The sequence below is a fragment of the Amycolatopsis silviterrae genome (assembly GCF_042684085.1).
GTDB classification, from domain to species: Bacteria; Actinomycetota; Actinomycetes; order Mycobacteriales; family Pseudonocardiaceae; genus Amycolatopsis; species Amycolatopsis silviterrae.
Window position 1 is genome coordinate 1 of the sequence record NZ_JBHUKS010000015.1, and the last position, 56,350, is coordinate 56,350.

Sequence of the window (56,350 nt, forward strand, 5' to 3'; positions counted from 1 at the left end):
ATCACCCTAGAGGCGAGAGCTTGGTTCGTGTCCCGGCGGCCACCCGGTTTCCCTGGCGACTTGGAGAACACTACACGGCTCAAAACGGCCCTGAACAGGGGGGTCCCTTAAAGCGATCTTCGCAGGTCAACCGGACCGAATGGGGCAGTCTGCGCCGATCCGGCCGGGAGTCTGCGGGGACAAGCGCGCGGGGAATCCGGCTCGGGAAGCCCGCGATCCGGAGAAACAGAGCGAGGAATAGCGGCCAAGGCACTCCGGCGGAGGAGTAGACCCAGCCCTAATCGACGGCGGGACGGTTCTGCCGAGAGCATCATGAGCGGAGCCAGTGGCCTGGGTCACTCAATCAGGCATCGGGGCGATGTCCGGTCCGGGCCGGGCAGCTTCGTTCTCTTCGCGACCGACGGCCGAGCAAGCAACGGGAGGACCCCATGAAGTACCTGATCCTGGCGTACGGGAACCAGCAGGACTACGACCACCTCGGCGGCAAGGACGGCGCGGAACCCGCCGCGACCCCGGCGGAGATGGCGGCCATCGACGAGTTCCTCGCCGGGTTCACCGGGGCGCTGGCCGAATCGGGCGAGCTGGTCGACACGCAGGGGCTCGCCGCTCCGGTGCTGGCCCGCCGCCTTGACCTGCGGGACGGGGCTCCGGTCGTCACCGACGGGCCGTTCGGCGAGACCGAAGAGGTCATCGCCGGGTACTGGATGGTCGACTGCGCCAGTATCGACCGGGCGACCGAGATCGCGGCCGGGCTGCTCACCGCGCCCGGGCGGTTGTCCGAGGCCGGGGTGGTGGTCCGGCCGGTGATGGGTGCGGAAAGCGACGTCTGAGCCGGTGCGCCGAGAAGAGACCGAGCCGGTCGCCGACACGTTGCGCACGCTCGCGCCGCAGGTGCTGGGTGCGCTGGTCCGGCGCTACGGGCGGTTCGACCCGGCCGAGGACGCGGTGCAGGAAGCCCTGCTCAAAGCGTCCCAGCAGTGGCCGGACAGCGGAATTCCGGAGCGGCCGTTCGGCTGGCTGCTGCAGGTCGCGAGCCGGAAGCTGATCGATCTGCTCCGGGCGGAACAGGCGAGGCGGGAGCGCGAGGTCCGGGCGGCCCGCGAGGACGTCGGCGCACCGGCGGGCGACGCCGACGACACCTTGATCCTGCTTCTGCTCTGCTGCCATCCGTCGTTGTCGGCGGCGTCGCAGATCGCGCTCACGTTGCGGGCCGTCGGCGGGCTCACGACCAACGAGATCGCGCGGATGTTCCTCACCTCCGAGGACTCGATGACGCGCCGGATCTCCCGGGCCAAACGGACCGTTCAGGACAGTGGCGTGCCGTTCCGGATGCCGCCGGAGGAGGCGCGGGGCGAGCGGCTCGGCGCGGTGCTGCACGTGCTGTACCTGATTTTCACCGAGGGCTATTCCGCGACGTCGGGGCCGGACGTGCGGCGGGGCGAGCTGGTCGCGGAGGCGATCCGGCTGGCGGAGATGACCGCCGCGTTGCTGCCGGACGACAGCGAGGCGGCGGGGCTGCTCGCGTTGATGCTGCTGACGGACGCGCGGTCGCCGGCGCGGGTTACGGAGCAGGGCGAGCTGGTTCCCCTGCACGAACAGGACCGGACGCAGTGGAAGGCCGAGTCGATCCGGCGTGGGGTGGAGCTGGTGACGGCGGCGTTGCCGCGCGGACCGGTCGGGCCCTATCAGGTGCAGGCGGCGATCGCGGCCGTGCACGACGAGGCGCCCAGCGCGGCGGAGACCGACTGGCGGCAGATCGTCGGGCTTTACCGGCTGCTGCTCAAGGTTTCGGCGAGTCCGGTCGCGAAGGTGAGCCACGCCGTCGCGGCCGGGATGGCGGACGGGCCGGCGGCGGGGCTCGAATTGCTGGCAGCGCTGGAAGACCGTGACCGGCGGTTCTATGCGGCGCGGGCACATCTTCTGGAACGGGCGGGCGAGCGCGAAGCGGCCCGGGGCGCGTACCTGCGCGCGGCCGAACTCGCCACCAACATCCGTCAGGTGCGGTATCTCAACGCCTGCGCCCGGCGGCTCTCCGAAGGAGCTGAACATGACTGACATCCGGCCGTATCGGCTTGAGATCCCGGAAGCGGACCTGGTCGACCTGCGGGAACGGCTCGATCGGGCGAAGTGGGCACCCGAGCCCGCCGGCGGCGACCAGGGGTACGGCGTCAGCGTCGGCCGGGTGCGCGAGCTGGCCGAGCACTGGCGGCATCGCTTCGACTGGCGGGCGCTTGAGCGGCGGTTCAACGAGTATCCGCAGTTCACGACGACGATCGACGGCAGCAACGTCCATTTCCTGCACGCCCGTTCGCCCGAACCGGACGCGATCCCGTTGATCCTCAGCCACGGGTGGCCGGGGTCGGCGGCGGAGTATCTGGCGGCGGTCGGGCCGTTGAGCGATCCGCGGGCGCACGGGCTTGATCCGTCGGTCGCGTTCGCCGTCGTGCTGCCCTCCTTGCCGGGGTTCGGGTTTTCCGGTCCGACGGCCGACACCGGCTGGGGCCCGCGGCGGATCGCGCGGGCGTGGGCGGAGCTGATGCGCCGACTCGGCTATGAGCGCTACGGGACTGCGGGCAACGACTGGGGTTCGGGGATCGCGCCGGAGGTCGGCCGGGTGGCGCCGGAGCAGGTGATCGGCGCGCACGTGACGCAGACCTGGGACCCGCCGCCGGACGACGATCCACAGTGGATCGCCGACCTGTCGCCCAAGGACAAAGCGGCTTGGGACGCGTTCCACCACTACTTCACCCACGAGGCCTCGTACGGTGTCGTCCAGGCTCAGCAGCCGCAGACTCTCGCGCACGCGCTTTCGGACTCCCCCGTCGGGCTGCTCGGCTGGAACGCGCAGGCAATGCACGACCACGGCCTCGACGCGGACGGGATCCTTGCCCACGTCACGATCCACTGGCTGACCGGCACCGCGGGTTCGGCGATCCGGATCTACGCCGAGGAAGCCCGGGAGACGCCCGCCGAGGAACGCAATCCGGTGCCGCTCGGGGTCGCGCAGTTCCCCGGCGACCTGCCGTCGATCCGGGTGTTCTCCGAACATCACCGGAACCTCGTGTCGTGGCACGAGTACGACCGCGGCGGGCATTACGCGGCGCAGGAGGTGCCGGAGCTGTGGGTCGGCGACGTCCGGCAGTTCTTCACGAAGCTGCGCTGAAAAACATTGCTCCGACTACATTGCGCCTTATTGCACTGAGAAATCGCCCCGATTAGCGTCGGGGACATGCAGACAGTCCTTCTCCCCTCCGGCGCGCGGATCGCCTACACCGACCAGGGGTCGCAGCCGAAGATCCCGGTGCTTCTCGTGCACGGGCACCCGTTCGACCGGTCCATGTGGAGTCCGCAGGCCGAGTACGCCGCGCGAAACGGGCACCGCGTCGTGGTGCCTGACCTGCGCGGATACGGGGAGAGCACGGGACCGGAGGTGTCCGGGCTCGACAGCTTCGCCGAGGATCTGATCGGGCTGGCGGATCACCTCGGGCTCAGCCGCTTCGTGCTGGGCGGGCTGTCGATGGGCGGGCAGATCGTGATGCAGACCGTCCGGGACCACCCGGAGCGGATTGCCGCGCTCCTGCTCGCCGACACGTTCGCCGAACCCGAGACCGCAGAAGGAAAGACGGCCCGCAACGCGGCCGCGGACCGGGTGCTCGCGGAGGGGATGGCCGGGTACGCCGACGAGCTGTTGCCGAAGATGGTGTCGCCAGCCACTCTCCGCGAAAACCCCGAGGTGACCGCGCACGTACGGAAGATGATGCACGACGCACCGGCAGCAGGCGCGGCGGCGGCGTTGCGGGCGCGGGCGAATCGGCCGGATTACCGCGATTCGCTGCAGCAGGTCAGCGTGCCGACGCTGGTCGTGGTCGGCAGCGAAGACGAGTTCACTCCGGTCGCCGACGCGCAGCTGCTGCACCAGCTCGTGCCCGGCTCGGAGCTGGCGGTGCTCGACGGCGCGGGGCACCTGCCTAACCTGGAACGCGTGGCCGAGTTCAACGACGTGTTCGGCCGCTTCCTCGACCACGCGGAAGAACGGTGACGCACTCCATGAAGACCGTATTGGTGACCGGCGCGAGCGCCGGGTTCGGTGCCGCAATCACGCGCCGGTTCGTCGCGGAAGGCGCGCGGGTCGTCGCCGCGGCCCGCAGCGGCGACCGCCTGAAGACGCTCGCGGACGAACTGGGCGACGCGGTGTACCCGCTGGTGCTCGACGTACGCGACGCAGCCGCGGTCGCGGACGTCGTCGCGGAGCTGCCCGGGGAGTGGGCGAAGATCGACATCCTGGTCAACAACGCCGGCCTCGCCAAGGGTCTGGAACCCGCGCACGAGGCGAAGCTGGAGGACTGGGACCAGATGATCGAGACCAACGTGACCGGTCTCGTCCACCTCACGCGAGCGGTACTGCCCGGCATGGTCGAGCGCGGTGCCGGGCACGTGATCAACATCGGCTCCGTCGCGGGCAGCTACGCCTACCCCGGCGGGAACGTCTACGGCGCGACCAAGGCGTTCGTGCACCAGTTCAGCCTCAACCTGCGCTCCGACCTGCGCGGCACCGGCGTGCGCGTGACGAACGTCGAGCCCGGTTTGGTGGGCGGCACCGAATTCTCGACCGTCCGGTTCGGCGGCGACCAGGACAAGGCGGCCAACGTCTACGCCGGGACCACTCCGCTGACCGCGGACGACGTCGCCGAGTCGGTGTACTGGGCCAGCTCGCAGCCGAAGCACGTGAACATCAACGTCATCGAGCTGATGCCGGTGGTGCAGACGTTCTCCGCGCTGAACATCGACCGCGAGGCCTAGGCACGGTCCGTGAGGGCCACCTTCACGGACTCTGATTCCGTCAGGGTTCCCCTCACGACCCACTGCCACCGCGGAGGCGGGCCGACTTGCGCCGGGACCGACACAGGCTCCCGAACTGAGCGTGTCGTCCGTGAGGGACTCCCTGAGGGAATCAGATTCCCTCAGGGTTCCCCTCACAGACTTGAAGAAACGGGCATTTCGGCATCAATCAGGCATATCGCCAACCCTGGCGTCCTTTATGGACGGTCAGCAGGCCGACGCCACCCGGCCTAACCTCCGAGCACTGCCCCTCTGCCGTCCGTGAGGGCCACCTTCACGGACTTGGATTCCCTCAAGGAGTCCTTCACGGACCGAAACCACCGCCGCCGATGCACCCAACGAGCGAGGCACCCAGCCCCACCCCCGCACCCCGATACGAAGCCTCCCTGCGCTCGGCGGGTGCTTGTCAAGGCATCTTTCCCGCCTTGACAAGCACCCGCCGAGCGTCAGCACACTCGAGCTTCGGGGTGCCCCACGCAACCCCATCAGCCGGGCGCAAACCGCTCCAACCCGAACAGCTCGAACAACGCCTGCTGCCGCCCAGTCCGATCCGACAAAATCCTTCGCGTCCGCGGCCTCCCCCCAGTAGACCGATGCCGCAGCACCGTCTCCCCGATCCCCCGCAGCTGATCCAGCAACTCAGCCACCGACAGGTTCATCCCGGCCCGGTCCGCCTCCCGCCGCATCAAGTGCGTGACCGTCGCCGCCAGCACCGACACCAGCGTATGCACCGAAATCCGATGCGAAGTCCAATCCCACCGCGGCGAAGGCCCCGCCGCGGCCGGACCGGTCAACCACCGGAACGTCGACTCCAGGTGCGTCCGAGCCCGATAAGCAGTAACCACCTCGGCAACGGGCCAATCCCGATCAGTCACCAAAATCTGCTTACCGAAAAACTCCTCCGCCAACCGAGCCACGGCGGCCTCATCCACCCGCCGCTCCAACCGAAGCTCCCCAGCCCGGGTCCCGGTGAGCGTCGTATTCAACACTCGCTCCACCCGTCGCCCGCGGATGATCCGCGACATCTCCGCATGCACCTGCGTCCGGTCCCCGCGATGCGTCCCCGCCGCGAGCGCAGCCGCCAGCCCGTCCAGCTCCCGCACCGTAGTGCTCAATTCGCTGGTGAACGCCCGGTACTGCGCCGCATGCAGCGTCGCGGAATGGGTGAGGATCACCCGCCGATGCGCACCGTCCACAGTCGCCACCGTGTCGAACGCCGTCAGCCCCGCGAACCGCTCCGGGTCCACCCGCCGACGCACCGACGCCGGCCGCGCGAGCAACTCCGGATGATCAGCCAGCGGAAGCGAGCCGACGAACCCGGTCCGCGCACCGAGGTCCAGCTGCGCAGCCTGGCCAGCGTGGAAAATCAGCGTGACGTCAGTAGTCGGATACCGCTCCCCCAGCTCGGCGGCCAGCGCGCCGAAAGTCGGGGAGTTTTCCCTGCGATAGACCCGAGAAGCCAGCGGAATCGCCCCGTCCCGCGTGACGACCAGGCCGAGCCCGGCCAGCACGTCCTGACACGCCGACGGCAGCGTGCAGTCCGCGGCGGTAAACGCGGCGAACTGCGCGACATCGACGGCTAGCGCTTCCGTCCCGTCGTCCACCAGCAGCTCCAGAACCGCTTCCGCGACAACGGTTTCGACACCGGCGATCCGCTCCGGGCCGAGCCGCTGCAACGCCCGCCAGTGGCTCGCCGTGGTGATCGTTCCCTTCGGCGGCCGCGGCCGGACGAGGTCCTGCGCGAGGCAGCCGGTCCACCACTCCTCGAAGTCCGTCTCCGGCGCGGTCGCCCGGTGCAGCACGGCGAGCGCGACGTGGAGGCCGAGCGTCGGGCGAGCGCGTTGCGGTCCGGCGACCGCGTCTACGCGCCGGACGAGGTCCAGCCGTTGCAGCGTCCCCCACACGGCGGAAACATCGCCGAACGACCGATGCCGCGCCCCTGCTGCCTCCGGACCGCCGCCAGCTACTGCGGCGGCGATGTCCTCGGCCGTCCCGAGATAACGCTGGCCCACCACGCGCGGCTTGCCGTCGACGCGCGCGGACTCGGCGAAGTAGTAGTACGTCCGCCCGCCGATGCGCTTCCCGATCACTGACGCCACCCTTTAGGTAATACCGGCGCGATCGGCCGCCGACAAGCCCTCAACCTGCGTCGATGATCACCCTGGACCGGCTGGGCGCGCAGCGGCGGGCGGAGAGCTGGCTGGTCGCGGCGGCCGGGTCCTAGCGTGGCGGGAATGGAGCCCGAAGCTGGCGTGACCACGCCCACCCCGTCGGCCATGCGCCGTGCGCTCGCCCGGGCGCGAGACGGGAAGACGCTCGACGTCGCCGAGGCGGCGGTGCTGCTGCACGCCCGCGGCGACGACCTCAAGACTTTGTCCGACCACGCCTCCCGCATCCGCGACGCGGGCCTCGAAGAAGCCGGTCGCGCGGGGATCATCACCTACAGCCGCAAGGTGTTCATCCCGCTGACCCGGCTGTGCCGGGACCGGTGCGGCTACTGCACGTTCGTCACCGTCCCGGGCAGGCTCGAATCGCCGTTCCTGTCGCCGGACGAGGTGCTCGACATCGCCCGCAAGGGCGCGGAAATGGGCTGCAAGGAAGCCCTGTTCACGCTCGGCGACCGGCCCGAGGACCGCTGGAAGGCCGCGCGCGAATGGCTGGACGCGCACGGCTACGACGACACCCTCTCCTACGTCCGCGCGATGGCGATCCGCGTGCTCGAAGAGACCGGCCTGCTGCCGCACCTCAACCCCGGCGTCATGAGCTGGCAGGACTTCCAGCGGCTCAAGCCGGTCGCGCCGTCGATGGGCATGATGCTGGAGACCACCGCGCGCCGGCTGTGGAGCGAGAAGGGCGGGCCGCACTACGGTTCGCCGGACAAGGATCCCGAGGTCCGGCTGCGCGTGCTGGAGGACGCCGGGCGCAGCTCGGTGCCGTTCACCACCGGCGTGCTGATCGGGATCGGCGAGACGCACGAGGAACGCGCCGACGCCCTGTTCGCGATCCGCAAGACCGCGCGCGAGTACGGCGGCATCCAGGAAGTCATCGTGCAGAACTTCCGGGCCAAGCCGGACACGAAGATGCGCGCGACCCCGGACGCGGACCTCGAAGAACTCGCCGCGAACATCGCCGTGGCGCGGCTGGTGCTGGGTCCGCGGATGCGCATCCAGGCGCCGCCGAACCTCATCGGCGACCAGTACGACCTGATGATCCGCGCGGGCATCGACGACTGGGGCGGCGTTTCGCCGCTCACCCCGGACCACGTGAACCCCGAGCGCGCGTGGCCGCAGATCGACCTGCTGGCGCGGCAGACCGAGAAGGCCGGGTACGCGCTGCGCGAGCGGCTCACCATCTACCCGGAGTACGTGAAGCGCGGCCAGCCGTGGCTCGACCCGCGCGTCACCCGGCACGTCGCGGCGCTGGTCGACGGCGAGACCGGGCTGGCCCGCGACGGCGCGATGCCGGTCGGGATCCCGTGGCAGGAGCCGGACGGCGGCTGGCAGGAGTCCGGCCGCACCGATCTGCACACCGAGATCGACACGACCGGTCGCACCGAGGACCGGCGCGGCGACTTCGATTCGGTCTACGGCGACTGGAAAGAGATCGGCCGGAAGATCAAGACCGGGCCGCAGCGATTCGACACCGACATCCGGGATGCCTTGCGCAGTGCGGAAAAGAACCCGGCCGGGCTGTCCGACGACGCCGCGCTCGCGCTGCTGCACGCGGACGGGCCGGAGCTGGACGCGCTCACGAAACTGGCCGACGACCTGCGGCGCGAGGTGGTCGGCGACGACATCACCTTCGTCGTCACGCGGAACATCAACTTCACCAACGTCTGCTACACCGGATGCCGGTTCTGCGCCTTCGCGCAGCGGAAGACCGACGCGGACGCGTACACGCTGTCGCTGGAGCAGGTCGGCGACCGGGTGGACGAGGCGTGGGCCGCGGGCGCGACCGAGATCTGCATGCAGGGCGGCATCCACCCGGACCTGCCGGGCACCGCGTACTTCGACCTCGCGGCCGAGGTGAAGCGGCGGCAACCGGACATCCACCTGCACTCGTTCAGCCCGATGGAGGTCGTGAACGGCGCGTCGCGGACGAATCTGTCCATTCGCGACTTCCTGATCCGGGCCAAGGAGTCCGGAGTGGACTCGCTGCCCGGCACCGCGGCGGAAATCCTCGACGACGACGTCCGCTGGGTGCTCACCAAGGGCAAGCTGCCGACGGACGCGTGGATCGAGGTGGTCACCACCGCGCACGACGTCGGCCTGCCGACCACGGCGACGATGATGTACGGCCACGTGGACAACCCGAGCCACTGGGTCGGCCACCTCAAGCTGCTGGCCAAACTGCAGCGCGAGGGTGTGGAACGCAACGGGCGGCGCGGGTTCAGCGAGTTCGTGCTGCTGCCGTTCATCCACCAGAGTTCGCCGATCTACCTGGCCGGCCTCGCCCGCGCGGGCACGACGCTGCGCGAGAACCGGGCGGTGCACGCGCTGTCCCGGCTCCTGCTGCACGGCACCTTCGACAACATCCAGAGCTCCTGGGTGAAGCTCGGCGAGGAAGGCAGCCGGGCGGTGCTGCAGGGCGGCGTCAACGACATCGGCGGCACGCTGATGGAGGAGACGATCAGCCGGATGGCGGGCGCGGCGAACGGGTCGTACAAGACGATCAGCGACATGCGCGCGATGGTCGAGCCGCTCGGGCGCCGGTTGCGGCAGCGGACCACGTCCTACGGGACGCCGACGGACGAGCGGATCGCCGCGGCGAACGAGTCCGACGGGGTCGCGACGGCGGTGCGGAAGCCGTTGCTGCCGCTGCTCACTCCGTGATCAACCGTTGCGGTGCAGCCGCCACAGCGCGATAGCCAGCTGCAGCCGCAACCGGCCGGCGGGATCGCGCACTGGCCAGCCGAGCAGCTGTTCGGCGTGGGCCAGGCGCTCCTGCAGGGTCGAATGGTGCACGACCAGCGTGTTCGCGGCGGCGCGCAGGCTCGGCGCGCCCGCGACGGCGACCAGCGTGGGCAACACCCACGGGGCCGTCGCGCGGGCGTCCTCCAGGCAGTCGACGTCCGCGACCGGTTTGGTGGCCGGGCCGACCGCTTCGGCGAGCACGGCCAGGCCGCCGAGTTCGGCGTAGTCCACAACGGACGGTCCGGGGTCCTCTTCGGTCGCGGTGAAGCGGAAAGCGGCCCGGGCCTGTTCACCGGACAACGGCAGGTCGACGAGCTTCACCACCGTCCCGAGTCCCATCCGCGCGCGCTCCGGCGGAGTCCACTGTGGAGGGACGACCAGCTGGCCGGTATCGCTGACAACGGCGCGCGCGGTGGTGCCGAGGCCGAGCCGATGCGCGGCGAGAAGCCGGGTTTTCTCGTCCGCTGACGCGTCGAGCACCACCTCGACGGACGCTGGGTCCACGGCCCGGCCGCGCGTGCGGTCCAGCACCGACCGCGCCGCCGCGGACGCGCGCTCCAGCACCATCGCGTCCACCGGGCTCGCCGGACCGGGCCGTTCCAGCCACAACGCGGGCGGGCCGTCCGCACGCACCGGTGCCGACAGCCACTCCGGATCGGGCACCTCGGCGGACGGCACCACGCGCCCGTCCGGTTCGACGCGGACGCGCACCCGGCGTTCGTCGTCGGCGAGCCGCGCGGGACAGCCGGACAGCACCGCCGCCCCGCGCACGATCGGCTCCAGCCCGGCTCGGCCCTCGACCAGCCGGTCGAAATACGCGATGACCTTGACCGTCTCGGCCGCGCCGGGATCGAGCGCGCTCAGACGCGTGACCAGCTCCCTCATCGGTCCATCATCGCGCGTCCGGTTCAGCCGAGCAGCCTCCGCAGCCACGGGGTCCGTTCGGCGCGGGCCTGCTGCGACAGCGCCGCCTGCGGGGCCGAACCGTCGAACCCGTGGAAGGCGCCGGGCCAGACGTGCAGCTCCGCCTGCACCCCGGCCAGCCACAGCCGGTTCGCGTAGGCGATGACCTCGTCGCGGAAGGTCTCGGTGCTGCCGACGTCGAGGAACGCGGGCGGGAGGCCGGACAGGTCTTCGGCGCGCGCGGGCGCGGCGTACGGCGAGACGTCCGGACCGCCGCGCGCGTCACCGAGCAACGCGGTCCAGCCGACGTTGTTCGCGGTGCGGTCCCAGCTGCCCATTTCGGCCATCTGGATCGCCGACGGGGAGTCGTTGCGGTCGTCGAGCATCGGGTACACCAGCAGTTGGCCGATCAGCTCCGGGCCGCCGCGGTCCCGGGCGAGCAGCGCGGTCGCCGCCGCGAGCCCGCCGCCCGCGCTCGCCCCGCCGATCACGACGCGGGAGGCGTCGAAGCCGTACTCGGCGGCGTGTTTGACCGTCCATTCCAGACCGGCGTAGCAGTCCTCGACCGGAGCCGGATGCGGGTGTTCGGGCGCGACCCGGTAGTCGACGCACACGAAACCGAGGCCCAGTTCGGCCGCGTACTCCTTGAGGAAGTACAGGTCACCGCCCTTGTGCCCGCCGATGATCATGCCGCCGCCGTGCAGCCAGTACAGCACCGGGACGTCGGCCGCACCGGCAGGCCGCGCGACGATCAGCGGGATCGGGCCGCGCGGTCCCTCGGCGTCCACTTCGGACAGTTCGAGGGCGCCGTCGGCGGTGATCTCGTCCAGCGAGACCTGCCGCTTCGCCGCGGCCGCGCGGACCGCCGGGATCGACTCGAGCGTCTTGATCGGCGGACGCTCGGACTGGAGCGCCTCGAGTGCCGCGGCCAGTTCGGGGTCGAACGGGAGCTGCGGATAGCTGGTCATCTCGGGCGCCTCCAAGGGGTCGGGTGCTGGCCCCATCCTCGCCGCCCGGGAGCAGGCCGGGGACAGCCGGGCGGCGGGAATCTCCCGCCAGGTGGCGGGTCAGCGGGTCAGGCTGATCGCGTTCTTCGCCCGCTCGACGGATTCCTCCGGCGCGGGCCCGGTCGCGTTCTCCGTGGCCAGCGCCTGGTTCAGCTCGACGAACGGCCGCATCCGGGTCTCGTAACCCTCGGGGTCGTCGGCTAGGACATACGCGCCCACCAGGGCAAGGCTCGTGCCCTGGCCGGACAGCACGGAGGCGCAGTACCCGGCGTCGCCGACCAGCGCGACCCGGCCGGTCGTCCAGCGGTCGAGGTGGATCTGAAGCATCGCGTCGAAGAAGAACGTGCGGGACTCCGCCATGGCTTTGACCAGGTCCGGCACCGGGCCGCCAACCTCGGCCAGCCGCTCGGCGACGAGCTTCTTCTGGTCCGCGACGTCCCGGATCTCGCGGTACTCCGGCTCGCCGAAGCCGAGCGTCACGCGGATCTCCTCGTTGCCGGGCACCGGGTAGACCGCGCCGCCGGCCCCCTCGCCCTGGAACCAGATCTGCCAGTCTTCGAGGCCGAGGGTGTTGGCCGCCGGGAAGATCGCCAGGTACTGGCCGAGGTAGCGGCGGAACTGGTCCTCGGGGCCGAAGGCGAGCCGCCGGACCGCCGAATGCGCCCCGTCCGCGCCCACGATCAGGTCGAAGGTGCGCGGCTCTCCCTTGGCGAACTCGACCCGGCCGGACTCGGCGTCGAGCGCGGTGACCTCGTCGCCGAAGCGGTACTCGGCGTCGGTGTGGTCGTGCAGCAGCTGGACCAGGTCGTCGCGGAGGATCTCGATGTCCGCGCTGTCGAGCCGTCCGCTGCTGAAGGTGCGCTCCTCGGAGCGGAACACTTCGTTGCCGGACGCGTCGAGCATCGACATCCCGCGCATCCGCGTGCGCGCGGCGCGGACCTGCTCCCCCAGGCCCATCCGCTCCACCACCTCCAGCGCGACCCCGCGGATGTCGACCGCCTGACCCCCATTGCGCAACCCGTCCGCGCGCTCGACGACCGTCACGTCGTATCCGCTGCGGCGCAGCCAGTAGGCCGACGCGCACCCGGCGACTCCCGCGCCGCACACCAGTGCTTCAGGCATTTCCTCACCCCTCGATACAGTGCTGTATTACCCTGCTGAATCTGCACTGACCTGGCTTTCACTGCCAAAACTGATCTAGTACAGCTGGCTTGCTGATCTAGTACAGATGGGATACCGATGCCGACCGAACCGCCGTACCTCCGCATCGCCGCCGCGCTGCGCGAGGAGATCGCGCAGGGAGAGCTGCCGCCGGGCGCGAAGGTGCCGTCGACCCGTCAGCTGGCTGCCGCGCACGGCGTCGCGACCGCCACCGCGGCCAAGGCGCTCGACGTGGTGCGCCGCGAAGGCCTGGTCCGCGCCGAACCGCGATCGGGCCATGTCGTCGCCGGTCAGCACCCTGCGGCCGATCCGAAGCGTCCGGTGCTGACGCGGGATCGGTTGGTGCGCACGGCAATCGCGATCGCCGACGCGGAAGGCGTGGCCGCGCTGTCGATGCGCGGGCTCGCGGCGCGGCTGGGCGTTCCGGCGATGGCTCCGTACCGCTATCTGTCCGGAAAGGATGAACTGATCTTCCTGATGGCCGACACCGTCTACGGCGAAATCGGCTATCCGGCGCGGGAGCCGGAGGGGTGGCGGGCGCAGCTGGAACTGTCGGCGCGCACGTTGTGGTCAGTGCATCGACGGCATCCGTGGCTGGCGCATCTCGTGCCGCTCACCCGGCCGCTGCCGCTGCCGAACCTGGCCGCGCACAACGAACGGGCGCTCGCCGCGTTGTCGGTCTTCGGGCTGAACTCGGCTGATCTGTGCGATCTGAATGTGCTGTTCTTCAACCACATCCAGGGCACCGCGATCCACCTGGAGCGCGAGCGGCACGCGATGGGGGCGACCGGGATCACCGAGGACCAGTGGATGGAGACGCAGGAGCGCGGGTACGCGGCGCTGACCGGGTCCGGGCGGTATCCGGTGCTGGCGCGGATGGTGGCGGATCTCGCGGAGGGATACGACCTCGACCTGGACCATCTGTTCGAGATCGGGCTGCAGGCGCTGCTGGACGGGCTGGCGGTTCGATACTCGTGAGTGTTTATGCCGGTTCTAACCGGCTTCGCCACTCACGAGACCAGCCACGGGGTTGCCAGAGCGCGGCCCGGAGAGAGTCGGCGGGTTACGCGGGGCTCGTGAGTGGCTATCCCGGTTAGAACCGGGATAGCCACTCACGACGCCTACCCCAGCTTCAGAATGTCGATCCCCCGCTTGTTGTCCGCCACATACGCGTACCCGTCATGCCAGTACGGCGCCCACGAAGCCGCGTCCGCCGGGCGGAAGTACGCGATCTGGGTCGGGTTCGACGGGTCGCTCACGTCCAGGAACCGGGTCCCCTGCGCGTAAAACGACTGCACCAGCACGTCCCCGCGCAGGTCGAAGTAGTGCGCCGAGCAGTCGTCGGACACCGGGTCGCTGCCCTCCTGCCCGGCGACGGTCCAGGTGCCGACGCTCCGCATCCGGAACGGCTTCTCCGGCGTCGACCGCCAGCCTTCGCCCTGGTACGAACCCTCCAGCGACGAAATGGTCAGCACGCCGTCGCCCGCGCAGCCGGGAAGGAAGCTTTCCTCGGTGGCGTACACGAGGTCGTGGCCGCGCCAGGCGCCGTCGTCGCGGGGGCCGACCGGGTGGAAGCTGTTGTGCAGGAACTTCGACGGCGCGGCGGTTTCCGACACTCCGCCGCCCGCGTACGGCACCGGCTTGAGCGCGGTCGCCATGCGGTAGCGGTGCTGCACCGGGTCGCGGTGCATCCCGGACGTCCAGTAGCCGCGCACGCCGCCCGCGCCGGACACCCACGCGACGCCCATCTTGTCCACCTGCACGTCGTGCACGTAGTCGGTTTTGCCGTCGTTGCGGGCGAGTTCGATCGGATCGGGATGCACCTTCGGGGCGCGCGGGTTGCGCACGTCGGTGACCCAGATCGGCCGGCCGCCCCAGTCCGCGGGCTGGTTGTCGGCCTTCGCCGGGCCGCCGGTCCACAGGTAGCGGCAGTCGTCGACGCAGCTGGTGGTGTGGCCCGCCGGAACCTTGACGTAGCTGAGGATCTCGGGCTTCTCCGGATGCGAAACGTCGACCACGTAGATCCCGGACTCGCCGGTGTGCGTGTTGCCCTTGAACGCACGCGGGTCACGGGAAAGGAACACCAGCTTGCGCTTCGCGTCCACCTCGGTGTCTTCGGTTTCCCACAGCCCGGGCAGGCTCAGCTCGCCGATCGCGCGCGGCTTCGCCGGATTGTCCGTGAGGTCGTAGACCTTCAAGCCGAACTGGCCGGACACGACCATCACGTCCCGCTTGCCATACCTGAGGAAGTTCGCCGAAATGGCCCCTTGCGCGTCGGGCACGTTGCCGACCGGCTCCACGCCCTTGATCGCGCCCGGGTCGCCCAGCGTGTGTTTCGCTTCGGTGACCGGCTTGTCGTCTTCGCAGGCAGCGGCGGGCAATCCGGTGGCGACGAGAGTCGCCGCCGCGGTCGCCATCGCCAGTCCGGAACGAATCCACCAACGGCGCACGCGAAACCTCCCGGAGACCCCAGTGTGACGGAAGTACTTTAAGACGGTCCCTAACCGGACACAACCGCCTTTCGTTGCTTTCCACCTGGTAGTAAGACACCATGCGATCGCGTCTGCTGGTCCCGCTCACGCTCGCCGCCGTCGTCGTCGCGGCCGGTCTCGCCGGCTGTTCGTCGTCGGCCGAACCCGTCCAGCCCGGCGTGCTGTCGGTCGGCCTCGCCGAACCGGGCACGCTGCTGCCCGCCGACGTCACGGATCCGTCCGGAAGACTCGTCACCGGCGCGCTGTGGACGCCGCTGGCCGACTATGACCCGGCCAGCGGGAAAGTCACGCCGCGCGCGGCCGAATCGATCAGCAGCACGGACCGGGTGACCTGGACCGTGCGGCTGCGTCCCGGCAAGTTCCACGACGGCACGCCGGTCACCGCTCAGTCCTATGTGGACACCTGGAAGGCGATCGCGGGCCTGCACTGGGCAAGCACCCCGGTGCTCACGAAGTCGTTGCGCGCGAAGGAAATCACCGCGGTCGACGCGAAGCAGCTGCGGATCGTGCTCGACCGGCCGTCGAATCAGGTGCCGGCATGGCTGTCCGCGCCCGGGCTGGTGCCGTTGCCCGAGTCGGTGCTGAAATCGCGCGACTGGAACGGGTTCGCCCGCCATCCGATCGGCAACGGCCCGATGCGGCTGGAAGGCGATTGGCAGTACGGCTCCGGCGGCAAGCTCGTCCGGGTCGCCCCGGATCCGAGCCGGGCCAGGGAAATCATGTTGCGCGTCGGCAATCCGGCGGAGCAGTATGACGATGTCAAAGAAGGAAGCCTCGACGTCGCCACGACCGTACCCGGCGAACGGCACGACGCGATGCACACCGATTTCGCCGACCGGCACGCGATGTGGGCGCTCCCGCGCAGCGGGTACCTGGTGTTTCCCGCCGAGGCGACGCGGTTCGCCGACCCGACGGTGCGGCACGCGTTCGCGCTCGGCACCGACCGCGGCGCATTGGAGTCCGGGCCGCTAGCGCATCAGGCGGACGCGGCCAAGGGGCTGCTGCCGCCGATCGTCGCGCCCGGCGAGCGGTCCGGGACCTGCCGTCCGTGCACTTTCGACGGTCCGGCGGCCAAATCCCTGTTGAGCCAAGCGGGATTCGCCGGCGGCGCGACGGTGTTCTACGAAAGCTTCGACGGCACGTGGCCGCAGGCATTGGCCAACGGCCTGTCGAAGAACCTGGGAATCCCGGTCACCGCACAGCGAAAGGCGAACGGGGGCAAGCTGGCTGGACCGTTCACTTGGGAACTCAAGGCCGTTACGCAGAGCCCGTCCGACATCCTCCGCGGACTCGCCGAAGCCGCCGGATACACCGATGCCGGGTTCGCCGCCGACCTCAACTCCGCCGAAACCACCGCGTCGCCGGAGGAATCCGCACAGCTGTACCGGATCGCGGAGAACGAAGCCCTTCGCGACCTCCCGGCGATTCCCGTGTGGACCGGACACGGCCACGCCGTCTGGTCCGCCCGGGTCCACGACGCGGTCACGACGCCGTTCGCCGGAATCGACCTGACCCAGCTGCGCGACTAAACCCGCGCGTGCCGCGTCAGCACCTCGCCGAACGTGGCGGTCAACGGGTCCGGCTCGCTCCGGCCATAAGCGACCAGCTCTCGCCGGATCGGCTTGCCTGGCCGCAAAACCCGGCCGCTGAACTCGGCGGGCAGGACGTTCGCCGGGACCAACGCGGGCCCCAGCCCAGCCGCCGCGAGCAGCGGTGCGGCGGCGGTCTGCTCCGTGCGCACCGCGGGCCGAGGCCGGAATCCCGCTGCCGCGCAGGCAGCGTCGAGGAGTTCCGCTAAGCCGTGGCCAGGCGCGTAGTGCACCCACGCGCAGTCGGCGAGATCGGCCAGCTCGACCGTACCGTCCGAAGTGGACTCCATCGCGCCATCGGCCGGGAGCACCACGACGAACTCCTCGACGCCAAGCGGCCGCACCGGGCCCGTCCAGCCGGCCGGACGCGGCCCGATCGCGAGATCCGCTTCTCCGGCCAGCATCGCGTCGCGCAGCTCGTCGGCGTGGCGGTACTCGAAAAGCCGCACGTCGACGTCCGGCCGCTCGCGCCGCCACACCCGGAGCGCGGGCGGCAGCACCCCGAGGCTCACCGAGTAGACCGTCGCGACCAGCAGTTCTCCGGCGACCTGGCCGGACGCCTGCCGGGCGGCGCACCGGGCGCGTTCGGCGTCGGCGAGCGCGGCGCGGGCGTGCGGCAGCATCGCGCGGCCCATCGGCGTGAGCCGGACCGAACGCGGCAGCCGTTCCAGCAACGGCCCGCCGACGCTGTGCTCCAGCGCCCGCATCTGGTGCGAGAGCGCGGGCTGCGTCACGTGCAGCTGCTCGGCGGCCCGGGTGAACGAACCGGTGTCGACCACCGTGACCAGGTACTCGAGCTGCCGCAGGCTTGTCATAAACCCAGCTTATCGAAGCAGTGAGAAGTAAGCCTTGGATTTATCTCCGCGACGAGGACAGGATCGGAGACATGAGCAGCACACGCGTGGCCCTCGTGGCCGGGGCCAACGGGATCATCGGCCGGAAACTCATCTCTCACCTGCGCACTCTCGACGGCTGGGAGGTGCTCGGGCTGTCCCGTCGCGGCGGGCCGGGCAGTCTCGCCGTCGATCTGCTCGACCCGGCGAGCACCCGAGCGGCGCTGGCCGGCGTCGGCGCGACGCACCTGTTCTACGCGGCGTACCTGGACCGTCCGACGTGGGCGGAACTCGTGCCGCCGAACGTGGCGATGCTGGAGAACCTGGTGAACGGCCTCGACGAAGGCCCGCTGGAACACGTCAGCCTGATGCAGGGCTACAAGGTCTACGGCGCGCATCTCGGCCCGTTCAAGACTCCTGCCCGCGAAGCCGACGCCGGACAGCACATGCCGCCGGAGTTCAACGTGGACCAGCAAAAGTTTCTGGAACGCCGGGCCGCGGCGGGCGGCTGGTCGTGGTCGGCGATCCGGCCGTCCGTGGTCGGCGGGACCACGCTGGGCAACCCGATGAACCTCGCGCTCGTGATCGCGGTCTACGCCTCGATCTCGAAGGAACTCGGCCTGCCGCTGCGGTTTCCCGGCAAACCCGGCGCGTACGACAGCCTGTTGGAGATGACCGACGCGCAGCTGCTCGCCGAAGGGACGGTGTGGGCGGCGACGTCAAGCAGCAACGAAGCGTTCAACATCGCCAACGGGGACCTCTTCCGCTGGCGCGAACTGTGGCCGAAGCTGGCCGCGTACTTCGATCTCGAAGTCGCGCCACCGTTGCAGCTTCCGCTCACCACAGTCATGGCGGACAAGGAACCGCTGTGGACCGAGATGTCGGCGAAGCACGGGCTCACCGCGTCCTACGCCGACGTCTCCTCATGGGCCTTCGGCGACTTCGTGTTCTCCTGGGACTACGACATGTTCGCGGACACGTCGAAGTCGCGCCGCGCCGGTTTTCACTCCTATGTGGACACTGAGCAGATGTTCTACCGGCTGTTCGACGAGTTGCGCCGCGACCACGTCATCCCCGGCCAATGAACGGCATCGTGGTGGCGGTGATGGTGAGGAACTGGACATTGGCGTCCAGCGGCAGTCCCGCCATGTAGAGCACCGCGTCGGCGACGTGTCCCGCGTCGAAGGTCGGTTCCGCCATGAGCCGTCCGTCGGCCTGCGGGATGCCCGCCGCCATCCGCTCGGTCATCTCGGTGGCCGCGTTGCCGATGTCGATCTGTCCGCAGGCGACATTCCAGGCGCGGCCGTCCAGGGAGATCGACCGGGTGAGCCCGGTGACCGCGTGCTTGGTGGCGGTGTAGGCGACGCTCGCCGGGCGGGGCGCGTGCGCGGAGATCGAGCCGTTGTTGATGATCCGGCCGCCTTGCGGATCCTGGTCGCGCATCAGCCGCACGGCCTGCTGCGCGCAGAGGAACATGCCGGTGAGGTTCGTGTCGACGGTGCGCCGCCAGTCGTCGACGGACAGCTCCGCGACCGTTCCGCCGAGCGACACCCCGGCGTTGTTCACCAGCAGGTCCAGCCGCCCCCATTCGCCCTGCACGGCAGCGAACAGCGCCGCCACCGAAGCGGGATCGGCGACGTCCGTGGGCACCACCAGCGCGTTGGCGTCCGGACCGGCCGTCTCGCGCAAGGCGTCCTCGCGGCGTCCGGCGAGCGCGACCCGGTACCCCGCACCGAGCAGCGCCCCGGCGATCCGGCGGCCCAGCCCGGAACCGGCCCCGGTGACCACAGCAGTCTTCTCCGACACGTCGCCTCCTCAAAAATCCGTTCGCCCGCACGCTGCCATATCGCGGCACACTGGACGCATGGGACCACGTGACGCACTGCTCGCCGGGCTCGCCAAGCAACTGGGCCACCCGAGCGGCCGAGCCGGGCAGGCGGTCGTCCGGCTGCTCAACAAGGTCAACCGCACCGAGGTCTCCGGCGCGGTCGACGCACTCGAGATCCGCCCCGGCGAAACCGCGCTCGACCTCGGTTTCGGCGGCGGGATCGGGCTCGACCTGCTCCTGCGCGCCACCGCGGGCGGCACGGTGCACGGCGCGGAAATCTCCGAGACGGCGCTGGCCAGGGCGCGGAAGACGTTCCCGAAAAACCTCGCCGCCGGACGGCTGGTGCTGCACCAGGCCGAAATGGCGAAGCTGCCGCTGGACGACGGGACGATCGATGCCGCGCTGACCGTCAACACGGCCTACTTCATCCCCGACCTCGTGCCCGCGTTCGCCGAAGTCGCCAGGGTGCTCGCCAGCGGCGGCCGGTTCGTCGTCGGCGTCGGGGACCCGGACATGATGCGCAAAATGCCGTTCACCAGCCACGGATTCCGGCTGCGCCCGCCGGAGGAAGTCGGGAAAGCGCTCGTCGACGCGGGTCTCGAACTCCGCCGCCACGACCGGCTCGGCACCGGGCCGCAGGCGTCGCACCTGCTGATCGCCGGGCGATGAACCAAGGCCAGGGCCTTAAGGCGGCGCTGTAGGTGCCGGTGCGGCTCGCCTCTCGGCGCGGGAGCGGACTTGGTCGTCCGTGAGGGGAACCCTCACGGACTCTGATTCCCTCAGGGTTCCCCTCACAGCCCTTCGAATTTGGCCGTGCGGGGAAAGGGGCGGGTCCCCTCAGGCGAGGAACCCGCCCCTTTCTCCGTACCGCTACTTCTTCGGCACGCCCAGCGCGGCCAGCGCCGGACCCGTCATGATCACGCCCTTGCCGGTCACCGCGTCGAACCCGGGCGCGCCGAGGTCGATCGCGCTCGACTCCAGCGCCGTGCGGACCTCCGCCGGGGTCGCGGACGGCTTGCCGGACAGCAGCAGCGCCGCGATCGCCGCCGCGTGCGGGGCCGCTGCCGAGGTTCCGAAGAACGGCTGGAAGCCGGTGACCGAGGTGGCCACGCCGTCCGCCGCGGTGATGTCCGGCTTCGCGCGGGTCGCGCCACCGGTCGAGGAGACGTTGCCCGGGGTCAGCTCAGTGCCGTCGGCGTTGTAGAAGAGGTGCCGCTGGCCGTCGGAGGTGAAGCGCTCCCACTTGCTGGCCGAGGTGAACAGACCCGGGTACGGACCGGCCGGGTTCGCCGGGTCGCCGGTCTCCAGCGGACGGCCGAACGCGGTCGCCGCCGGAGCCGCGGCCACCGAGAACGCCGCGGCCGCCGCCGAGTGGCCCGAGGTCACGCCCGCCGTGCTGAAGCCCTTGAGCGAACCGGAGTCGACGAACCGGCCGCGGACCACGTTGACCGCGAAGAACCGGTCCGCTCCGCTGTACTTGACCACCGCGAGGCGGTAACCGGAGCCGGACGTCGGCACGGTCAGGCTCTCGTACGGATTCTGCGAACCGTCCTGCGGGTTGGCGCTGGAAGCGACGACGCTGCCGGAAGCGTTGAGCAGGAACAGGTCGTAGTCGTTGGCCGAGTGTCCCCACGGGTCCGACCAGAACAGCGTGACCGGCCTGCCGAGCGAACCCGGCGACAGCGGGTCGGTGGTCTGCACGCCGCTGCCGGGGTCGAAGTCGTGCGGGGTGCCGGTGACGCCCGGCAGCGTGGTCCCGGACGAGCGGAAGTCGCCCTCGTAGTAGCCGCTGGTGCCGTCGGTGAGGTTGCCGGAGTTGCCCGCGGAGGAGAAGTAGAGCGCGCCGGCCGCGGTCACGTCGTTGACCGCCTGCGCGACCTGCGTGTCCTGGAACGGCGACTCGTCGAAGTACGCGACGTCGTCGACGATCACCGTGCACTTGCCGGTGGTGCGCAGCGCGCGGATGTTGTCCGCGAAGCTCGACTCGCTGGTGAACGCGGTCGCGAAGCCGAGCGCCGCGCCCGGGGCGAGGTCGTGGACGATCTCCAGCATCGCGGTGCCTTCGTCGCCGCTGCCCGCCTGGCCGGGCAGCACGTCGACCGCGGGGAGTTCGCCGGCGTCCTGCGACTTCTTCAGCGAGTTGACGCCGTCGGAAAGCACGCAGACCTTCACGCCGGTGCCGTTGACGCCGTACTGCGTGCGGGCGGTGTCCGCGCCGTGTGCTTTGTCCCCTTCGGACACCTGCACGGCGGCGACGGCCTTCTTGGCCAGCCGCTGGCGCTGCGCGTCCGGCTCGTTCCAGGTCATCGCCTGCGTCGCGGGCTGGACCTGCTGAACGTCGCCGCGCGCCGCGATCCGGTCCACCGCATTGAGCGGCAGCTGGGCGCGAACCGAGCCATTGGCCGATGTGGACTGAACGGTGCCGCCCGCGGCGCGCACGGCCTTCGCGATCGCGGCGCCCGCGGTGCCGGCGATGTCCACCGAGACCGTGCCAGCCTGGTTGACCGGCAGGCCGGTGCGGTAGTCCGGCAGCAGCGCGGCGAGCCCGCGGTCGGCGCGCAGGCGCTTCTCGACGACGAGCTGGCTGGACTGCTTGCGCTCAGCCGGGCTGAGCGTCTTCTTGATCCCCTGCAACGCGCTGATCCCGGCTCCGGAGCGCGCGTTCGCCGTGTCCGCGGCGGACGGCTGCGCGGCCGCGACCCCGCTCCCGGCGAGCAGCACCCCGACCGCCAGCGGCGCGGAGTACGCGACCACCCGGCTCGTTCTTCTCATGACAACTCCTGTCCTCGCCCCCGGCCACCGACTGTGGTCACGTGAATCTAAATAGCGACACCGACAAAGACCACCGACCAAAGTGGTATCTGCCCGGATGGCCCATCTGGTGAGACTCCAACGGCCCCTTCCGCGCCCTGAAACGGAGCTGGCACTCTGCTCTGGTGGCGAACCTGGGGAGGGATTTCGCGCGGCTGTGGACCGCGTACGCGATCAGCACGGCGGGCAGCACGGTCGGCGCGGGCGCGCTCGGACTCGTCGCGGTCCTCGTGCTCGACGCGCCCGCGTGGCAGGTCTCCCTGATCACCGCCATCTCGGCCGCCGCCAGCGCGGTGCTCGCTTTCCCGCTCGGACCGCGCGTCGAGTTCGCCCGGAAGCGTCCCACCATGATCGTCGGGGACCTGGCCCGGTGCGCCGCGCTGGCGAGCGTGCCGGTGGCGGCCGCACTGCACGTGCTGACCATGCCGCAGCTCTATGCGGTCGACATCGTCGTCGCCACCGCGGCCGTCATCTTCTCCGCGGCCAGCGGTGCGCACCTCAAAGCCCTTGTCACGCCGGACCAGCGGGCTGTCGCATTGAGCCGCTTCGAGAGCACCGATTGGGTCTGCTGGTCGGCCGGTCCCCCGTTGGGCGGCGTCCTGATCAGCGCGCTGGGAGCGACCGCGACGATGCTCATCGACGCGTTCTCGTTCCTGCTGTCAGCGCTCGGAATCCGTCGGTTGCGTACGCCGGAACAGCCTCCGGTGGTCGCTTCGGACCCTTCGCGACGAGGCTTCACCGACGGATGGCGTTACCTGCTGCGCAGCCCTGAACTACGGCCGCTGTTCTTCAACTCGGTGTTGTTCAGCGGCGCGGTCCTTTGGGTCACGCCGTTGCAAACCGTGTTGATGCTGCGGGATCTCGGCTTCGCGCCGTGGGAATACGGGCTCGTGCTCGGCGTCCCCTGCCTCGGCGGACTTATCGGCGCCCGGCTCGCCCCCATGCTGAGCACTCGGTACGGCGTGCAGAAAGTGTTGTGGTGGACCGGTTTCGCCCGCACCCCATGGCTGTTCGCGGCCCCGTTCGCCTTCCCCGGACCAGCCGGAATCGCCCTGCTGATCGCCGCCGACCTCGGGCTGCTGCTGGTCGCGGGCATCTTCAACCCGACCTATTCGGCGTACCGGCTGACGATGATCGACGACACCGTCCTGACCCGAACGCTCACCGCCTGGTCCACCGGAACCCGCACGGCCAAACCGCTTTTCATTACTTTGGGCGGGATCGCCGCCGGGGTCTTCAGCGTGCGCTTCTCGCTGGGAATCGGCGCCGTGCTCTGCCTGCTCAGCGCTCTCGCGCTGCCTGCCCGCCGGGTGCGCTGATCCGTCTTTGTCGGTGGTGGCGGTTACCGTGTCGACCATGTTCAAGATCGACCGCGCGACCGCTGCCGACGCCGCCGCGCTCACCGACCTCATGCACTCGTCCTCGGCCTATCAAGGCCAATACGCCTCGATCCTGGAGGGATACGCCGTCACCCCGGATTACCTTCGCCAGCACCAGGTTCTGGTCGCCCGCGGCCCCTCCGGGCCGCTCGGGTTCGCCGCGCTCGCCGATGCCGAGCTAGACCTGCTGTTCGTCGCCGACGAAGCACAGGGCACCGGCCTTGGCGCCCGGCTGGTCGAACAGATCCTCGACGTGGCAAGGGAACTCGGGCTGGCCGAGGTGCGCGTGGTGTCGCATCCGCCCGCGGTGAAGTTCTACGAACGCGTTGGCGCCCGCCGAGTCGGGACCATCCCGCCGAAACCGCCGAAGATCTCGTGGTCCCGGCCGGAACTGGTGTTCTCGTTGCCCTTGCCCGAAAACGACAGCGCCCCGGCCCGCGAAACCACCGCGGGCCAGGGCGAGTCGTCGAAGAATCAGAAGTTGATCATATGACCGGCCAGTCCGTGCACCGCTTCCTTCACCGCTTCGCCCAGTGTCGGATGGGCGTGCACGTTGCGAGAAATTTCGTGCACCGTAAGGTCCCACTGCTGCGCCAGCGTCAGCTCCGGCAGCAGCTCCGTCACGTCCGGGCCGATGAGGTGCGCGCCGAGCAGTTCGCCGTACTTCGCGTCGCTCAGCACCTTCACGAAGCCCGCCGCGTCGCCGAGGCCGTGCGCCTTGCCGTTCGCCGTGAACGGGAACTTCGACACCTGAACGTCAAAGCCCTTCTCGCGCACCTGCTCCTCGGTCCAGCCGAAGCTCGCAATCTGCGGCTGGCAGTAGGTCGCGCGCGGGATCATCACGAAGTCCAGCTCCATGGTCTCCGCGCCGGCGATCGTCTCCGCCGCCACGATGCCCATCGACTCCGACGCGTGCGCCAGCATCAGCTTCGCGGTCACGTCGCCGATCGCGAACAGGTGCGGCACGTTCGTCCGGCCACGGCCGTCGATCGCGATCGCCCCGCGCTCGGTCAGCGCGACGCCGGTGTTCTCCAGCCCGTAGCCCTCGACGTTCGGCCGGAACCCGATGGCCTGCAACACCTTGTCGGCCTCGAGCACCTGCTGCTCGCCGTTCTTCGACACGGTCACGGCCACCTTGGCCCCCGAGTCGTCGATCGCCTCGACCTTGGTGCCCAGCAGCACCTTGATCCCCAGCTTGCGGTAGCGCTTGGCCAGCTCGGCGGACACCTCGGCGTCCTCGAGCGGCACCATCCGGTCGAGGAACTCGACGATCGTCACGTCCACGCCGTAGTTGCGCAGCACGTACGCGAACTCCACGCCGATCGCGCCCGCTCCGGCGATCACGATGCTGCCCGGCAGTTCGCTTTCGAGGATCTGCTTTTCGTAAGTGACCACGCGCTCGCTGCGCTGCGTTCCCGGCAGCAGCCGCGCCGTCGCGCCGGTCGCGATGATGCCGTAGGTGAAGGAGATCCGCTCGCCGTTCACCTCGAGGGTGTTGGCGTCCACGAAGGTGCCGCGCCCGTTGTACTCGGTGATCTTGTTCTTCTTCATCAGGAAGTGCACGCCCTTGACGCGCCCGTCCGCGACCTTGCGGCTGCGCTCGTACGCCGCGGTGTAGTCGAACCGGATCTCCCCGTCGGAGGAGATGCCGTAGGTCGCGGCCTCCTCCTTCACCGTGTGCGCCAGCTCGGCGTTGCGCAGCAGCGCCTTCGAAGGGATGCAGCCGACGTTGAGGCACACCCCGCCCCAGTACTTCTCTTCCACGACCGCCACGCTCAGCCCCAGCTGCGAAGCCCGGATCGCCGCGACGTACCCACCGACTCCGGCCCCGAGGACCACCACGTCATAGTCTGCGCTCATACCGTTGAAACTACCCGCCACGCCCGCGCGGGGCGGCGTGACGGCGCCCGCTTTCCGACGAGCGGCCGCCCCGACGTGGCGTCGGCACGCAGCCCACTCCAACGCACCAAGATCGAACCGGGCACATCCCCCGCACCGGGACAGCGCCCGGTTCCCAGCCGCGCATCCGCCTCAGCAGCGATGCCCGCCCAGCAGCCGCGCCGCATTGTCCACAGTGGCCGCCCCGAACCGGCCGCTCAGACCGGCGGCCGCACGCCCCGGATCCCGGCCAGCAGCTCCGTCACCGCGGCCATGATCCGCGTAGTCGCCTCGTCCAGCACGTCCCTGGTCAGCTCGCGTCCGCGCAGATCGTCGAGGTCCACCGGCTCTCCGGCGACGAACTCGATCGTCGGCCGGGGCAGGACGCGCGGGAACCAGGAGCCAGCGGGCAGCAGCTTGTGCGTGCCCCAGTTCGCGACCGGGACCACCGGCACCCCGGTCTCCAGCGCGATCCGCGCGGCACCGGTCTTGCCCTTAGCGGGCCAGCCGTCCGGATGGGCGGAGAGCCCGGCCTCCGGGAAGATCGCCACGCATTCGCCCGCCCGCACCGCGGCGACGGCGTCGCGGTACGCGCCCGCGGCGGTCGGCGCGCCGCGGTGCACCGGGATGTGCTTGCCGGACCGCATCACCGACCTGATCACCGGCGCGTTCCAGAGGCTCGCCTTCGCGAGGTACCGCGGCACCCGGCCGGAGCCGAGGCAGAACGCGGTGAGCGTCGTCGGGTCGGCGTTCGAGAGGTGGTTGGAGGCCACCACCACCCCGCCCGTTTCCGGGATGTTCCGCGCGCCGCGCACGCGGAACCGGCTCGTCGCGGCGAGCAGCTGCCACACGACCTCGATCGCGAAGTGGTACCAGGCTCCCCGGCCGGACCGGGCGAACCGCCTGCCGTACGCCTGCATGCCGCGGAAGCCGAGCAGCTCCCCTTCGAGCGGGGTCCAGTTGTCCCGGGTCCGGGTGCGCAGCGCCATGAGCGTCATTCGTAGCGGAAGACGCCCCGGTTCGGTGCCGCGCGAACCCCGGACGCGGCACGGATCACACTCGCTCGAGCACCACCACGGGGATCTCGCGGTCGGTCTTCTTCTGGTAGTCGTTGTAGGCGGGCCACACGGCGGCGAGCTTGTCCCACAGCCGGGCGCGCTCCTCGCCGGTCGCGGTCCGGGCGCGCGCGGTGAACTTGTCCGCCCACACCTGCACTCCGACCTCGGGGTTCTCCTGCAGGTTCAGGTACCAGCCAGGGTGGTTTTCCGCGCCGCCCTTCGAGGCGACGATCACCGGGTTGCCGTCGTCCTCCTGGTAGATCAGGGCGAACTTGCGGTCCTGCCCGGTCTTGCGGCCCTTCGTGGTGAGCACCAGCGTCGGCACGCCTTCCTGCCAGTCGTGCCCGACCTGCCCGTCGGTCTCCTCGTAACGGCGAACGTGCTCGTCACCGAACAGCATGCGGATTTCCTTTCGTTCGACTTCCGCGCTCGACAGCCCGGACGTGCCCTCCCACCCTGCCGCGAACCGGTCGGTCGCGCTGATCAGCTCGTGCAGCGTGCCCGGCTCGTCGAAGGCGTGCCCGGCGTCGCCGATCATCTTCAGCTCGGCGCCCGGCAGCACCTGCGCGAGTTCCCAGGCGGTGGTGGCGGGAGTGACCACGTCGTACCTGCCCTGCACCAGAACGCACGGGATGCCCGACAGCTTCCCGGCCCCGCGGATCAGCTGGTCCGGGGCGAGCCAGCCGCCGTGCCGGAAGTAGTGGTTCTCGATCCGCGCGATCGCGAGCGCGAACTCCGGCTCGCCGAACGCGGCCACCACCTCGTCCTGCGGCGTGAACTTCACCGTCTCGCCCTCCCACCGGCTCCACGCGAGCGCGGCGGGCCCGTGCACGTTCGGGTCCGGGTGATTCAGCAGTTCGTGGTACACCTCCAGCAGGTCGCCGCCGCGGCGCGCGTACGGCACCGGAGCGAGGAAACGCGACCACGCCTCCGGGAACATGCACGCCGCGCCCCCGCCGAAAAGCCACTGCACTTCTTTCAGCCGCAGCGTCGCGACGCCGCGGAGAATCAGTTCGGTCACCCGCTCCGGATGCGTTTCCGCGTACGCGAGCGCGAGCACGCTGCCCCACGAGCCGCCGAACAGCTGCCAGCGGTCGATGCCGCGGTCCTCGCGGAGCTGCTCCATGTCGGACACCAGGTGCCAGGTCGTGTTCACCGACAGGTCGACGTCCGGCTCGCTGCAGTGCGGCGTGCTCCGGCCACAGCCGCGCTGGTCGAACAGCACGATCCGGTAGCGCTCCGGGTCGAACAGCCGCCGGTGCCGCGCGGACGCGCCGCCCCCGGGACCGCCGTGCAGGAACGCGACCGGTTTGCCCGCGGGGTTGCCGCATTCCTCCCAATACAGCGTGTTGCCGTTGCCGACCGGCAGCATCCCGTGGTCGTACGGATCGAGTTCCGGGTACAGACCGAGCATGCAGCCACTATGCCCGACCTCGGCCGCATCCCGCTGGGGGTCCACTGTGGACGCGCGGACGCGGCCAGGGTGCTCCGGTTAGGCTTACCTCATGGCGAAGGTACTGGTGGTAGAGGACGACGCGGCGATCGGCAGCGTCCTCGACTCCGCACTGCGCGGGCACGGCCACACAGTGCAATGGTGCCGGGACGGCCGCAGCGCGCTGCGCGAGACCGCGGCCGATCTCGTCCTGCTGGACCTTGGCCTCCCGGACGTCGAAGGCGTAGAGGTGTGCCGGCGGCTGCGTTCGGCGATTCCGGGCGCGGTGCTGGTGATCCTCACCGCACGGGCGGACGAAATGGACGTCGTGGTCGGGCTGGAGGCCGGTGCCGACGACTACCTCACCAAGCCCATCCGGCTGGCCGAACTGCTCGCCAGGGTGCGCGCGCACCTCCGCCGCGGCGCGCCGGCCGCACCGTCGACGCCGCTCGTGCGGATCGGCGCGCTGGAGGTCGACATCGCGAGCAGGCGGGTCAGCCTGAACGGCCGGGAGGTCGCGCTGCGGGCGCGGGAGTTCGACCTGCTCGCGCGGCTGGCCGTCCAGCCCGGGCAGGCGGTGAGCCGCGACACGCTGATGTCCGACGTGTGGGATTCGCACTGGCACGGCTCCACCAAAACGCTCGACGTGCACATCGCCGCGCTGCGCCGCAAACTCGCGTCGGCCGCCGAGTCGCCGTACGAGGTGCCGAGGATCGCCACCCTGCGCGGGCACGGATACCGGCTGGAAGGGGACTGACCGGAGTGCGCCGCCGGATCGTGACGCTCACCGTGCTGGCCGCGGTGCTGGCCACGAGCCTGTTCGGGCTGCCGCTCGCCATCGGGGCGCTGTGGTACTTCCGCACGCACACCACGGCCGCGCTGGAACGGGCCGCCGACGGCGTGGCCGTCGAGGTGTCCGACGCGCTCGCCGCCGGCCAGCCCTTCACCATCCCGGACAACGAGGACGGCGCCGAGGTCGGCGTCTACGACCCGTCCGGCAAGCTCCTCGCCGGGACCGGCCCGACGACCGCGGACGACGTCGTGCGCGGAGTAGCCGCGACGCGCGACGACATGGTCAACCAAAAGGTCGGGGACGAGGACGTACTGGCCGTCCCCGTGCTGACCGGGGCCCGCATGACCGGCATCGTGCGCGCGGCGCTCCCCCGCTCCGTGCTGACCCGCGACGTCGGCATCACCTGGCTGGTGATGGCCGGCTGCGCGATCGGCGCGGTCCTAGCGAGCTGGCTGGTCGCCCGCCGCATCGCCGCGCGACTGACCCGTCCGCTGGAAGACCTGGCCTGCGCCGCGACCCGGCTCGGCGAGGGCGATTTCTCCGCGCGCTCGCCACGTTCCGCAATCCCCGAAATCGACCGCGTGGGCGCTGCCCTGGACGTCACCGCGACCCGCATCGGCGAAACGCTGGAACGAGAACGCGCTTTCTCCGCCGAAGCTTCCCACCAACTGCGCACCCCGCTCGCCGGCCTGCGCCTGCAACTGGAATCCGCCCTGGAAACCCCCGGCCGCGACCCGTATGCCGCGGTACGCGCCGGAATCACCGCCGCCGACCGGCTGGAACGCACCGTCGAAGACCTGCTGGCGCTGTCCCGGGAACGCCGCGCTCCACGCGACCGGCTGGACCTGACCGCGCTCCTGGAAGAACTGGCCGACACCCCGCTGCCCGGCGGCCGGGAACTACGCCTGGAAATCACCGACCCGCCACCAGTCCGCGCGTCGGCCCCCGCCGTCCGGCAAGTGCTCGCCGTCCTGCTGGACAACGCACTGAACCACGGCGAAGGCACCATCACCGTCCGAGCCCGCGACGCCGGTGGCGCTCTAGCGGTGGACGTCGTAGACGAGGGCCCGGACCTGGGCGAACGCGACCCGTTCGCCGACCACACCCCCGGCGGGCACGGCATCGGCCTCCGACTGGCCCGAAGCCTGTCCGAAGCCGAAGGCGGCCGACTGCGCCTCTCACGGCCCGATCCGCCGACGTTCACGCTGCTGCTTCCGGAAGCACCCGCTCCCTGACCCAGCCCAGACGGCCGCGGTGCGACCGGCGACGGACAGACACCGCCCGAGCAGCCGATACCCGGCCACGGCACCACGATCGGGACCGCACCGCGCCCAGCCGTCCTCGCCAGAACCGCTCTCGGCCCCCGCGCGCACGACAGCGGCCCTCACGTCGGCCCGCATCACTGGCACAGCATCCAGCGAACGCGCCTGCTCCCCGGCCCTCACCCACGACCCGCAGGCACGCCAGCCGACCCCCACCCGCAGTTCCAGACCTCCCTCCCCGCCCCCTGACCAGCCCAGCCAAACCGCCGCCGACAACCCCCATCCCCGATCACTTACAGTCAGGACCGGCCCGAACGCCGACCCGAACCGGCCCAGGCCTCCCACCACCCCGCGGAACCGACACCGAGAGCGCAATGAATCACCCACCACCGCCGTCAATCCACAACAGATCTCGGTTTTCGGGGCGCTTCTCGATCGATACCGTGGCTCGAAGCCGACATCGACGTCACGATTCACTAGGAGCCGCCCGGTGAGCACCACCTCCCCCCGTCCCGCGCGCGGGCGGCTCGGCACCGCGGTGCTGCGCCGCAAACCGGTCACCGAGCTGGTGGCCGAGGCGGATCACGGGCCGTTGAAGCGGTCGCTCGGGCTCAGTCAGCTGACCATGCTCAGCATCGGCGCGACCCTGGGCAGCGGGATCTTCGTGGTGCTCGGCGAGGCGGTTCCGGTGGCCGGGCCCGCGGTGGTCGTTTCGTTCGTGCTGGCCGGGATCACCGCGTTGTTCTCCGCGCTGTCCTACGCCGAACTGGCCGGCATGATCCCGCTTTCCGGGTCCTCCTACTCCTACGCGTACGCGACGCTCGGCGAGCTGGTCGCCTGGGTGTGCGGCTGGTGCCTGGTGCTGGAGTACGGCGTCTCCGTCGCGTCGGTCGCGGTCGGGTGGGGGCAGTACGTCAACGAACTGCTGCATCTCGCATTCGGTGTCGCGTTGCCGGAGGCGCTCAGCGGGCCGCCGGGGGACGGTGGGCTGGTGAACCTTCCGGCGATTGTCGTGGTGCTGCTGGCGATGGTGCTGCTGCTGTCCGGCGCGAAGGAGAGCGCGCGGGCCAACGCGGTCATGGTCGTGGTGAAGATCGGCACGCTGATTCTGTTCTGCGCCATCGCTTTCACCGCAGTCCGGGCGCAGAACTTCACTCCGTTCCTGCCGCTCGGGCTGGCGGGAATGAGCGCGGGCGGGGCGAAACTATTCTTCTCCTACATCGGGTTCGACGCGGCTTCCACCGCCGGCGAGGAAGCGCGCAACCCGCAGCGTGACCTGCCGCGCGCGATTCTGTTGTCGCTCGGCATCGTCACGGTCCTGTACTGCCTGGTCGCGGTCGCGGCGATCGGCGCGTTGCCCTGGCAGGAGTTCGGCGACCAGCAGGCCGCGCTGTCGCACGTGCTGACCACCATCACGAGCAACCCGCTCTGGGCGATCCTGCTCGCGATCGGCGCGATCGTGGCGATTTCCAGCGTCGTGCTGACCGTGCTCTACGGGCAGACGCGAATTCTGTTCGCCATGTCCCGCGACGGGCTCGTGCCGAAGGCTCTGTCCACAGTGCACCCGAAGACCGGTGTGCCGCGCACCAACACGCTCGTGGTGTCCGGTTTCGTCGCGGTGCTCGCCGCCTTCATCCCGCTCGGCAAGCTCGCCGACGCCACCAGTATCGGGACGTTGTTCGCGTTCGGGCTGGTCAACGTCGCCGTGCTGATCCTGCGCAAGCGCCGTCCCGAAGCCGAGCGCACCTTCCGGGTGCCGTTCTCGCCGGTCACGCCGATTCTCGGGGTGATCTGCTGTGCCTACATGATGTTCAGCCTCGACGGGGCAACCTGGATCGTGTTCGGCGCGTGGATGCTGCTCGGTCTCGTCATCTACTTCGGCTACAGCATCCGCCGTTCGCGGCTCGCGGAGGTCCGATGATCATCGCTGTCCACCAAGGACCGCACGAGCGGCTGCCCGAGGCGATGGCCGCTGCGGCGGAGCGCGGTGCCGAGCTGGTCGTGACCGCGGAGATGGGTACGACTGGCTACAACATCGGCGCGAAAGCCGTCGCCGAGCGGGCCGAAGCGGCGGACGGGCCGCGCGCGGGCGAGCTGGGCGCGTTGGCGGCCGAGCACGGGGTCGCGTTGGTCTACGGCTATCCCGAACGCGACGGCGACGCGGTGTACAACTCGGCGCAACTGCTGTCCGCGCAAGGGGAACGGCTCGCGAACTACCGCAAGACGCACCTGTTCGGCGACCTCGACCGCGACCAGTTCTCGGCTGGGGACGAGCCGGTGGTGCAAGCTGACCTCAACGGTCTCCGCGTAGGCATGCTGATCTGTTACGACGTTGAGTTCCCCGAGCTGGTCCGCGCGCACGCGCTCGCGGGCACGCAGGTGCTGCTCGTGCCGACGGCGTTGATGCGGCCGTACGAGCGCATTGCCGACCTGCTCATTCCGGCTCGCGCGCACGAAAGCCAGCTGTACGTCGTGTACGCGAACCGCTGCGACGACGAAGGCGAGCTGAGCTACTGCGGACGCTCGACAGTCGCGTCGCCGGACGAAGTCGTCGCGAAGACCGGGCCGGGCGAAGAGCTGCTGTTCGCTGAAATCGACCCGGCCGTGCTCGCTCAAGCGCGAGCCGAAACCCCGTACCTGGCCGACCGACGGCCGTCGCTGTACCGCTCTCTCACCGAAGGACCCCGGGCATGACCTCCGCAGTTCCCGCCGCGATCCACGCCGAGGAACCGGCCGGGCGGCCGATCACGATGTTCGGCCCCGATTTCCCGTTCGCCTACGACGATTACCTCGCCCATCCGGCCGGGCTCGGCACCGTGCCGGAGCAGGTGCACGGCACCGAGGTCGCGGTGATCGGCGGCGGCCTCTCCGGCATCGTGGCCGCCTACGAGCTGATGAAGCTCGGGCTGCGGCCGGTCGTGTACGAGATCGACGGGATCGGCGGGCGGCTGCGCACGCACCGCTTCCCCGGGCTTCCCGACGACGTGGTCGCCGAGATGGGCGCGATGCGGTTCCCGCCGTCCTCGACGTCGCTGTTCCACTACATCACCAAGACCGGGCTGGAAACCACGCCGTTCCCGAACCCGCTTTCGCCGGCGACGCCGAGCACAGTGGTCGATCTCAAGGGCGAGAGCCACTACGCGCGCACGCCCGAGGATCTGCCCGGCGTATACGGCGAAGTGGCGAAGGCGTGGCAGCGCACGCTGGACGAGAACGCGTCGTTCGCCGAGATGCAGACCGCGATCCGCAATCGCGACGTCGCGACCGTCAAAAAGATCTGGAACGAGCTGGTGCCCCGGCTCGACAACCAGACCTTCTACGGATTCCTGTGCGATTCCCCGGCATTTTCGTCGTTTCGGCATCGAGAGATCTTCGGCCAGGTCGGATTCGGCACCGGCGGCTGGGATACCGACTTCCCCAACTCGATTCTCGAAATCCTCCGGGTGGTCTATACCGGCGCGGACGACGAGCACCGCAGCATCGTCGGCGGCAGCGAGCAGCTTCCGCGGCGGCTGTGGGAGCGCGTCCCGGAGCACCTCGCGCACTGGCCGTCCGGCACGAATCTCGCTGCCCTGCACGAAAACGGCCAGCCGAGGCCCGGGGTCACCCGGCTGCACCGCACCGCGCCGAACAACATCACCGTCACCGACGCCTCCGGCCACATCCGCACGTTCGGCGCCGCGGTGTTCACCGCGCAGAGCTGGATGCTGCTGTCGAAGATCGAATGCGACGAGGCGCTCTTCCCGATCGACCACTGGACGGCCATCGAGCGCACCCATTACATGGCATCCTCCAAGGTGTTCGTGCCGGTCGACCGCCCGTTCTGGCTCGATCCGGACCCGGTCACCGGCCGCGACACGATGAGCATGACGCTCACCGACCGGATGCCGCGCGGCACCTACCTGCTCGGCGACGACCCGGACCGGCCCGCGGTGATCTGCCTGTCCTACACGTGGGCCGACGATTCGCTGAAGTGGCTGCCGCTCAGTGTGTCCGACCGGGTCGAGGTGATGCTGCAGTCGCTGCGCGAGATCTACCCCGGCGTCGACGTTCGGCGGCACATCGTGAGCGACCCGGTGACCGTGTCCTGGGAGGCCGAACCGCATTTCATGGGGGCGTTCAAGGCGAACCTGCCCGGGCATTACCGGTACCAGCACCGGCTTTTCACGCACTTCGTGCAGGATTCACTGCCCGAGCGGCACCGCGGCTTGTTCCTCGCGGGCGACGACATTTCGTGGACAGCGGGCTGGGCCGAGGGCGCGGTGCAGACCGCGCTCAACGCGGTGTGGGGCGTGCAACGGCACTTCGGCGGCGCGAGCGATCCGGCGAATCCCGGTCCGGGCGACCGGTTCGCGGACCTCGCCCCGCTCGAACTCCCGGACTGACCGGAGCCGTCAAGCGATACCGCGCGGTAGCAGCCGAACGTGTTTCCGCGGCGACATTCGGCCCGATTAATCCACCGTACTGAACCGATCATGCCAAACTGATGCCATGAGCACCGATCCGGCGCCGAAGTGGCGGCGACTCGAACCGGACGAACGCAAAGAGCAGATCTACGCCTGTGCGGCGAGACTGTTCGGCGAACGTCCGTATTCGGAAGTGTCCACTTCGGACATCGCGGCCGAGGCAGGCGTGGCCCGCGGACTGATCAATCATTATTTCGGAACGAAAAGGGAGTTGTACCTCGAAATCATTCGGCGCGCGCTTACCGTGCCGCGGATTGCGGTGCAGATTCTGCCGGACGGCCCGCTGGAAGTACGCGTGGACGCCGCCATCAGCTGGCTTCTCGACATGGTGCGCGAGCAGGAGAAGCTGTGGCTCGCCGCGATCGCGCCGGAGGGCATCGGACGCGATCCGGAGGTGGACCGGATCGTCGCCGAGGCGGACCGCGCGTCGGCCGACCGCGTGCTGGAGGCGGTCGGCCTCTCCCGCGACAGCGCGCACGGCGAGGAGCTGAACGCCGCGGTGCGCGCGTTCGCCGGCATGGTGAAGGCGGCGGGCCGGGAGTGGCTCGTGCACCGCTCGCTCGACCGGCACCAGGTGCACACCCTGCTGAGCATGTCGCTCGTGACCGTGATCGGCGGGGTGTTCCCGGCGATCCAGCATCCGCCCCAGCACTGAGGAGACCGGAAGGAGAGCCCCCGGCACCACGAGGGGGGAGGAAAGTGCCGGGGGCCCCTTCCGGAGGCGAGGCCCCCGGTAGCTGTCCACGCTACGCCGGGAAAGCGTCGAATCGGTGTCGGTCGGCGCAGCGACAGCCCGACTTTTCACCATGACCACGCGGACGGACCAGTGCATCCGCTCGGGCGGAGCAATTTCGCGAATTTCAGGCGCGCAACTGGGCCAATCGGCAGGTGAGCCCGTCGAGGCAGCGGCGGATCGCGAAGTCGAACAGGTACGGATGGTAACCGGCCGCCGCTTCCGGGTCGGTGAGCAGCCCGTGCATCGCGCGGCCGTGCGCGGCCATGCCGGGCAGGTCCTCGCGGTCGCGGTAGGAGGCGTACTCCTCGGTGTTGTCCAGGCGCAGCGCGAGGCCGCAGTCCCGGTCGTCCTCGATCGCGACGTACTGGCACGCGGTGGCGGTGAGCATCGTGTAGGCGAGCGGGCTCTCGTCGCCGAAGCCCGCTTCGAGCAGGATCCGCACGCCGCGGTCCAGCGTGGGCGTCGCCGCGGCCACCGACGGGCCGAACGACGCCATCCGGCGCGCGGTGCCCGGGTGTTTGCGCAGCACCTCGCGCAGGCCGGTCAGCAGTTCGACGAACCACTCCTGCCACTCCAGCTCGTCGTCAGGCAGCCGCAGCTGGCCGACGACCCGGTCGAGCACCGCGCACACCACCGCGTCGCGGTCGCCGACGTGGTGGTAGACGACCGCCGGGTACGCGTCGATCGCCGCGGCCAGCTGGCGCAGCGTCCAGTTCTCCAGCCCGCGCTCGACGGTCAGCTGCACCGCCGCGTCGATCACCTTCTTCGCGGTGACCGCGGGCAGCCCGGCGGCCGAACGGGACCGGGCTCGCTGTCCGGCACGCGAAGTCGGCATGCCGTGCACCGTAACCGGCGACCGGCCGGCTCGGCCACACGCGGTTCCGGGCTGCGGCATGATCGGGGCATGCCACGCGCACAGGCCAACGGCCTCGAACTCGAGTACGACACGTTCGGCGATCCGGCCGCCCCGCCGGTCGTCCTGGTGATGGGCCTCGGCGCCCAGATGATCACCTGGGAGGAGGGTTTCTGCGAACTCCTCGCGAGCCGCGGCTTCCACGTCGTGCGTTTCGACAACCGGGACGCCGGCCTGTCGACCTGGTTCACCGAACTGGGCATGCCGGACCTCGCCGGGATCGTGGCGGGCACGGCTCCGGCGCCGTACCTGCTCTCGGACCTCGCGAACGACATCGTCGGGCTGTTCGACGCGCTCGGCTTCGCGAAGGCGCACGTCGTCGGCGCGTCGATGGGCGGAATGGTCGCGCAGCAGCTCGCGATCGACCATCCGGACCGGGTGCTGAGCCTGACGTCGATCATGTCGACGACCGGCGACCGGTCGGTCGGCCAGGTCTCGCCCGCCGCGCTCGCGACGCTCACCGCGTCGGTGCCGGAAACGCGCGAGGCGCAGATCGAACAGAGCGTCGCGAACTACCGCGTCACCGGCTCGCCGGGCTATCCAGCCACCGAGGAATACTTGCGGCACAAGGCAACCCGGAACTACGACCGGGGACGGAACCCGGCCGGGATGCAGCGGCAGGCCGCCGCGGTCGTCGCCTCGGGCGATCGTACTGAACGACTGCGCGACCTCCGGCTGCCGACGGTCGTGCTGCACGGCGACTCCGACGTGATGATCGACGTCAGCGGCGGAAAGGCCACCGCGGCGGCGATCCCGGACGCGGAGCTGGTCGTCGTTCCCGGCATGGGGCACGACCTTCCGGAACCGCTGTGGCCGGAGATCGTGGCCGCGATCGTCCGCGCGACCGCTCGCGCCTGAGCAGGTCAAGAAGCCGTCAAAAACCAGCAGCGGGGCGTACGGAACTCGTCCGCGCCTCCTGCTTTACGCGCCCGCGCGGGATGCCATGGGGCATGCGTACTGAACGGCTGTCCGGCGGGTTCGGTTTCCCGCTCGGCTGTGTGGCGGTAGTGGCGGCGGCGATCGCGGCGAATCTCGCCGGGGCCACGGCGCATCCGGGCTACGCAGTCGCGGCCGTCGCGCTCGCGGTCGGCGCAGTGGCGGTGATCACGGCCCCGCTCGCCGCGGCCGGGGTCGCGGCGGTGGGATGGGCGGTGCTTTCCGGCTTCGTCTACAGCCGGGCCGGGGACCTGCTTTTCGCCGCGGCGACGGGCTGGGTCGCGGTGATCTTGGCTGGTGTGCTGGTGTTCGGGCTCCTCGCCGGCGCCGCGTGGCGGGCGGCGCAGCGGGTTCGGCCGGTCGCGCCGGATGCGGTCGTGCCGCTGCCGCGCCGGGCCGCCGAACCTGGCCACCGCCGGGTGGCGTCACTCTGAAATGGCTCGCCAAGGTGCGCTGATGGTGCCAGGCTGACGGGGTATCACGTCGTCACCTTCGGAGGTCAGCCATGAGTGAAGCGCAACCGGCACCCAGCGACGGGGAGGGCGACGTCAAGCGGAAGTTCCGCGAGGCGCTGGAACGGAAGCAGGCCAAGGCGCGGGAGGGGGCCGCGCACGAGAATGCTGGGCAGCAGAGCCAGCATGCGCATGGGCCTGCGGCGAACAAGCGGACGTTTCGGCGGAAGAGCGGCTGATCCTTTCGGGGGCTTAGGGCACCCCGAAGCCACATTGTGACTACGGTCTGGGGCTGCTTGTCAAGGCGGGAAAGATGCCTTGACAAGCAGTCCCAGACCGCGTTTTGGCTTCGTATCGGGGTGCGGGGGTGGTGTGGGCACCTGGATGCGTTGGGTGCATCGGTGGCGGTTCGGATGGGGCGGGGCGCATGGGCGGAGGGCGGTCCGTGAGGGGAACCCTGAGGGAATCAGATTCCCTCAGGGTTCCCCTCACGGACGTTTGCGGGAGCTACACCGTGAGGATGGAGCGCAGGCGGCCTACGTCGGTCATGCGGCGTTCGGCTAGGCGGTCGGCTGCGGCGGCGGGGGGTACGCCGTCGGCCTTTGCCAAGTCGTACACCGCTTTCGTGGTGTCGAAGATGGCCGCGGTTTTGCGTTGCGCGCGGGCGAAGTCGAAGCCGTGGCGTTCGTCGTCTACCTGGATCACGCCGCCCGCGTTGACCAGGTAGTCGGGGGCGAACAGGATGCCCCGGTCGTTCAGCAGCTTGTCGACGCCGGGGTGCGCTAGCTGGTTGTTGGCCGCACCGCAGACGATTCGGGCGCCCAAGGCGGCCACGGTCTCGTCGGTGAGCACGCCGCCCATCGCGCACGGGGCGAAGACGTCCAGGTCGGTCCTGATCATGGTGTCCACATCGGACACGACCTCGACGCCGGGGTAGGCCGCGCGGGTGCGTTCCACCGCGCTGGTCGCGACGTCGGTGATCACCACGTGTGCGCCGGCCTCCACGAGGTGGCCGACGAGGATGTGGCCTACCTTGCCGACTCCGGCCACGCCGACGCGGCGGCCGGTCAGCTCGGGCACGCCCCACACCTGGTCGGCAGACGCGCGCATGCCCTGGTACACCCCGAAAGCGGTGAGCACGGACGAGTCGCCGGCGCCACCGTCCTCAGGGGAGCGTCCGGTGACGTGCCGGGTCTCGCGAGCGACCACGTCCATGTCCCGGACGTAGGTGCCCATGTCGCAGGCGGTGATGTAGCGGCCGCCGAGCGACTCCACGAACCGGCCGTAGGCGCGCAGGAGCGCTTCGGACTTCAGCGTGTTCGGGTCGCCGATGATGACGGCCTTGCCGCCGCCGAGGTCGAGGCCGGCGAGTGCGTTCTTGTACGCCATTCCCTTGGAGAGCGCCAGAACGTCGTCCAGCGCGGCGTCCTCGGTGGCGTAGGGGTAGAACCGGGTGCCGCCCAGGGCCGGGCCCAGTGCGGTGGAGTAGATGCCGATGATGGCTTTCAGCCCGCTGGCCTCGTCGTGGCAGAACACGACTTGTTCATGGCCGCTGTGCCGGCCGAACACGCCTTCGGTCACGGTGGTGACTCCTTTGTCTCCCACGCGGCTCGTGGCCGCGCAAATGTGTGAACGGTGCGCACCGGGGGACGAGGGTTGCCCATCCCGCGGTGCACACCGTCAACCTACTTCGCCGTTCTCCGGGCCACCACCCGCATCCCGGGTCTTCATCCCAGATCCGAGACAGCTTCCCGAAGGGTGGAAATCGCCGTCTCTAGCTGTTCATCCGAGAGGTAGGGCGCGGGGCCGAAGCGCAGGTAATGGCCCCGGCTGTCGGTCCGCACGCCGCGCGCGGCCAGGCGTTCGCAGAGCTGTCCGGCGACCGGGCTGCGCAGCGAGAGGAAGCCGCCGATGCCGTCGAGCGGGGTCTCGCGGTCGCGGGTGACGACGTTGTCGGGGAGGGCGAGATCGTCGAAGCAGCGGGCGAGCAGGCCGACCTGGTGCTGCGACACCTCGCGCAGGAACTCGGCGGTGAGTCCTTGTTCGGTGAAGAACTGCTGCACCCGTACGCCGCGGTAGTGGCTCGACGGGTCGTAGGTGGCTCCGGCGAACCGGTCGCCGCCGGGTGCGTACGCGACTTCGTCGGGGCGGCGTTCGTCGGCGAGGGCCCCGAATTCCGCGTACCAGCCGGTAATCACCGGCCGCAGCTCCTGCGCGTGCGCGGGCAGCCGCAGGAAGCAGTTGCCCTCGCCGAGCTGGAGGTACTTGTAGCCGCCGCCGAGCACCCACGCGTTGGTGAGGCCGAGGTCGTGCAGCGGGAACGGGACCGCGCCGATCGCGTGGTAGGCGTCGACGACCAGTTCGACCGAGCGGCTCCGGCACGTTTCGGCCAGGTACGCGAGACCCGGCACGATCCAGGACGTCTCGAACAGCACGGCCGACGTGAACACCGCCGCGGTCCGGTCGTCGACCTGCTCGGCGAGCCGTTCGGCCAGCGTGGCCACCGGGGCCGCGGGTACGCGGACGACCTCGACGCCCTCCTCGGCCAGCCGGGTGAGCTGGCGGCGCAGGGTGTGGAATTCGCCGTCGGTGGTCACCAGGCGCGGCCGCTTCCGCAGCTCGATCGCGGACAGGAACCGCAGCACGAGTTCGTGCGTGTTCTGGCCGAGTGCGTAGTCGCCGTGCGGATCGGACAGCCACTGCCGGAAGCCGTTCCGCAGCTCGTCGGCCTTCGCGAAGGCCCGGCCCCACTTCTCGTCCACGTCCCGCGCGGCGTCGGCGAACGCCTCGCGCAGACCTTCCTCGGCGACGTCCGGCCAGGCCTGGTGCGAATGCGCGGACAGCAGCAACCGGTCGGCGACCTGGAACCGCGCGTAGTGCGGGGCGAGCGCGTTCTCCTTGGCGCGCAAGGAATCCACCGTGGTCACAGTCGGCTCCGGACGGCCCACAGGTCCGGGAACATCGGGTTGAACAGCGTCGTGCGCAGGTAGGTCGCGCCGGAGGAACCGCCGGTGCCGGTCTTGTCGCCGATCGTGCGTTCGACCATTTTCACGTGCCGGTAGCGCCATTCCTGCAGGCCCTCGTCGAGGTCGACCAGTGCCTCGGCGAGCACCGACGGACCGCCGTCGTCCTGGTAGACCTTCAGCAGCACTTCCTGCAGCTCCGGCGACGCCTCCAGCGGACGGGTCACGTCGCGGTCGGTGGCCACCGGGTAGCCCTTTCCGGACAGGTAGGCCAGGAACGAGTCGAACACCGACGGCCGCCGCATCGCGTCGGCGATCCGGGTGCGCTGCTCGCCGCCGTCCGGGTAGTGCGCGAACACGCGCTCGTCGCGGCGGCCGAGCACCGCCTCCAGCTCGCGGAACTGGCCGGACTGGAAGCCGCTCGAAGCGTCGAGCCGGGCGCGGAAGCTGGTGAACTGGCTGGGCGTCATCGTCTCCAGCACGTCGATCTGCGCGACCACCACCTTCAGCACGGTCAGGATGCGGCGCAGCGTGCGGATCGAGTGCGCGGTGTTGCCCGCTTCCAGGTTCTCCTGCAGGAACGCGGCCTCGTGCAGGATCTGCTTGAACCACAGCTCGTAGACCTGGTGGATCACGATGAACAGCAGTTCGTCGTGTTCGTCCGAGCGCGGGCGCTGCGCGGTCAGGACCTCGTCGAGCGCCAGATAGGACGTGTAACTGAGCGCGGCTTGGGTGTCGTCGGTTCCGGTCATCGGGTTCCTCATCTCGTGGACAGGGTTCGGTCGAAGTGGCGCTGAGCGGGTGGCGCGAGCGCCGAATACAGGTCGTGGAACAACTTGACCGCCGCCGCCCGGGTCTCGGGCGCGGGGATCAGCTCAGACGGTAACTCCGGGTCCAGCGAAGGGAATTCGCGGTAGGTGTGCACCAGCCTGGTGCGTACGGCAAACGCTTGCGCGTCGCCGAGGTCGCGCGGGCAGTCGCCGAATTCGGCGACGAACGCGGCGTATCGGGCGGACAGTCCGTCGAGGTCCCAGGCCCGTCCGGCGAGCCGGCGCACGTCCAGTGCGGCGGACGGCGTGCCGAGCATCAGGCCGGCGTGCTCGGCGACGTCGAGTTCGGTGAGCAGAGCGAGCACCTCGGCCTCGCGGTCGTGCGGGGCGAGCCAGGTGCCGTCCTGGACCGGGCCGAAGCCGAGGAACCGCAGCCGCCGCACCAGCCGTTCACGGGACTGGCGGCGGGTTTCCGGGATGTTCTGCCACAGCACGGTCCAGGTCCCGGCGGGTTCGTCGCGGCGGCCGAGGCCGAAGATCCGCCGGTCGCCGTCGTCCAGCAGGGCGACGGTGCGCGGGGTCAGCGAGTAGTGCACCAGCCGTCCCTCGCGGTGCCGGGACAGCAGGCCGCGGCGGACCAGCCGGGTCAGCGCGATCCGGGCCGCGCCGTCGGAGAAGCCCAGCTCGTGCAGCAGCGCGACGAGGCCGCCGGACCACACGCGCTTGGTCTCGCGCGGGCGCACGTAGCTGCCCAGCAGCGTCATCACCAGCTCCTGGGGCGTACGGGCGGGTTCGGGATCGGGCACGAGGCAACTCTATACACCCCAGCCCGCTGCAGTGTAGCTTTCGGGAGTGAGCAGTTTTTCCGACCGAGTCGTGGTGGTCACCGGCGGCACTCGCGGCATCGGCGCGGCCGTCGCCGAACGGTTCCGTGCCGCTGGCGCGACGGTGCACTCCCCCGGCCGCGCCGAGTGCGACGTCACCGACGAGGCCGCGGTCCGCGCGTACTTCGCCCAGCTCGGACCGGTCGACGTGCTGGTCAACAACGCTGGCGTGTCGTCGAGCGCGCCGCTGGCGAAGACGGGCCTCGACGACTGGCGCGGCCAGTTCGAGGTGAACGCGACCGGCGCGTTCCTGTGCACTCGCGCGGTGTTGCCGGGCATGCGCGAACGCGACTTCGGACGGATCGTCACGGTCGCGTCGACGGCGGGCCTGGCCGGGGCGCGCTACACCTCGGGCTACACCGCGTCGAAGCACGCGGCGGTCGGCTTGATGCGCGCGGTTGCGGCGGAAGTGGCGGGCACCGGCGTCACGTCGAACGCGGTGTGCCCGTCGTTCGTCCGCACCGACATGACCGCGACCTCGGTCGCCCGGATCCGCGAACGCACCGGCCGCGACGAAGCCGACGCGGAAGCCGCGCTCGCCGCCGCGTCCCCGCTCGGCCGACTGCTCGAACCCGGCGAAATCGCGTACGCCGTGGAGTTTTTCGCCGCTCCGGAAGCGGCCGCGATCAACGGACAGACCCTCGTACTCGACGGTGGAGGAATCCAGAAATGAGCCCGTTCCGCGCCAGTGCCCCGCTCACGAAATCGTGGGAGCACTTCGAGTTCACGGTGGACGACGGGGTCGCGACGGTGACCTTCGACCGTCCGGAAAAGCTCAACGCGCTCACCTTCGACGTTTACGCCGACCTGCGCGACCTCGTCGCCGAATTGCCGCACCGCGGCGACGTGCGGGTGCTCGTGCTCTCCGGAAAGGGCCGCGGTTTCTGTTCCGGCGGCGACGTCGAGGAAATCATCGGCGAGCTGCAGAAAATGGACACCGCGGAACTGCTCGAATTCACCCGGATGACCGGCGCGGTGGTGAAAGCCATGCGCGAAACGCCGATCCCGATCATCGCGGCGATCAACGGCGTCGCGGCGGGCGCCGGTTCGGTCCTCGCGCTGGCCAGCGACTTCCGGCTGCTGGCCGAATCGGCGAAGTTCGCGTTCCTGTTCACGAAGGTCGGCCTGGCGGGCGCGGACATGGGTTCGGCGTACCTGCTGCCGCGCCTGGTCGGGCTCGGCCGCGCGACGGAATTGCTGATGCTGGGCGACAAACTCCCCGCCGCGCGCGCCGAAGCGATCGGCCTGGCGAACCGGGTGGTGCCCGACGCGGAACTGGCCGGCGAGGCCGCCGCGCTGGCCCGGCGGCTCGCGGACGGCCCGGCGCTGGCGTACTCCACCACGAAGGTGCTGCTGACCCGCGAACTCGACAGCGACCTCGGCAGCTCGATCGAGCTGGAAGCCATCACGCAGGCGCTGCTGATGACTGCCAAGGACCACAAGGAGTTCTACGCCGCCTGGGCCGCCGGTCGCAGTCCACAGTGGACCGGCCGCTGACCGTCCGTGAAGGGAACCCTGAGGGACTCTGATTCCCCCAGGGTTCCCCTCACGGACAGCTAGAGGTCGGTGTAGGCGATCGCGTTCTCTTCCAGGGAGCCGAACCACAGGCGGCCGTGGTACTCGCGGATGCCCACCAGCAGGTGGAAGCCCGGGATCTCGCCGCGCAGTTCCCGCACCACCGAACCCTCCGGGGTGACCGCGACCGCGCCCACCTGGCGTTTCGGCGCGGGCTGCAGGGCGTCCGGCAACGCGCGAACCGCCGTCCGGACCGGTGTGGGAAGCCGGCGCACGACGTCGAGGGCCCGGATGCGCGGGCTGGCCTCGGTGATCCAGATCAGCCCGTCCGAACCGGTCGCGATGTTGTCCGGGAAGCCTGGCAGATCGTCGATCAGGACGTCGCGGTCGCCCGCGCGCGGACCGGTCAGCCACACCCGGCTGACCCGGCACGCGCCGGTTTCGGCGACCGCCACAAAGGACTCGTCCGGCGGCAGCGCGACGCCGTTCGCGAACTGGAGGCCGTCGGCGAGCAGGTCGATCTCGCCGTCCGGGGTGCGGCGCAGCAGCCGTCCGCCGGCGGTCTGTTCGATGAGGTCGTCGCGCCAGTTGTCGATGCCGAAGCGGCGCGAGGAATCCGTGAAGTAGACCGTCCCATCGGCGGCGACCGCGGCGTTGTTGCAGAACACGAAATCCAGCCCGGCACCGGACGTCGCGAGCGTCGTGGTCTCGCCGCCGGCCAGCGGCATGGTCAGCAGACCGGCGCGGGCGTCGCAGATCAGCAGCTCGTCCTCGCCGTACAGCTCCAGGCCGAGCGGGCGGCCGCCGGTGTCGCCGACCAGGTCGATCCGCCGTCCGTCCGGCGACACCCGCAGGATCCGGCCGTCGTCGACGCCGGTGTAGACCCGGCCCTCGGCGTCCACGACCACGTCTTCCGGACCGTGCCCGTTCACCGGGACGATCGTGACCTCACCGAACCGCACGACGGCCTCCTACCGGTAGCTGAGCAGCCGCGCCGTCTCGCCTTCGAGATGCGGATGCTCGTTGAAGGACAGCAAAGTGACCCCGCCGCGCCCGGACGTCAGCTTGGTGATGCCGGTGTTGACGGTGACGCGGTTGAGCTTCAGCAACCCCGGCCCCGGCGTGCCCAGCAGCGCCCCGGCGACCGCGCCCAGCACGCCGCCGGAGGTGAACACGAGCCCGTTCTCGCCCTTGCCCAGCGAGCCGGCCAGCTCCGCCAGCGCCGCCGTGCAGCGGCCGAGGAAAGCAGGCCAGCTTTCCGCGGCCGGGCCGTCGTCGCCGGCATCGACCCACGCGGTCAGCGCGGCGTCCAGCAGCCGTTGGTATTCGCGCGGATCTTCTTGCGGCGCACCGCCCGCGTAGTGCCGTCCGATGTCGACGTGGTCGTACTCGTTCCAGCGTTCGTCCTCGACCACCGGCACGTCGCAGCCGAGGGTTTTCAACGCCGTCGCCGCAGTGTCCCGCTGACGGGCCAGCGTTCCCGAACGCACCTGCGCGAACTCGACCCCGCGCCGTTTCAGCTCCGCACCGACCAAGGTGGACTGTTCGAAACCCAGCGGCGACAACGCGTCGTAATCCGCCGCGCCGAACGACGCCTGGCCGTGCCGGATCAGGTAGATCGCACCCATTTATGCCCGTCCCGTCAGGAAAACTTCCGCAGCAGCCGGCCAGGGGCCCAGCGTACCGCGACACTCAGCGGCACCCAGGGCCACGAAGGCACGTACGCGCGCTTCGGTTCCGCTTCGATCGCCTTGACCAGGGCGTGCGCGCCGGCTTCGGCCGACACCATGAGCGGATTGCGTTTGGTGGAGCGAGCGGTCATCTCGGAGCTGATGTAGCCGGGCCGCACGTCGGTGACCGTGACGCCGTGACCGCTCAGCTCCAGCCGTGCGCCTTCGGCGAACGCGGAGATCCCGGCCTTCGACGCGGCGTACGCGGTGAGGTTACGCGGAAAACCGCGCAGCGCCATGAAGGACGAGATCACCGCGAGGTGCCCGTCGCGCTGCTCACGGAAGATGCCCGCGGCCGCCTCGATTTGCGCCACCGCGCCGACAAGGTTGGTCTCCAGGGTCTGCCGGTTGGCGTCGAACCGGCCGGAACCGACGGGCTGTCCCTTGCCGAGCCCGGCGTTGACGATCACGCGGTCGAGGCGGCCGAGTTCGGTCCGGAACTCCTCGAACACCGTGAAGACGCGGTCGTGGTCGGTGACGTCGAGCGCGCGCGTGACGACGGTGATCCCGGGGTAGGCGGCGCGCAGCTCGCCGGCCAGTGCGTCGAGCCGTTCGGTGCGCCGGGCGCACAGCGCGAGATTGCGGCCGCGAGCGGCGAACTGCCGGGCCATTCCCTCGCCGAGCCCGGAGCTGGCTCCGGTGATCAGGATGTTCTGCCGCAGGACCATGCCGGGAGCCTACCCGCTGGTAACCCGCTCGGCGGTGCTGTGTGACCGCGTCGGGGTCCCGGCTGCCGGGAATCGGCAGGAAAGGAATTCCCCCGTTCCGGAGCCGCCCGCCGGGAGGGACGTGCTCGCGGCGGGAGGGATGCGGCTCCGGCACGGATGACCGGTGGCCCGGCTTCTGGGGGCATGCCGGGCCACCGGTTCCGGGCACGGCCGCCGGCCAGGTGCGGGGCGCGGTCCGCAAGCCGGGGCCGAGGCTCCGGACGCGCCGGGGGCGGCGCGTTCCGTCCTGGCCATGGAAGCGCGACCGCGCAGGTCACGGCAATGGTTCCCAGTTGCCAGTACTAGCCCGTTCGTCCGAGTGGCGCGGGCGCTGCGCCTGGTCCGGCGGCTGCTACCGTGCCTGTGTCGGGCTCGGCACGGTCGGTTACCAGCGGGGGCGGTCGGCGGGACATGACGCAGCGAGAGCATGCGGACCACGCCGGTCCGGACGCCGGCGGAGGCGCCCGGACCGCGTTCGCGAGCGCGCTGCGCGCCGCGATCGGAGCGAGCGGCCTTTCCCTCGACCGGATCCAGGCGCGATTGCGCGCCCGCGGCGCGACGGTCAGCGTCACCGCGCTCAGCTATTGGCAGTCGGGCAAACGCCAGCCGGAGCGGGCCGGATCGCTGTCCGCGGTGCGGGTGCTGGAGGAAATCCTCGACGTTCCCGACGGCGCGCTGCTCGGCCTGCTGCCGCCGCCCCGTCCGCGCGGCGCGAGCAGGCGCGACCGGGCGGGCGAGGAGCCGGTCACTTTCACCCGCGAGATCCTGCAGCCGCTGCTGGACCGCGTCGGCGCGCCCGACGCGCTGGACCAGCAGCACCAGCTGCGGCTCGTCGGCCTGCACGACCGGTGCGACATCGCGGCCGACGGCGGCCAGCTCGCGGTCACCTCGCGCGCGGTGTTCCAGTCCGGTGCGGACGGTCAGGACCGCTGGCTGCTGGTGTACGCGCAGGGTGACGCGACCGCGGTGCCCGACTTGCACCCGGTGCGCAACTGCCGCGTCGGGCGCGCCGAAGTGGACGACGACCACGGCATCCTGGTGGCCGAACTGCTCTTCGACCGCGCGCTGGAACGCGGCGAGACACATCTCATCGAGTACACCCTGCGCAACGCCGGGCCGCCGTATCCGCACTGCCGCGCCACGCACTACCGGGAATTCCGCCGTCCGGTCCGCGAGTACCTGCTGGAGGTCCGCTTCGACCCGACCGCGGTGCCCGCGCGGTGCTGGCAGTACGCGAACGCCACCGACGAAGCCCCGGCCCGGCGGCGGCTGCGGCTCGACAGCGGCAACGGCGTGCACGCGATCGCGCTGGACTTCGGGCCGGGGATCTTCGGCATCGGCTGGGGTCCGTGATTCCGGCCGCCGAACTGCGCGACCTGACGGTCGACGTCGACACGGGGCGCTGGAGCGAGCGGGTCCTGGACTCGGTGCGGCTCGTGGTGCCGGCCGGGCGGATCACCGCGTTGCTCGGCGAATCCGGGTGCGGCAAGTCGATGGTAGCGGCGGCGTTGACGGGGTCGCTTCCTTCGGTGGCGCGCCGCACTGGGGACGTGTGCGTCACCGGCAGGGTCGGTCTGGTGCCGCAGTCCGGGGTCACGGCGTTCGCCGCGGAGCGAACTGTCGGCGAGCAATTGCGTGGCCAGAATGTCGAGGACGTCTGCAAGGCAGCGGTCTATCCGATGGAGGCGCTGGACCTTTATCCGCACCAGCATTCGAGCGGGCAGATCCAGCGGGCCGCGCTTGCCTTGGCTTTGCTGGCCGAACCGGACGTGCTCGTCGTGGACGAACCCAGCGCCTCCCTCGACCGCGGCACCGCCTACGAGGTGTGGGCGAGCCTGCGCGCTTACGCCGATGCGGGGGCTGCCGTGCTGACCATCACCCACGACGGCGCATTGCTGACGGAGACCGGGTTCGCCGACTCGATGACGTTCCTGCGCGACGGCCGCGTCATCGCCGCCGGACCACCCGCCGAGATCCGCGCCCTCGAAGATCCTTACGTAGCGGGCTTTTTTCAGTGACCGCGCTCAGCTCAGCTTGGTGCGCAACACCTTCCCGGTAGCGTTGCGCGGCAGCTCGTCCAGGAACTCCACGTCCCGAGGCACCTTGTAACGCGCCAGATTCGCCTTCACGTACTCACGCACGCCGTCCTCGTCCAGCGTCGAACCTTCGGTGCGCACCACGAATGCCTTCAGCCGCTCGCCGAAGTCCGGGTCCGCCACGCCGATCACGGCCGCTTCCAGGACGTCTTCGCGCTCCACCAAGAGGTTTTCCACCTCGATCGGGAACACGTTCTCGCCGCCGGAGACGATCATTTCGTCGTCGCGGCCGTCGATGAACAGCAGGCCGTCCTCGTCGAAGTGGCCGACGTCTCCGCTGGAAAGCAGGCCGTCGATGATCTCTTTGTTGCGGCCGTCGGTGTAGCCGCCGAAGCTGAGCCCGCTGCCGACGAACACTCGCCCGGTCACGTGCGGTGCGGTGATCTTGGTGCCGCGCTCGTCGTACAGCGCGACGCGACAGCCGACCGGCGCGCGGCCGACCGTGCCGGGTGCGCGTTTCCAATCCTCCGGCGTCGCGACCGTCGCCACTGCGACTTCCGTGGAGCCGTACAGGTTGTGCACGACGTCGCCGAATTCCTCGTTCGCCCGGTTGCCCAGATCGGGCGACAGCGCGGAGCCGGCGACGAAGATGATCCGCAGGCACGAGGTGTCGTAACGGTCGCGGACTTCTTTCGGCAGGTCGACGATCCGCTGCAGCATCGTCGGGACCAGCACGAGCGCGGTGCACCGGTGCTTGGCGACGCCCTTCAGCGTGGCCTCCGGGTCGAACTTCCGGCGCATCACCACCGTGCAGCCGAGCGCGAAGCTGAGGATGAACTGCGACAGCCCGGTGCCGTGGAACAACGGCGCGCCCATGAAGGTCGCTTCGCCGGAGCGCAGCGGGATGCGGTCGAGGAACTGCGCCGAGGCCAGCGCGGATGTGTGCGGTCGCGGCGCGCCCTTGGGGGTGCCGGTAGTCCCGCTGGTGAGCAGCACGAAGCCGCCGGGCTTGGCGGGCGCGGGCAGCGGCCGGTCGTCGGTGCTGGCGATGATCTCCGCGAGCACCGGAATCTCGTGGCCGCCCGGTTCGTCGACCCAGGCCAGGTAGCGGTCGACGTCCCCGTCGATCGCGTCGAGGAGGCCGGTGAACTCCTGGTCGTAGACGAGCGCGGTGACGCCCTCGCGCTGGGCGACGTCGGCGAACTGCGGTTTGGCGAAACCGGTGTTCATCAGCAGCAACCGCGCGCCGAGCTTGCCGGAGGCGGCCATCGTGAGCACCAGGCCGCGGTGGTCGCGGCACAGCGCGGCGATCACCGAACCGGGGCCGAGACCGCGCTGCGACCAGGCGCGGGCGAGCGCGTTGGACTGGTCGTCGAGCTGCTTGAAGGTGAGCGGGCCGAGGTCGTCGACGATCCCGACGGCCGTCGAATCGCGCCGGGCCGCGATGTGGTTCGCGCCGGCGAACGGACCGTACCTGCGGATCGCGACGAGAGAACGCAGGCCCTCGTCGAGGCGGGGAAACGGCACCAGCCCGGCGCGGCGCATCACCTCGACGCTGCGCACGGTCTCGCTCAGCTTGTCGGCCACCTGGCCGGCCAGCTCGGCCACACTCATCCGGGCACCTCCATTGCTGCTGCGGGAGCGCCCACGCCGACGGTCTCCGTACCGCCGGTATGGGAGTTACTCGACAGTAAAGCAAGGCCCGGCCGCGCACCAGTGCCCGGCCGGGGAGGAAATTCCCGGCGCTGGTCACGGACCGTTCGGGCGGGTGGCGGGGTTCGCCGTCCGTGAGGGGAACCCTGAAGGAATCTGAGTCCCTCAGGGTTCCCCTCACGGACCGTCCGGGCGGCGGGTGCGCGGAAATTGTCGGTGCTGGTCCGCACAATGTGACGGTGCAGGTGATCACCGGCCTGGAGGAGGACTCCGGCTACACGATCGAGGGCCCCGCGGGGACCCTCCGCGGGCTGTCCCGCGCCGACTGGGCCGACGAGGTGCGCCGGCTGGAGGCGGCCGACAGCCCGCGCTGGGTGCTGCCCTCGGCCGAGGAGATCTACCCCGCGCTGGTCAAGGCCGGGGTGCGGCTGGGCCGGTGCTACGACCTGTCGCTCGCGGAGGGGCTGCTGCTCGCGTACGAGGGCCGGGAGGGCGAATCGCGCAGTTTGCGGGCGGCGTGGGCCCGGGCGAACGGGGAGGAACCGCCCGACGACGGCCCGGCCTTCGGCGAGGACGCGCAGCCCACGCTGTTCTCCCCGCGCGGCCCCGGCCTCCCGCCGGGAGTCACGGTCGTCGCCGCGGCCCGCCGGGTCCTGGCCGAACAGGAGAAACGCGTCGCCGCCACCGAGGCCCCGGCCCGGATGCGGCTCCTGCTCGCCGCCGAATCGGCCAGCGCACTGGCCGCCGCCGAAATCTCCGCGGCCGGGCTGCCGTGGCGTGCCGACCGGCACCTGCAGTTGCTGGAAGAACGCCTGGGCCCGCGTGTCCCCGCTGGCCAGCGACCAAAAGCCTTGGTCGACCTTGCCGCGAAAATCTCGGCGGCGCTGGGCGGACGACCGGTCAACCCGGACTCCTCGGCCAGCGTCGTCCGCGCGCTGGCCAGGGAGGGCATCGAAATCCCGGCCGCGCGGAAGTACCTCCTGCAGGACATCGACCATCCCGCGGTCGCGCCGCTGCTGGAGTACAAGGAACTGTCGCGGCTGCACTCGGCCAACGGCTGGGCGTGGCTGGACGAATGGGTCACCGACGGACGCTTCCGCCCGCACTACGTCGTCGGCGGCGTGGTGTCCGGCCGCTGGGCCACCCGGGGCGGCGGGGCGCTGCAGATCCCGCGCGCGCTGCGCTCGTGCGCGTCCGCGGACCCGGGCTGGAAGCTCGTCGTAGCCGACGGCGCGCAGCTGGAGCCGCGCGTTCTCACCGCGCTCTCCGGCGACCGCCGCCTAGCCGAAGTCGCCGCGGCTACTGATCTGTACGCCCGGCTGGCGGAAGCCCTGTTCTCCGGCACGCGCTACGTCCCGCTCCGCCCTGGCGATACGAGAGACGACCGTTCCCGCGCGAAGATCGCCATGCTGTCCGCGATGTACGGCGGCACTTCCGGGGAGGCTGGGCCACTGCTTGCCTTGCTGCGCCAACGTTTCCCGGACGCAGTGTCCTATGTGGAGCATGCGGCCGCGGCGGGCGAACGGGGCGAGCGGGTCCGCTCCCGGCTCGGCCGCACGTCCCCCGCTCCGTCCGCTGCCTGGCGAGCGCTGACCGGCGGACTCACCGAGGACGAGGCAACGGAAACCCGCGCCCGCCGAGCGTCGCGAAGCTGGGGCCGGTTCACGCGGAACTTCGTGGTGCAGGCCAGCGCGGCCGATTTGACGGCGGTGTTGCTGGCCACCCTGCGCGGCCGACTGCCGGAACCGGCGCATCTGGTGTTCTTCCTGCACGACGAGGTGATCGTGCACGCACCTGCCGAACTGGCGGACGAGGTCGCGGAGATCGTGGAAACCGCGATCCAGGAGGCGGCCCGGCTGGTGTTCGGCGAGGCGTGCCCGGTGCGATTTCCCATGGACGCGAAATCGGTGGACAATTATGCGGAGGCGAAATGATCAGCCGACACATCTTCCCCACCCACCACATGGGCGAGGCCGGGAACTCCGTTTGGCGGAGCGCCATGTTGCCGTCGGTGGCGCTCACCGCGGCGCATTCCACCGCAAAGGCGCTATCCACCAGACGACGATGATCAGTACCTTCGTTCTCCATGGCGGGGAGAAAAAGGAAAAAGAAATTCGGCAGCCTCTGGAGCTTTCTGGCTTTTATCGCGGTCATCGCCCTGTGGGCGATCCCGGCGATCGGGCCGGGCGTCATCGCGGCCCTGTCGGCCTTCGCGGTGCTGTACGGCCTCTTTCAAGCACCGACCTGGTGTTGCGCGCCTACCCGGAAAAACGAGTTCTGCCGCAACAATGCCAGCGGAATCCTCCTCGGGTGTCACCTCCGGCAGCACAAGTGGCAGAAGCTCAAGATGGCGTTCAAGGAGCAAGCACCGGCGAAAGCGCTCAGGAGAATGCTCGGCAACATGAACGGAGTGGCGGCTTCGCTGTCCGCCGTCGCGGGCACGGTTTCAGCCAGCGCCGCCACCGTCACACTCCTGGTCAAATGAGCCTTAAGCCAGCGCTTCGTCCAACGCCTTCGTAATCCGCTTCAACGAAACCGGATGCGCCGTCCCCAGTGTCTGCGCGAAGAAACTCACCCGAAGCTCCTCGATCATCCACCGCACCTCCGCCAGAGCGGGCGAAGACGTCCCCGGCGGCAGCGCACCCACCGCGTCCTGGTACTCCTTCGTGATCCACGCGACGTCGGCCATCCGCTGCAGGTCCCGCGTCTGTTCCAGCGGCAGCTTCTCCAACCGCCGCTCGATGCCGCGCAGATACCGGACCACGTTCGGCAACCGTCCGGCACCCGTTTCCGTCACGAAGCCCTTGTGCACCAAGCCGTCCAGCTGACGACGGATGTCCGCCAGCGACTCGGCCGGGCCGCGGGTGTCCGAAAGGCGCGTCTCGACGTCGATGGCCGCGCGCAGGATTCGCTCGACCTCCGTCAGCACCTCCAGCACCTTCGGGTTCAAGCCCGCCCGCACCTTTTCCAGCAGTGCGGCGAAACCCGCCTCATCCCAGACCGGGCCGCCCGCGGAGGCCATCAGTGCGTCGACCGCGCAGTCGACGCAGTCCTCCAGCAGGCCCGCGACACTGCCGTGCGGGTTGCGGTTCAGCACGAGCTTCGAGGAGTTCGACAGCGAGCGCGTAATGAACTTCATCGGCGAGTTCAGGTTGAGCCGCAGCATCCGGCGCGTGCCCGTCCACATCGCGTGTTGCTGTTCGGCGGGCGTGTCGAGCAGCCGCACGGCCACCGAAGCGCCTTCGTCCACCAGCGCCGGATATGCCTTCACGTCGTGGCCGCGCCGGGTGGAGGCGAACACCTTCGGCAGCTCGCCGAACGACGGCTGCACCAAGCCTGCCTTCTCAATACTGTTGGCAGCCTTGGAAATCGTCTCCCGCACGCGCGGCGCGAGACGGCGCTTCAGCTCGTCCAGGTCCTTGCCCTCGGCCACCCGCTTGCCGCGCTCGTCCACCACGCGGAAGGTCATCCGGAGGTGGTCCGGCACCGTCGAAAGGTCCCACGCCGAATGCGGGACGTCGATGCCGCGCATCGCGTGCAGCTCGTCGCCGAGGATGTCGAGCAGCGGACCGTCCGAAGGGGACATTCGCGTCAGCGCGTCCGCGGCCGTGTCGGGAGCCGGGACAAAGTTGCGCCGCAACGCTTTCGGCAGCGACTTGATCAGCTGCGTCGCCAGTTCGCCGCGCAGGCCGGGCACCTGCCAGTCGAACCCGTCCGGCGTCACCTGGTTCAGCACCGGCAGCGGAATGTGCACGGTCACGCCGTCGGCGTCGGCGCCGGGTTCGAACTGGTAGGTCAGCGTGAAGACGTGCGTGCCCTGCGTCCACGAGTTCGGATAGTCCGATTCCCGGACCGCGCCCGCGATCTCGTTGATCAGCATGGACTTCTCGAACGACAGCAGGTCCGGCTCGGTCCGCCGCGCCTTCTTCCACCAGCTGTCGAAATGCCGCACGGACACGACGTCCTCGGGCACCCGCGCGTCGTAGAACTCGAACAGCGTCTGGTCGTCCACCAGGATGTCGCGCCGCCGGGCCCGGTTCTCCAGGTCCTCGACCTCGTCCAGCAGCGCGCGGTTCTCGGCGAAGAACCGGTGGTTCGTCTGCCAGTCGCCCTCGACCAGCGCGTGCCGGATGAACATCGCGCGCGAGATCTCCGGGTCGATCCGGCCGTAGTTCACCCGGCGGTCGGCGACGAGCGGGACGCCGTACAGCGTCACCTTTTCGGTGGCCATCACCGCGCCCTGCTTGCGTTCCCAGTGCGGTTCCGAATACGAGCGCTTGACCACGTGCTGCGCGAGCGGTTCGACCCAGTCCGGCTCGATCCGGGCGTTGACCCGGCCCCACAGCCGCGACGTCTCCACCAGTTCGGCCGACATCACCCAGCGCGGCTGCTTCTTGAACAGCGCCGAACCGGGGAACACCGAGAACCGGGCCCCGCGCGCGCCGAGATAGTCGCCCTTCGCCGGGTCTTTGAGCCCGATGTGCGACAGCAGCCCGGAAATCAGCGCCGTGTGCACGTGCTGTGGTTCGGCGGGCGTGGTGCTGAGCGTGATGCCGAGCGGTTTGGCGAGCTGGCGCAGCTGGCCGAAGATGTCCTGCCACTCGCGGATCCGCAGGTAGTTCAGGTACTCGGCGCGGCACATCCGGCGGAACTGGTTGCCGGTCAGCGTCTTCTGCTGTTCGCTGACGTACTCCCACAGCTTGAGGTAGGAGAGGAAGTCCGACGTCGGATCGGCGAACCGGGCGTGCTGCGCGTCGGCGGCCTGCTGTTTCTCCGCCGGCCGCTCGCGCGGGTCCTGAATGGACAGTGCGGCGGCGATGATCATCACCTCGCGCACGCAGCCGTTCCGCGCGGCCTCCAGCACCATCCGGCCCATCCGCGGGTCCACCGGCAGCAGCGAGAGCTTGCGGCCGGTCTCGGTCAGCTTCGAGGAATCGCCGGTCTCGAACGCGCCGAGTTCCTGCAGCAGTTGCACGCCGTCGGTGACCTGGCGGCGGTCCGGCGGCTCGACGAACGGGAACGCGTTCATGTCGCCGAGCCCGAGCGACGTCATCTGCAGGATGACCGAGGCCAGGTTCGTGCGCAGGATCTCCGGATCGGTGAACTCCGGCCGCGAGTCGAAGTCCTCTTCGGAATACAGCCGGATGCAAATGCCGTCCGAGGTACGCCCGCAACGGCCCTTGCGCTGGTTCGCCGACGCCTGCGAGACCGCCTCGATCGGCAGCCGCTGCACCTTCGTGCGGTGGCTGTACCGGGAAATGCGCGCGGTGCCCGGGTCGATCACGTACTTGATCCCCGGCACGGTCAGCGACGTCTCGGCGACGTTCGTGGCCAGCACGATCCGCCGTCCGGTGTGCCGCTGGAACACCCGGTGCTGGTCGGCCGCGGACAGCCGCGCGTACAGCGGCAGCACCTCGGTGTTGCGCAGCTCCAGCCGATTCAGCACGTCCGCCGTGTCGCGGATCTCGCGTTCGCCGGAGAGGAACACAAGGATGTCGCCGGGCCCCTCGCCGGACAGCTCCTGGACCGCCTCGGCGATCGCCTGCGTCTGGTCGCGGTTCGGATCGCCCTCGGGGTCGTCCGGGTCCACGAGCGGGCGATAGCGCACCTCGACCGGATAGGTCCGGCCGGAGACCTCGACGATCGGCGCGTCGCCGAAGTGCCGGGAGAACCGTTCCGGGTCGATGGTCGCCGAGGTGATGATCACCTTCAGGTCGGGACGGCGCGGCAGCAGCTGCTTGAGATAGCCGAGGATGAAGTCGATGTTGAGGCTGCGCTCGTGCGCCTCGTCGATGATCAGCGTGTCGTACTGGCGCAGCATCCGGTCGGTCTGGATCTCGGCCAGCAGGATGCCGTCGGTCATCAGCTTGACCAGGGTGTCCTGGCCGGACTGGTCGGTGAACCGGACCTTGTAGCCGACGGTGTCGCCCAGTTCGGTCTTCAGCTCGCTGGCGATCCGGTCGGCGACCGTGCGCGCGGCCAGCCGGCGCGGCTGGGTGTGCCCGATCTGCCCGCGCACGCCTCGGCCGAGCTCCAGGCAGATCTTCGGCAGCTGCGTGGTCTTGCCCGATCCGGTCTCCCCCGCGACGATCACCACCTGGTGGTCGCGGATCGCGTCGCCGATCTCGTCCTTGAGCCTGCTGACCGGCAGCTCGGCGGGGTACTCGATCTTCGGCACGCTTTCGCGGCGCTGCTGCACGCGCAGCAGCGCCGTCTCGACGTCGGCGGCGATCCGCTCAGCCGTCTGCTGCTTGTCGCGAGACCGGCGCGCGCCGTCGAGCCGGCGGCGGAGCCGGTGCTCGTCGCGCAGCATCAATTCGGGCAGCTGGGCGCGCAGCTCTGCGAAGGGAGATGGAGTGGACATACTTGGGCTAAGGATAGCCGTGCGTGACCGTGCTGGCTTCCGAATAT

Annotated in this window: 48 protein-coding genes and 1 pseudogene; 27 read left to right on the forward strand and 22 right to left on the reverse strand. The window is 70.2% G+C overall.

Translation table 11 applies throughout. From position 1 onward, the window contains the following. Positions 1-428 precede the first annotated feature (428 nt). The 5 genes from ACFSVL_RS20700 to ACFSVL_RS20720 all read left to right on the forward strand — a co-directional run bounded on the left by ACFSVL_RS20700 (position 429) and on the right by ACFSVL_RS20720 (position 4,800). Positions 429-830 carry a YciI family protein gene (locus ACFSVL_RS20700; protein WP_378306512.1) on the forward strand — a complete coding sequence of 134 codons (402 nt, stop codon included), beginning with the start codon at positions 429-431 and terminating at the stop codon, positions 828-830. Between the two features lie 4 nt (positions 831-834). Continuing rightward, a complete protein-coding gene (locus tag ACFSVL_RS20705) occupies positions 835-2,055 on the forward strand; it encodes an RNA polymerase sigma factor (RefSeq protein ID WP_378306513.1) in 1,221 nt (406 codons plus the stop codon). Beyond that, a complete protein-coding gene (locus tag ACFSVL_RS20710) occupies positions 2,048-3,163 on the forward strand; it encodes an epoxide hydrolase family protein (RefSeq protein ID WP_378306515.1) in 1,116 nt (371 codons plus the stop codon). Before ACFSVL_RS20705 ends, ACFSVL_RS20710 begins: the two co-directional genes overlap by 8 nt. A 66-nt stretch (positions 3,164-3,229) precedes the next feature. After that, positions 3,230-4,039, forward strand: a complete 810-nt coding sequence (locus tag ACFSVL_RS20715) for an alpha/beta fold hydrolase (protein ID WP_378306517.1) — start codon at positions 3,230-3,232, stop codon at positions 4,037-4,039. Positions 4,040-4,047: 8 nt separating this feature from the next. Then, the gene (locus tag ACFSVL_RS20720; protein WP_378306519.1) at positions 4,048-4,800 is read left to right on the forward strand and encodes an SDR family NAD(P)-dependent oxidoreductase; all 753 of its coding nucleotides are present in this window, start codon (positions 4,048-4,050) and stop codon (positions 4,798-4,800) included. A gap of 524 nt (positions 4,801-5,324) precedes the next feature. Here ACFSVL_RS20720 and ACFSVL_RS20725 read toward each other — a convergent pair. Next, positions 5,325-6,938: an IS1634 family transposase gene (locus tag ACFSVL_RS20725; RefSeq protein WP_449224383.1), complete on the reverse strand. Its 1,614-nt coding sequence runs from the start codon at positions 6,936-6,938 to the stop codon at positions 5,325-5,327. Positions 6,939-7,073: 135 nt separating this feature from the next. Here ACFSVL_RS20725 and ACFSVL_RS20730 point away from each other — a divergent pair, with 135 nt between their 5' ends. Continuing rightward, a complete protein-coding gene (locus ACFSVL_RS20730) occupies positions 7,074-9,671 on the forward strand; it encodes a bifunctional FO biosynthesis protein CofGH (RefSeq protein ID WP_378306523.1) in 2,598 nt (865 codons plus the stop codon). Here ACFSVL_RS20730 and ACFSVL_RS20735 read toward each other — a convergent pair whose 3' ends face one another. The 3 genes from ACFSVL_RS20735 to ACFSVL_RS20745 all read right to left on the reverse strand — a co-directional run bounded on the left by ACFSVL_RS20735 (position 9,672) and on the right by ACFSVL_RS20745 (position 12,784). Next, positions 9,672-10,637 carry a helix-turn-helix domain-containing protein gene (locus ACFSVL_RS20735; protein ID WP_378306525.1) on the reverse strand — a complete coding sequence of 322 codons (966 nt, stop codon included), beginning with the start codon at positions 10,635-10,637 and terminating at the stop codon, positions 9,672-9,674. It abuts the gene before it with no gap. A gap of 23 nt (positions 10,638-10,660) precedes the next feature. Next, positions 10,661-11,623, reverse strand: a complete 963-nt coding sequence (locus tag ACFSVL_RS20740; protein ID WP_378306529.1) for an alpha/beta hydrolase fold domain-containing protein — start codon at positions 11,621-11,623, stop codon at positions 10,661-10,663. 99 nt (positions 11,624-11,722) lie between these two features. Continuing rightward, a complete protein-coding gene (locus ACFSVL_RS20745; RefSeq protein ID WP_378306531.1) occupies positions 11,723-12,784 on the reverse strand; it encodes an FAD-dependent oxidoreductase in 1,062 nt (353 codons plus the stop codon). A gap of 117 nt (positions 12,785-12,901) precedes the next feature. Between ACFSVL_RS20745 and ACFSVL_RS20750 the strand changes: the two genes are divergently transcribed. Further along, complete coding sequence (locus ACFSVL_RS20750; RefSeq protein WP_378306533.1) at positions 12,902-13,801, forward strand: TetR/AcrR family transcriptional regulator C-terminal domain-containing protein; 900 nt, start codon at positions 12,902-12,904, stop codon at positions 13,799-13,801. A gap of 143 nt (positions 13,802-13,944) precedes the next feature. Here the strand turns inward: ACFSVL_RS20750 and ACFSVL_RS20755 are convergent, their stop codons facing one another. Next, entirely contained in the window at positions 13,945-15,240 is a 1,296-nt protein-coding gene (locus tag ACFSVL_RS20755; RefSeq protein ID WP_378307284.1) for an LVIVD repeat-containing protein, read from the reverse strand. A gap of 134 nt (positions 15,241-15,374) precedes the next feature. On the opposite strand from ACFSVL_RS20755, the gene ACFSVL_RS20760 reads away from it, so the two are divergent. Further along, positions 15,375-16,844 carry an ABC transporter substrate-binding protein gene (locus ACFSVL_RS20760; RefSeq protein ID WP_378306535.1) on the forward strand — a complete coding sequence of 490 codons (1,470 nt, stop codon included), beginning with the start codon at positions 15,375-15,377 and terminating at the stop codon, positions 16,842-16,844. On the opposite strand, the gene ACFSVL_RS20765 is transcribed toward ACFSVL_RS20760, so the two are convergent. Continuing rightward, complete coding sequence (locus tag ACFSVL_RS20765) at positions 16,841-17,719, reverse strand: LysR family transcriptional regulator (RefSeq protein WP_378306537.1); 879 nt, start codon at positions 17,717-17,719, stop codon at positions 16,841-16,843. The two genes, ACFSVL_RS20760 and ACFSVL_RS20765, sit on opposite strands and share 4 nt — an antisense overlap. A 71-nt stretch (positions 17,720-17,790) precedes the next feature. Between ACFSVL_RS20765 and ACFSVL_RS20770 the strand changes: the two genes are divergently transcribed. Continuing rightward, the gene (locus ACFSVL_RS20770) at positions 17,791-18,822 is read left to right on the forward strand and encodes an SDR family oxidoreductase (RefSeq protein ID WP_378306539.1); all 1,032 of its coding nucleotides are present in this window, start codon (positions 17,791-17,793) and stop codon (positions 18,820-18,822) included. Here ACFSVL_RS20770 and ACFSVL_RS20775 read toward each other — a convergent pair. After that, positions 18,806-19,543 carry an SDR family oxidoreductase gene (locus tag ACFSVL_RS20775; RefSeq protein WP_378306541.1) on the reverse strand — a complete coding sequence of 246 codons (738 nt, stop codon included), beginning with the start codon at positions 19,541-19,543 and terminating at the stop codon, positions 18,806-18,808. The two genes, ACFSVL_RS20770 and ACFSVL_RS20775, sit on opposite strands and share 17 nt — an antisense overlap. 58 nt (positions 19,544-19,601) lie before the next feature. Between ACFSVL_RS20775 and ACFSVL_RS20780 the strand changes: the two genes are divergently transcribed. Next, entirely contained in the window at positions 19,602-20,234 is a 633-nt protein-coding gene (locus ACFSVL_RS20780) for a class I SAM-dependent methyltransferase (protein ID WP_378306543.1), read from the forward strand. Positions 20,235-20,435: 201 nt separating this feature from the next. Here ACFSVL_RS20780 and ACFSVL_RS20785 read toward each other — a convergent pair whose 3' ends face one another. Further along, complete coding sequence (locus ACFSVL_RS20785; protein WP_378306544.1) at positions 20,436-22,337, reverse strand: S8 family serine peptidase; 1,902 nt, start codon at positions 22,335-22,337, stop codon at positions 20,436-20,438. Positions 22,338-22,501: 164 nt separating this feature from the next. Here ACFSVL_RS20785 and ACFSVL_RS20790 point away from each other — a divergent pair, with 164 nt between their 5' ends. Both ACFSVL_RS20790 and ACFSVL_RS20795 read left to right on the forward strand, forming a co-directional pair. Further along, positions 22,502-23,695: an MFS transporter gene (locus ACFSVL_RS20790; protein ID WP_378306546.1), complete on the forward strand. Its 1,194-nt coding sequence runs from the start codon at positions 22,502-22,504 to the stop codon at positions 23,693-23,695. Positions 23,696-23,732: 37 nt separating this feature from the next. Then, positions 23,733-24,248 (forward strand): GNAT family N-acetyltransferase, encoded by a 516-nt coding sequence (locus ACFSVL_RS20795; RefSeq protein WP_378306548.1) that lies wholly within the window; start codon positions 23,733-23,735, stop codon positions 24,246-24,248. On the opposite strand, the gene lpdA is transcribed toward ACFSVL_RS20795, so the two are convergent. The 4 genes and pseudogenes from lpdA to pip all read right to left on the reverse strand — a co-directional run. Then, on the reverse strand, positions 24,230-25,615 hold the full coding sequence (gene lpdA, locus ACFSVL_RS20800) for a dihydrolipoyl dehydrogenase (RefSeq protein WP_378306550.1): 1,386 nt from the start codon (positions 25,613-25,615) through the stop codon (positions 24,230-24,232). The two genes, ACFSVL_RS20795 and lpdA, sit on opposite strands and share 19 nt — an antisense overlap. A gap of 236 nt (positions 25,616-25,851) precedes the next feature. After that, the gene (locus ACFSVL_RS20805; RefSeq protein WP_378306552.1) at positions 25,852-26,631 is read right to left on the reverse strand and encodes a lysophospholipid acyltransferase family protein; all 780 of its coding nucleotides are present in this window, start codon (positions 26,629-26,631) and stop codon (positions 25,852-25,854) included. A 55-nt stretch (positions 26,632-26,686) separates the two neighbouring features. Next, positions 26,687-27,091 carry a nitroreductase family deazaflavin-dependent oxidoreductase gene (locus ACFSVL_RS46635; RefSeq protein ID WP_449224384.1) on the reverse strand — a complete coding sequence of 135 codons (405 nt, stop codon included), beginning with the start codon at positions 27,089-27,091 and terminating at the stop codon, positions 26,687-26,689. Positions 27,092-27,166: 75 nt separating this feature from the next. Further along, a pseudogene (gene pip, locus ACFSVL_RS20810) lies at positions 27,167-28,105 on the reverse strand (prolyl aminopeptidase); the annotation flags it as partial. Positions 28,106-28,196: 91 nt separating this feature from the next. Between pip and ACFSVL_RS20815 the strand changes: the two are divergent. From ACFSVL_RS20815 to ACFSVL_RS20840, 6 genes are all read left to right on the forward strand, one after another. Beyond that, on the forward strand, positions 28,197-28,880 hold the full coding sequence (locus ACFSVL_RS20815) for a response regulator transcription factor (RefSeq protein ID WP_378306556.1): 684 nt from the start codon (positions 28,197-28,199) through the stop codon (positions 28,878-28,880). Positions 28,881-28,885: 5 nt separating this feature from the next. Continuing rightward, positions 28,886-30,151, forward strand: a complete 1,266-nt coding sequence (locus tag ACFSVL_RS20820) for a sensor histidine kinase (RefSeq protein ID WP_378306558.1) — start codon at positions 28,886-28,888, stop codon at positions 30,149-30,151. A gap of 517 nt (positions 30,152-30,668) precedes the next feature. After that, positions 30,669-32,099, forward strand: a complete 1,431-nt coding sequence (locus ACFSVL_RS20825) for an amino acid permease (protein ID WP_378306560.1) — start codon at positions 30,669-30,671, stop codon at positions 32,097-32,099. Then, the gene (locus ACFSVL_RS20830; RefSeq protein ID WP_378306561.1) at positions 32,096-32,872 is read left to right on the forward strand and encodes a carbon-nitrogen hydrolase family protein; all 777 of its coding nucleotides are present in this window, start codon (positions 32,096-32,098) and stop codon (positions 32,870-32,872) included. Before ACFSVL_RS20825 ends, ACFSVL_RS20830 begins: the two co-directional genes overlap by 4 nt. Then, positions 32,869-34,563 carry a flavin monoamine oxidase family protein gene (locus ACFSVL_RS20835; protein ID WP_378306563.1) on the forward strand — a complete coding sequence of 565 codons (1,695 nt, stop codon included), beginning with the start codon at positions 32,869-32,871 and terminating at the stop codon, positions 34,561-34,563. Before ACFSVL_RS20830 ends, ACFSVL_RS20835 begins: the two co-directional genes overlap by 4 nt. Before the next feature lie 106 nt (positions 34,564-34,669). Beyond that, positions 34,670-35,299 carry a TetR/AcrR family transcriptional regulator gene (locus tag ACFSVL_RS20840; RefSeq protein ID WP_378306565.1) on the forward strand — a complete coding sequence of 210 codons (630 nt, stop codon included), beginning with the start codon at positions 34,670-34,672 and terminating at the stop codon, positions 35,297-35,299. Positions 35,300-35,504: 205 nt separating this feature from the next. Here the strand turns inward: ACFSVL_RS20840 and ACFSVL_RS20845 are convergent, their stop codons facing one another. Further along, positions 35,505-36,215 (reverse strand): TetR/AcrR family transcriptional regulator, encoded by a 711-nt coding sequence (locus ACFSVL_RS20845; protein WP_378306567.1) that lies wholly within the window; start codon positions 36,213-36,215, stop codon positions 35,505-35,507. Between the two features lie 69 nt (positions 36,216-36,284). Here ACFSVL_RS20845 and ACFSVL_RS20850 point away from each other — a divergent pair, with 69 nt between their 5' ends. The 3 genes from ACFSVL_RS20850 to ACFSVL_RS20860 all read left to right on the forward strand — a co-directional run bounded on the left by ACFSVL_RS20850 (position 36,285) and on the right by ACFSVL_RS20860 (position 37,920). Continuing rightward, on the forward strand, positions 36,285-37,151 hold the full coding sequence (locus ACFSVL_RS20850; RefSeq protein WP_378306569.1) for an alpha/beta fold hydrolase: 867 nt from the start codon (positions 36,285-36,287) through the stop codon (positions 37,149-37,151). A 92-nt stretch (positions 37,152-37,243) separates the two neighbouring features. Continuing rightward, positions 37,244-37,663 (forward strand): hypothetical protein, encoded by a 420-nt coding sequence (locus ACFSVL_RS20855; RefSeq protein ID WP_378306571.1) that lies wholly within the window; start codon positions 37,244-37,246, stop codon positions 37,661-37,663. 71 nt (positions 37,664-37,734) lie between these two features. Then, positions 37,735-37,920 (forward strand): DUF5302 domain-containing protein, encoded by a 186-nt coding sequence (locus tag ACFSVL_RS20860; RefSeq protein WP_101433981.1) that lies wholly within the window; start codon positions 37,735-37,737, stop codon positions 37,918-37,920. A 268-nt stretch (positions 37,921-38,188) separates the two neighbouring features. On the opposite strand, the gene ACFSVL_RS20865 is transcribed toward ACFSVL_RS20860, so the two are convergent. The 4 genes from ACFSVL_RS20865 to ACFSVL_RS20880 form a co-directional block, all read right to left on the reverse strand. Further along, entirely contained in the window at positions 38,189-39,262 is a 1,074-nt protein-coding gene (locus ACFSVL_RS20865) for a Glu/Leu/Phe/Val dehydrogenase dimerization domain-containing protein (RefSeq protein WP_378306573.1), read from the reverse strand. A gap of 146 nt (positions 39,263-39,408) precedes the next feature. Next, positions 39,409-40,608 (reverse strand): kynureninase, encoded by a 1,200-nt coding sequence (locus ACFSVL_RS20870; RefSeq protein WP_378306575.1) that lies wholly within the window; start codon positions 40,606-40,608, stop codon positions 39,409-39,411. Continuing rightward, entirely contained in the window at positions 40,605-41,396 is a 792-nt protein-coding gene (locus ACFSVL_RS20875) for a tryptophan 2,3-dioxygenase (protein WP_378306577.1), read from the reverse strand. The genes ACFSVL_RS20870 and ACFSVL_RS20875 overlap by 4 nt, the downstream gene beginning before the upstream one ends. A gap of 8 nt (positions 41,397-41,404) precedes the next feature. Continuing rightward, the gene (locus ACFSVL_RS20880; protein WP_378307286.1) at positions 41,405-42,178 is read right to left on the reverse strand and encodes a PaaX family transcriptional regulator; all 774 of its coding nucleotides are present in this window, start codon (positions 42,176-42,178) and stop codon (positions 41,405-41,407) included. Between the two features lie 88 nt (positions 42,179-42,266). Between ACFSVL_RS20880 and ACFSVL_RS20885 the strand changes: the two genes are divergently transcribed. Both ACFSVL_RS20885 and ACFSVL_RS20890 read left to right on the forward strand, forming a co-directional pair. After that, complete coding sequence (locus tag ACFSVL_RS20885) at positions 42,267-42,971, forward strand: SDR family NAD(P)-dependent oxidoreductase (protein ID WP_378306579.1); 705 nt, start codon at positions 42,267-42,269, stop codon at positions 42,969-42,971. Further along, the gene (locus tag ACFSVL_RS20890) at positions 42,968-43,795 is read left to right on the forward strand and encodes an enoyl-CoA hydratase family protein (RefSeq protein WP_378306581.1); all 828 of its coding nucleotides are present in this window, start codon (positions 42,968-42,970) and stop codon (positions 43,793-43,795) included. Before ACFSVL_RS20885 ends, ACFSVL_RS20890 begins: the two co-directional genes overlap by 4 nt. A gap of 59 nt (positions 43,796-43,854) precedes the next feature. Here the strand turns inward: ACFSVL_RS20890 and ACFSVL_RS20895 are convergent, their stop codons facing one another. From ACFSVL_RS20895 to ACFSVL_RS20905, 3 genes are read right to left on the reverse strand one after another with little or no spacing between them, the layout of a single operon-like run. Further along, positions 43,855-44,775: an SMP-30/gluconolactonase/LRE family protein gene (locus ACFSVL_RS20895; protein WP_378306583.1), complete on the reverse strand. Its 921-nt coding sequence runs from the start codon at positions 44,773-44,775 to the stop codon at positions 43,855-43,857. 9 nt (positions 44,776-44,784) lie between these two features. Further along, the gene (locus ACFSVL_RS20900) at positions 44,785-45,441 is read right to left on the reverse strand and encodes a histidine phosphatase family protein (protein ID WP_378306585.1); all 657 of its coding nucleotides are present in this window, start codon (positions 45,439-45,441) and stop codon (positions 44,785-44,787) included. Between the two features lie 14 nt (positions 45,442-45,455). Further along, on the reverse strand, positions 45,456-46,211 hold the full coding sequence (locus ACFSVL_RS20905; protein WP_378306586.1) for an SDR family oxidoreductase: 756 nt from the start codon (positions 46,209-46,211) through the stop codon (positions 45,456-45,458). Positions 46,212-46,661: 450 nt separating this feature from the next. Here ACFSVL_RS20905 and ACFSVL_RS20910 point away from each other — a divergent pair, with 450 nt between their 5' ends. Continuing rightward, positions 46,662-47,603 (forward strand): hypothetical protein, encoded by a 942-nt coding sequence (locus ACFSVL_RS20910; RefSeq protein ID WP_378306588.1) that lies wholly within the window; start codon positions 46,662-46,664, stop codon positions 47,601-47,603. Next, the gene (locus tag ACFSVL_RS20915) at positions 47,600-48,268 is read left to right on the forward strand and encodes an ATP-binding cassette domain-containing protein (protein ID WP_378306590.1); all 669 of its coding nucleotides are present in this window, start codon (positions 47,600-47,602) and stop codon (positions 48,266-48,268) included. Before ACFSVL_RS20910 ends, ACFSVL_RS20915 begins: the two co-directional genes overlap by 4 nt. A gap of 6 nt (positions 48,269-48,274) precedes the next feature. Here ACFSVL_RS20915 and ACFSVL_RS20920 read toward each other — a convergent pair whose 3' ends face one another. Next, on the reverse strand, positions 48,275-49,900 hold the full coding sequence (locus ACFSVL_RS20920) for an acyl-CoA synthetase (protein WP_378306592.1): 1,626 nt from the start codon (positions 49,898-49,900) through the stop codon (positions 48,275-48,277). A 278-nt stretch (positions 49,901-50,178) separates the two neighbouring features. Between ACFSVL_RS20920 and ACFSVL_RS20925 the strand changes: the two genes are divergently transcribed. Together ACFSVL_RS20925 and ACFSVL_RS20930 are read left to right on the forward strand one after the other, a co-directional pair. Beyond that, on the forward strand, positions 50,179-51,873 hold the full coding sequence (locus ACFSVL_RS20925; protein ID WP_378306594.1) for a bifunctional 3'-5' exonuclease/DNA polymerase: 1,695 nt from the start codon (positions 50,179-50,181) through the stop codon (positions 51,871-51,873). A 152-nt stretch (positions 51,874-52,025) separates the two neighbouring features. After that, complete coding sequence (locus ACFSVL_RS20930; RefSeq protein ID WP_378306595.1) at positions 52,026-52,424, forward strand: hypothetical protein; 399 nt, start codon at positions 52,026-52,028, stop codon at positions 52,422-52,424. Between the two features lie 3 nt (positions 52,425-52,427). Here the strand turns inward: ACFSVL_RS20930 and hrpA are convergent, their stop codons facing one another. Continuing rightward, on the reverse strand, positions 52,428-56,252 hold the full coding sequence (gene hrpA, locus ACFSVL_RS20935; RefSeq protein ID WP_449224385.1) for an ATP-dependent RNA helicase HrpA: 3,825 nt from the start codon (positions 56,250-56,252) through the stop codon (positions 52,428-52,430). Between the last annotated feature and the right edge of the window lie 98 nt (positions 56,253-56,350).

What these genes read in the sequence shown, in the direction of transcription:
- ACFSVL_RS20745 (WP_378306531.1), bottom strand. Translation starts at nt 12,784, where the DNA reads ATGCCTGAAGCACTGGTGTGCGGCGCGGGAGTCGCCGGGTGCGCGTCG.
- ACFSVL_RS20710 (WP_378306515.1), top strand. Translation starts at nt 2,048, where the DNA reads ATGACTGACATCCGGCCGTATCGGCTTGAGATCCCGGAAGCGGACCTG.
- ACFSVL_RS20845 (WP_378306567.1), bottom strand. Translation starts at nt 36,215, where the DNA reads ATGCCGACTTCGCGTGCCGGACAGCGAGCCCGGTCCCGTTCGGCCGCC.
- ACFSVL_RS46635 (WP_449224384.1), bottom strand. Translation starts at nt 27,091, where the DNA reads ATGCTGTTCGGTGACGAGCACGTTCGCCGTTACGAGGAGACCGACGGG.
- ACFSVL_RS20730 (WP_378306523.1), top strand. Translation starts at nt 7,074, where the DNA reads ATGGAGCCCGAAGCTGGCGTGACCACGCCCACCCCGTCGGCCATGCGC.
- ACFSVL_RS20715 (WP_378306517.1), top strand. Translation starts at nt 3,230, where the DNA reads ATGCAGACAGTCCTTCTCCCCTCCGGCGCGCGGATCGCCTACACCGAC.
- ACFSVL_RS20850 (WP_378306569.1), top strand. Translation starts at nt 36,285, where the DNA reads ATGCCACGCGCACAGGCCAACGGCCTCGAACTCGAGTACGACACGTTC.
- ACFSVL_RS20720 (WP_378306519.1), top strand. Translation starts at nt 4,048, where the DNA reads ATGAAGACCGTATTGGTGACCGGCGCGAGCGCCGGGTTCGGTGCCGCA.
- ACFSVL_RS20930 (WP_378306595.1), top strand. Translation starts at nt 52,026, where the DNA reads ATGGCGGGGAGAAAAAGGAAAAAGAAATTCGGCAGCCTCTGGAGCTTT.
- ACFSVL_RS20900 (WP_378306585.1), bottom strand. Translation starts at nt 45,441, where the DNA reads ATGGGTGCGATCTACCTGATCCGGCACGGCCAGGCGTCGTTCGGCGCG.
- ACFSVL_RS20890 (WP_378306581.1), top strand. Translation starts at nt 42,968, where the DNA reads ATGAGCCCGTTCCGCGCCAGTGCCCCGCTCACGAAATCGTGGGAGCAC.
- ACFSVL_RS20740 (WP_378306529.1), bottom strand. Translation starts at nt 11,623, where the DNA reads ATGACCAGCTATCCGCAGCTCCCGTTCGACCCCGAACTGGCCGCGGCA.
- ACFSVL_RS20765 (WP_378306537.1), bottom strand. Translation starts at nt 17,719, where the DNA reads ATGACAAGCCTGCGGCAGCTCGAGTACCTGGTCACGGTGGTCGACACC.
- ACFSVL_RS20785 (WP_378306544.1), bottom strand. Translation starts at nt 22,337, where the DNA reads ATGAGAAGAACGAGCCGGGTGGTCGCGTACTCCGCGCCGCTGGCGGTC.
- ACFSVL_RS20840 (WP_378306565.1), top strand. Translation starts at nt 34,670, where the DNA reads ATGAGCACCGATCCGGCGCCGAAGTGGCGGCGACTCGAACCGGACGAA.
- ACFSVL_RS20880 (WP_378307286.1), bottom strand. Translation starts at nt 42,178, where the DNA reads ATGACGCTGCTGGGCAGCTACGTGCGCCCGCGCGAGACCAAGCGCGTG.
- ACFSVL_RS20920 (WP_378306592.1), bottom strand. Translation starts at nt 49,900, where the DNA reads ATGAGTGTGGCCGAGCTGGCCGGCCAGGTGGCCGACAAGCTGAGCGAG.
- ACFSVL_RS20910 (WP_378306588.1), top strand. Translation starts at nt 46,662, where the DNA reads ATGACGCAGCGAGAGCATGCGGACCACGCCGGTCCGGACGCCGGCGGA.
- ACFSVL_RS20700 (WP_378306512.1), top strand. Translation starts at nt 429, where the DNA reads ATGAAGTACCTGATCCTGGCGTACGGGAACCAGCAGGACTACGACCAC.
- ACFSVL_RS20770 (WP_378306539.1), top strand. Translation starts at nt 17,791, where the DNA reads ATGAGCAGCACACGCGTGGCCCTCGTGGCCGGGGCCAACGGGATCATC.
- ACFSVL_RS20905 (WP_378306586.1), bottom strand. Translation starts at nt 46,211, where the DNA reads ATGGTCCTGCGGCAGAACATCCTGATCACCGGAGCCAGCTCCGGGCTC.
- ACFSVL_RS20875 (WP_378306577.1), bottom strand. Translation starts at nt 41,396, where the DNA reads ATGACCGGAACCGACGACACCCAAGCCGCGCTCAGTTACACGTCCTAT.
- lpdA (WP_378306550.1), bottom strand. Translation starts at nt 25,615, where the DNA reads ATGAGCGCAGACTATGACGTGGTGGTCCTCGGGGCCGGAGTCGGTGGG.
- ACFSVL_RS20860 (WP_101433981.1), top strand. Translation starts at nt 37,735, where the DNA reads ATGAGTGAAGCGCAACCGGCACCCAGCGACGGGGAGGGCGACGTCAAG.
- ACFSVL_RS20750 (WP_378306533.1), top strand. Translation starts at nt 12,902, where the DNA reads ATGCCGACCGAACCGCCGTACCTCCGCATCGCCGCCGCGCTGCGCGAG.
- ACFSVL_RS20835 (WP_378306563.1), top strand. Translation starts at nt 32,869, where the DNA reads ATGACCTCCGCAGTTCCCGCCGCGATCCACGCCGAGGAACCGGCCGGG.
- ACFSVL_RS20760 (WP_378306535.1), top strand. Translation starts at nt 15,375, where the DNA reads ATGCGATCGCGTCTGCTGGTCCCGCTCACGCTCGCCGCCGTCGTCGTC.
- ACFSVL_RS20780 (WP_378306543.1), top strand. Translation starts at nt 19,602, where the DNA reads ATGGGACCACGTGACGCACTGCTCGCCGGGCTCGCCAAGCAACTGGGC.
- ACFSVL_RS20855 (WP_378306571.1), top strand. Translation starts at nt 37,244, where the DNA reads ATGCGTACTGAACGGCTGTCCGGCGGGTTCGGTTTCCCGCTCGGCTGT.
- ACFSVL_RS20815 (WP_378306556.1), top strand. Translation starts at nt 28,197, where the DNA reads ATGGCGAAGGTACTGGTGGTAGAGGACGACGCGGCGATCGGCAGCGTC.
- hrpA (WP_449224385.1), bottom strand. Translation starts at nt 56,252, where the DNA reads ATGCTGCGCGACGAGCACCGGCTCCGCCGCCGGCTCGACGGCGCGCGC.
- ACFSVL_RS20755 (WP_378307284.1), bottom strand. Translation starts at nt 15,240, where the DNA reads ATGGCGACCGCGGCGGCGACTCTCGTCGCCACCGGATTGCCCGCCGCT.
- ACFSVL_RS20830 (WP_378306561.1), top strand. Translation starts at nt 32,096, where the DNA reads ATGATCATCGCTGTCCACCAAGGACCGCACGAGCGGCTGCCCGAGGCG.
- ACFSVL_RS20735 (WP_378306525.1), bottom strand. Translation starts at nt 10,637, where the DNA reads ATGAGGGAGCTGGTCACGCGTCTGAGCGCGCTCGATCCCGGCGCGGCC.
- ACFSVL_RS20795 (WP_378306548.1), top strand. Translation starts at nt 23,733, where the DNA reads ATGTTCAAGATCGACCGCGCGACCGCTGCCGACGCCGCCGCGCTCACC.
- ACFSVL_RS20805 (WP_378306552.1), bottom strand. Translation starts at nt 26,631, where the DNA reads ATGACGCTCATGGCGCTGCGCACCCGGACCCGGGACAACTGGACCCCG.